Annotated in this window: 52 protein-coding genes (1 of these 52 running past the window's edge); 39 read left to right on the top strand and 13 right to left on the bottom strand. The window is 65.2% G+C overall.

What is annotated here, in order from left to right; translation table 11 throughout:
• The 3 genes in view from C662_RS06160 to C662_RS06150 are tightly spaced (at most 53 nt apart) and all read left to right on the top strand, a layout consistent with a single transcriptional unit that may run on beyond the window.
• A protein-coding gene (locus C662_RS06160; protein WP_002926194.1) for a restriction endonuclease subunit S crosses the window boundary here: on the top strand, positions 1-570 show its 3' portion. Its footprint begins 693 nt before the window's first position; only the last 570 of its 1,263 coding nucleotides appear in the window; the start codon falls outside the window, past its left edge; its stop codon occupies positions 568-570.
• 9 nt (positions 571-579) lie between these two features.
• Positions 580-3,552 carry a type I restriction endonuclease subunit R gene (locus tag C662_RS06155; RefSeq protein ID WP_002926192.1) on the top strand — a complete coding sequence of 991 codons (2,973 nt, stop codon included), beginning with the start codon at positions 580-582 and terminating at the stop codon, positions 3,550-3,552.
• A gap of 53 nt (positions 3,553-3,605) precedes the next feature.
• Positions 3,606-5,564, top strand: coding sequence for an ATP-dependent nuclease (locus tag C662_RS06150; RefSeq protein ID WP_002926190.1), 1,959 nt, complete (start codon positions 3,606-3,608; stop codon positions 5,562-5,564).
• 252 nt (positions 5,565-5,816) lie between these two features.
• On the opposite strand, the gene gyrB is transcribed toward C662_RS06150, so the two are convergent.
• From gyrB to dnaA, 3 genes are all read right to left on the bottom strand, one after another.
• A complete protein-coding gene (gene gyrB, locus C662_RS06145) occupies positions 5,817-8,312 on the bottom strand; it encodes a DNA topoisomerase (ATP-hydrolyzing) subunit B (RefSeq protein ID WP_002926188.1) in 2,496 nt (831 codons plus the stop codon).
• A 167-nt stretch (positions 8,313-8,479) separates the two neighbouring features.
• On the bottom strand, positions 8,480-9,601 hold the full coding sequence (dnaN, locus tag C662_RS06140) for a DNA polymerase III subunit beta (RefSeq protein ID WP_002926186.1): 1,122 nt from the start codon (positions 9,599-9,601) through the stop codon (positions 8,480-8,482).
• A 47-nt stretch (positions 9,602-9,648) separates the two neighbouring features.
• Entirely contained in the window at positions 9,649-11,148 is a 1,500-nt protein-coding gene (gene dnaA / locus C662_RS06135; protein ID WP_083485743.1) for a chromosomal replication initiator protein DnaA, read from the bottom strand.
• Between the two features lie 286 nt (positions 11,149-11,434).
• Between dnaA and rpmH the strand changes: the two genes are divergently transcribed.
• From rpmH to C662_RS06050, 17 genes are all read left to right on the top strand, one after another.
• A complete protein-coding gene (gene rpmH / locus C662_RS06130; protein WP_002926183.1) occupies positions 11,435-11,569 on the top strand; it encodes a 50S ribosomal protein L34 in 135 nt (44 codons plus the stop codon).
• Complete coding sequence (gene rnpA / locus C662_RS06125; RefSeq protein WP_443080821.1) at positions 11,508-11,933, top strand: ribonuclease P protein component; 426 nt, start codon at positions 11,508-11,510, stop codon at positions 11,931-11,933. The genes rpmH and rnpA overlap by 62 nt, the downstream gene beginning before the upstream one ends.
• Entirely contained in the window at positions 11,930-12,139 is a 210-nt protein-coding gene (yidD, locus tag C662_RS06120) for a membrane protein insertion efficiency factor YidD (RefSeq protein ID WP_002926168.1), read from the top strand. The genes rnpA and yidD overlap by 4 nt, the downstream gene beginning before the upstream one ends.
• A gap of 20 nt (positions 12,140-12,159) precedes the next feature.
• Positions 12,160-13,821, top strand: coding sequence for a membrane protein insertase YidC (gene yidC, locus C662_RS06115; protein WP_002926167.1), 1,662 nt, complete (start codon positions 12,160-12,162; stop codon positions 13,819-13,821).
• Positions 13,793-15,145 carry a tRNA uridine-5-carboxymethylaminomethyl(34) synthesis GTPase MnmE gene (mnmE, locus tag C662_RS06110; RefSeq protein ID WP_002926165.1) on the top strand — a complete coding sequence of 451 codons (1,353 nt, stop codon included), beginning with the start codon at positions 13,793-13,795 and terminating at the stop codon, positions 15,143-15,145. The genes yidC and mnmE overlap by 29 nt, the downstream gene beginning before the upstream one ends.
• A gap of 65 nt (positions 15,146-15,210) precedes the next feature.
• Entirely contained in the window at positions 15,211-15,981 is a 771-nt protein-coding gene (locus tag C662_RS06105) for a sulfite exporter TauE/SafE family protein (RefSeq protein ID WP_002926164.1), read from the top strand.
• 161 nt (positions 15,982-16,142) lie between these two features.
• Complete coding sequence (locus tag C662_RS06100; protein WP_002926163.1) at positions 16,143-16,535, top strand: S-adenosylmethionine decarboxylase family protein; 393 nt, start codon at positions 16,143-16,145, stop codon at positions 16,533-16,535.
• Positions 16,532-17,416 (top strand): polyamine aminopropyltransferase, encoded by an 885-nt coding sequence (gene speE, locus C662_RS06095; protein ID WP_002926162.1) that lies wholly within the window; start codon positions 16,532-16,534, stop codon positions 17,414-17,416. Before C662_RS06100 ends, speE begins: the two co-directional genes overlap by 4 nt.
• A 166-nt stretch (positions 17,417-17,582) precedes the next feature.
• A complete protein-coding gene (rsmB, locus tag C662_RS06090) occupies positions 17,583-18,839 on the top strand; it encodes a 16S rRNA (cytosine(967)-C(5))-methyltransferase RsmB (RefSeq protein WP_002926161.1) in 1,257 nt (418 codons plus the stop codon).
• Entirely contained in the window at positions 18,790-19,401 is a 612-nt protein-coding gene (locus C662_RS06085; RefSeq protein WP_002926160.1) for a DUF4390 domain-containing protein, read from the top strand. The genes rsmB and C662_RS06085 overlap by 50 nt, the downstream gene beginning before the upstream one ends.
• Positions 19,398-21,521: a sensor histidine kinase gene (locus tag C662_RS06080; RefSeq protein ID WP_002926159.1), complete on the top strand. Its 2,124-nt coding sequence runs from the start codon at positions 19,398-19,400 to the stop codon at positions 21,519-21,521. Before C662_RS06085 ends, C662_RS06080 begins: the two co-directional genes overlap by 4 nt.
• 8 nt (positions 21,522-21,529) lie before the next feature.
• Entirely contained in the window at positions 21,530-22,777 is a 1,248-nt protein-coding gene (locus C662_RS06075) for a sigma-54-dependent transcriptional regulator (RefSeq protein ID WP_002926158.1), read from the top strand.
• A gap of 101 nt (positions 22,778-22,878) precedes the next feature.
• Positions 22,879-24,282: a Trk system potassium transporter TrkA gene (gene trkA / locus C662_RS06070; RefSeq protein ID WP_002926157.1), complete on the top strand. Its 1,404-nt coding sequence runs from the start codon at positions 22,879-22,881 to the stop codon at positions 24,280-24,282.
• A gap of 17 nt (positions 24,283-24,299) precedes the next feature.
• A complete protein-coding gene (locus C662_RS06065; RefSeq protein ID WP_002926156.1) occupies positions 24,300-25,757 on the top strand; it encodes a TrkH family potassium uptake protein in 1,458 nt (485 codons plus the stop codon).
• A 125-nt stretch (positions 25,758-25,882) separates the two neighbouring features.
• Positions 25,883-26,953, top strand: a complete 1,071-nt coding sequence (hemE, locus tag C662_RS06060; protein WP_002926155.1) for a uroporphyrinogen decarboxylase — start codon at positions 25,883-25,885, stop codon at positions 26,951-26,953.
• A gap of 389 nt (positions 26,954-27,342) precedes the next feature.
• Entirely contained in the window at positions 27,343-29,523 is a 2,181-nt protein-coding gene (locus C662_RS06055; protein WP_002926152.1) for a primosomal protein N', read from the top strand.
• A 188-nt stretch (positions 29,524-29,711) separates the two neighbouring features.
• Positions 29,712-32,714: an HD domain-containing phosphohydrolase gene (locus C662_RS06050; protein WP_002926150.1), complete on the top strand. Its 3,003-nt coding sequence runs from the start codon at positions 29,712-29,714 to the stop codon at positions 32,712-32,714.
• An 18-nt stretch (positions 32,715-32,732) separates the two neighbouring features.
• On the opposite strand, the gene C662_RS06045 is transcribed toward C662_RS06050, so the two are convergent.
• Positions 32,733-33,644, bottom strand: coding sequence for an ROK family protein (locus C662_RS06045; RefSeq protein ID WP_002926148.1), 912 nt, complete (start codon positions 33,642-33,644; stop codon positions 32,733-32,735).
• Positions 33,645-33,863: 219 nt separating this feature from the next.
• On the opposite strand from C662_RS06045, the gene C662_RS06040 reads away from it, so the two are divergent.
• From C662_RS06040 to C662_RS06025, 4 genes are read left to right on the top strand one after another with little or no spacing between them, the layout of a single operon-like run.
• Positions 33,864-34,826 carry a YcjF family protein gene (locus C662_RS06040; RefSeq protein WP_002926146.1) on the top strand — a complete coding sequence of 321 codons (963 nt, stop codon included), beginning with the start codon at positions 33,864-33,866 and terminating at the stop codon, positions 34,824-34,826.
• 15 nt (positions 34,827-34,841) lie between these two features.
• Positions 34,842-35,216 carry a PepSY domain-containing protein gene (locus C662_RS06035; RefSeq protein ID WP_002926144.1) on the top strand — a complete coding sequence of 125 codons (375 nt, stop codon included), beginning with the start codon at positions 34,842-34,844 and terminating at the stop codon, positions 35,214-35,216.
• Positions 35,216-35,878 (top strand): response regulator transcription factor, encoded by a 663-nt coding sequence (locus C662_RS06030; RefSeq protein ID WP_002926143.1) that lies wholly within the window; start codon positions 35,216-35,218, stop codon positions 35,876-35,878. Before C662_RS06035 ends, C662_RS06030 begins: the two co-directional genes overlap by 1 nt.
• A complete protein-coding gene (locus tag C662_RS06025; RefSeq protein ID WP_002926141.1) occupies positions 35,875-37,248 on the top strand; it encodes an ATP-binding protein in 1,374 nt (457 codons plus the stop codon). Before C662_RS06030 ends, C662_RS06025 begins: the two co-directional genes overlap by 4 nt.
• 50 nt (positions 37,249-37,298) lie before the next feature.
• Here the strand turns inward: C662_RS06025 and C662_RS06020 are convergent, their stop codons facing one another.
• Genes C662_RS06020 through C662_RS06000 form a run of 5 tightly spaced genes read right to left on the bottom strand, consistent with a single transcriptional unit; the run spans position 37,299 to position 42,557 of the window.
• On the bottom strand, positions 37,299-38,021 hold the full coding sequence (locus tag C662_RS06020; protein ID WP_002926134.1) for a uracil-DNA glycosylase family protein: 723 nt from the start codon (positions 38,019-38,021) through the stop codon (positions 37,299-37,301).
• A 25-nt stretch (positions 38,022-38,046) separates the two neighbouring features.
• On the bottom strand, positions 38,047-38,388 hold the full coding sequence (locus C662_RS06015; RefSeq protein ID WP_002926132.1) for an AzlD domain-containing protein: 342 nt from the start codon (positions 38,386-38,388) through the stop codon (positions 38,047-38,049).
• Complete coding sequence (locus C662_RS06010) at positions 38,385-39,101, bottom strand: AzlC family ABC transporter permease (RefSeq protein WP_002926130.1); 717 nt, start codon at positions 39,099-39,101, stop codon at positions 38,385-38,387. Before C662_RS06010 ends, C662_RS06015 begins: the two co-directional genes overlap by 4 nt.
• Before the next feature lie 16 nt (positions 39,102-39,117).
• A complete protein-coding gene (locus C662_RS06005) occupies positions 39,118-40,407 on the bottom strand; it encodes an AmpG family muropeptide MFS transporter (protein WP_002926128.1) in 1,290 nt (429 codons plus the stop codon).
• The gene (locus tag C662_RS06000; protein WP_002926126.1) at positions 40,398-42,557 is read right to left on the bottom strand and encodes a putative bifunctional diguanylate cyclase/phosphodiesterase; all 2,160 of its coding nucleotides are present in this window, start codon (positions 42,555-42,557) and stop codon (positions 40,398-40,400) included. Before C662_RS06000 ends, C662_RS06005 begins: the two co-directional genes overlap by 10 nt.
• A 201-nt stretch (positions 42,558-42,758) precedes the next feature.
• Between C662_RS06000 and C662_RS05995 the strand changes: the two genes are divergently transcribed.
• Positions 42,759-43,076: a hypothetical protein gene (locus tag C662_RS05995; protein ID WP_002926124.1), complete on the top strand. Its 318-nt coding sequence runs from the start codon at positions 42,759-42,761 to the stop codon at positions 43,074-43,076.
• 63 nt (positions 43,077-43,139) lie between these two features.
• Here C662_RS05995 and metW read toward each other — a convergent pair whose 3' ends face one another.
• On the bottom strand, positions 43,140-43,730 hold the full coding sequence (metW, locus tag C662_RS05990) for a methionine biosynthesis protein MetW (protein ID WP_002926122.1): 591 nt from the start codon (positions 43,728-43,730) through the stop codon (positions 43,140-43,142).
• 1 nt (position 43,731) lies between these two features.
• A complete protein-coding gene (gene metX / locus C662_RS05985; RefSeq protein ID WP_037982233.1) occupies positions 43,732-44,859 on the bottom strand; it encodes a homoserine O-succinyltransferase MetX in 1,128 nt (375 codons plus the stop codon).
• A 195-nt stretch (positions 44,860-45,054) separates the two neighbouring features.
• Here metX and thiS point away from each other — a divergent pair, with 195 nt between their 5' ends.
• The 14 genes from thiS to C662_RS05920 all read left to right on the top strand — a co-directional run bounded on the left by thiS (position 45,055) and on the right by C662_RS05920 (position 56,045).
• Positions 45,055-45,258 (top strand): sulfur carrier protein ThiS, encoded by a 204-nt coding sequence (gene thiS / locus C662_RS05980; protein ID WP_002926118.1) that lies wholly within the window; start codon positions 45,055-45,057, stop codon positions 45,256-45,258.
• Positions 45,259-45,342: 84 nt separating this feature from the next.
• Positions 45,343-46,128, top strand: a complete 786-nt coding sequence (locus C662_RS05975; protein WP_002926116.1) for a thiazole synthase — start codon at positions 45,343-45,345, stop codon at positions 46,126-46,128.
• Entirely contained in the window at positions 46,125-46,859 is a 735-nt protein-coding gene (gene trmB / locus C662_RS05970; RefSeq protein ID WP_002926113.1) for a tRNA (guanosine(46)-N7)-methyltransferase TrmB, read from the top strand. Before C662_RS05975 ends, trmB begins: the two co-directional genes overlap by 4 nt.
• Positions 46,860-46,913: 54 nt before the next feature.
• Positions 46,914-48,764, top strand: coding sequence for a signal peptide peptidase SppA (sppA, locus tag C662_RS05965; RefSeq protein ID WP_002926110.1), 1,851 nt, complete (start codon positions 46,914-46,916; stop codon positions 48,762-48,764).
• 76 nt (positions 48,765-48,840) lie between these two features.
• Positions 48,841-49,470, top strand: coding sequence for a YbhB/YbcL family Raf kinase inhibitor-like protein (locus C662_RS05960; RefSeq protein WP_002926109.1), 630 nt, complete (start codon positions 48,841-48,843; stop codon positions 49,468-49,470).
• 124 nt (positions 49,471-49,594) lie between these two features.
• Positions 49,595-50,530 carry a hypothetical protein gene (locus tag C662_RS05955; RefSeq protein WP_002926108.1) on the top strand — a complete coding sequence of 312 codons (936 nt, stop codon included), beginning with the start codon at positions 49,595-49,597 and terminating at the stop codon, positions 50,528-50,530.
• Between the two features lie 16 nt (positions 50,531-50,546).
• Positions 50,547-51,686, top strand: a complete 1,140-nt coding sequence (locus C662_RS05950) for a toxic anion resistance protein (protein ID WP_002926107.1) — start codon at positions 50,547-50,549, stop codon at positions 51,684-51,686.
• Positions 51,687-51,789: 103 nt separating this feature from the next.
• Positions 51,790-52,512 (top strand): alpha/beta fold hydrolase, encoded by a 723-nt coding sequence (locus C662_RS05945; protein ID WP_002926106.1) that lies wholly within the window; start codon positions 51,790-51,792, stop codon positions 52,510-52,512.
• Between the two features lie 154 nt (positions 52,513-52,666).
• The gene (locus C662_RS05940) at positions 52,667-53,347 is read left to right on the top strand and encodes an SDR family oxidoreductase (protein WP_002926105.1); all 681 of its coding nucleotides are present in this window, start codon (positions 52,667-52,669) and stop codon (positions 53,345-53,347) included.
• A 437-nt stretch (positions 53,348-53,784) separates the two neighbouring features.
• Complete coding sequence (locus tag C662_RS05935) at positions 53,785-54,240, top strand: hypothetical protein (RefSeq protein WP_002926103.1); 456 nt, start codon at positions 53,785-53,787, stop codon at positions 54,238-54,240.
• 88 nt (positions 54,241-54,328) lie between these two features.
• Positions 54,329-54,769 (top strand): zinc ribbon domain-containing protein, encoded by a 441-nt coding sequence (locus tag C662_RS20260; protein ID WP_157354466.1) that lies wholly within the window; start codon positions 54,329-54,331, stop codon positions 54,767-54,769.
• 45 nt (positions 54,770-54,814) lie between these two features.
• The gene (locus C662_RS20010) at positions 54,815-55,108 is read left to right on the top strand and encodes a hypothetical protein (protein WP_198291738.1); all 294 of its coding nucleotides are present in this window, start codon (positions 54,815-54,817) and stop codon (positions 55,106-55,108) included.
• Between the two features lie 136 nt (positions 55,109-55,244).
• Complete coding sequence (locus C662_RS05925) at positions 55,245-55,562, top strand: hypothetical protein (RefSeq protein ID WP_037982216.1); 318 nt, start codon at positions 55,245-55,247, stop codon at positions 55,560-55,562.
• A 15-nt stretch (positions 55,563-55,577) separates the two neighbouring features.
• Positions 55,578-56,045: a helix-turn-helix domain-containing protein gene (locus tag C662_RS05920; RefSeq protein WP_002926101.1), complete on the top strand. Its 468-nt coding sequence runs from the start codon at positions 55,578-55,580 to the stop codon at positions 56,043-56,045.
• Between the two features lie 115 nt (positions 56,046-56,160).
• On the opposite strand, the gene C662_RS05915 is transcribed toward C662_RS05920, so the two are convergent.
• Positions 56,161-57,009 (bottom strand): SDR family oxidoreductase, encoded by an 849-nt coding sequence (locus tag C662_RS05915; protein ID WP_232431451.1) that lies wholly within the window; start codon positions 57,007-57,009, stop codon positions 56,161-56,163.
• Positions 57,010-57,047: 38 nt separating this feature from the next.
• The gene (locus C662_RS05910) at positions 57,048-57,542 is read right to left on the bottom strand and encodes an OmpA family protein (RefSeq protein ID WP_002926099.1); all 495 of its coding nucleotides are present in this window, start codon (positions 57,540-57,542) and stop codon (positions 57,048-57,050) included.
• Positions 57,543-57,671 lie beyond the last annotated feature (129 nt).

Genomic DNA, 57,671 nt, shown 5'->3' with positions numbered 1-57,671 from the left:
GAAGAGTTGCCATGCAGGTACTTGTTCAGGGAGGTAACCAGACGCGACCGGGACGGAAGCGAGCAGAAGCTCTCTGTAACTCAGAGAAATGGATTAGTCCCAACTGACCAGATGGCCGAGCACTCTACGCAGGCCCAGAGTTTCGATGAGTTCAAACTTTGCCATGTGGGTGATCTTGTCCTCAATAAATACAAAGCTCACCTTGGCGTTTTTTGGGCTGCAAAAGTTAGAGGGATTATCACGAACAACTACACGGTTTTTCGGCCAACGAAAAAGGCATTTCCTCCGTACTTTGAGTTGCTTTTTCACACAAAGTGGATGTGTGAGCAGTTCTCTTCCGTCGTATACGGAGTTGTCGATGGGATGATGCCGCTTTATACGAAAGACTTTTACAGCGTTCAAACAGTTTGCCCCCCATTGCACGAGCAGCAAGAGATTGTCAGCTACTGTGATGAGATAACTAGAAAGATTGACTCGGCTATTGCCCAGGAAGAGAGAGCCATTCAGTTGCTTAGGGAATTGAAGACTACGTTGGTGGCCTCGTATGTGATGGGCAAGGCTCAGGCTTGAGGGAAAGACATGGTCAGCCGAACAAACGAAAAAGCGCTCGAAACGCACATCGAAAACGCCCTCGCCAAGGACGGCTACTGCATCGGCAATCCGGCTGACTTCAACAGGGAGTTTGCCATCGACGGCAAACTCTTCTGGCAATTCCTCGAAGCCACCCAGCCCAAGGAACTGGCGAAGCTGAAGGATCGCCCGAACTGGCAGCGCCTGCTGCTGGAGCGGCTGAACAAGAAGATCAAGAAGGACAGCGTGCTGGCCCTCCTGAAGAAGGGGCTGGACATCGATGATGCCCACTTCGATCTGCTCTACCGGCTGCCCTACAACGACCTGAACCCGGAAGTCGTCGCCAACTTTGCGGCCAACATCTTCAGCGTCACCCGGCAGGTGCATTACAGCCAGGGCCTGGGAAGCAGCGACACCTTCAAGTCGGTGGACATGGTGCTCTTCGTCAATGGCTTGGCGATTGCCACGCTGGAGCTGAAGAACCCCTGGACCGGCCAGAACGTTCATCACGCGATCAGGCAGTACCGCAGCGACCGCGACCCGCGTGAGCCGCTGTTCGAGTTTGGCCGTTGTCTGGTCCACTTCGCGGTCGACCCGGACGAGGCCTACATGTGTGCCCAGCTGGCCGGAAATGACAGCAATTTTCTGCCGTTCAACAAGGGCTTCAACTTCGGCAAGGGCAACCCGGTCAACCCGAAAGGCCACAGGACGGCCTACCTCTGGGAAGACATCCTGCCGCGCCGCAGTCTCACGAACATCATCGAGCAGTTCGCCAAGTTCACTGTCGAGAAGGACAAGAAGACCGGCAAGGAGCGCAAGGCACTGTTCTTCCCGCGCTATCACCAACTGGACGTGGTGCGCGGCATCCTTACTGACGCCAGACAGCATGGCGTCGGCCAGACCTACCTGATCCAGCATTCCGCAGGCTCTGGCAAGTCCAATTCGATCACCTGGCTGGCCTACCAACTGGTGGAGCTGTACGACCCGGCAGGCACGGCCAACGTGTTCGATTCCGTGGTTGTGGTGACGGATCGCAGGGTGCTGGACAAACAGCTCAAGGACAACATCAAGCTCTTCTCCGAGACCAGGAACATCGTGGCGCATTGCGAGAGCGCTGCGGAGTTGCAGTACAACCTGGAGGCGGGCAAGAAGATCGTCATCACGACCGTTCAGAAGTTTCCCTTCATCGTGGACGGCATCGGCCAGCTGTCCGACCGCAGCTTCGCGGTCATCATCGACGAGGCGCATTCCTCCCAGTCGGGTATTGCGGCCGACAAGGTGAATGAGACCCTCACCGGCAGCGGGGACGAAGAGCCGGTCGATGTGCAGGACCAGATTCTTGCGGCCATGACGGCGCGCAAGATGAGCAAGAACGCCAGCTACTTCGCCTTCACCGCCACGCCGAAGCCGGCCACGCTCGAGAAGTTCGGGCGGCAAGGCGCGGACGGGAAGTTCTACCCCTTCCACCTGTACTCCATGAAGCAGGCCATCGAGGAGAAATTCATCCTCGATGTGCTGGAGAAGTACACGACCTACAAGAGCTACTACGAGGTTCAGAAGTCGGTCGAGGAGAACCCGCTGTTCGATACCGCGAAGGCGCAGAAGAAGCTCAAGGCGTTCGTCGAGGCCAGCCCCCGGACCATCGACGTGAAGGCCAGGATCATGGTCGATCACTTCATCAGCAAGATCTGGCAGGCCAAGAAGCTCAAGGGCAAGGCGAAAGCGATGGTCGTCACGCGCAACATCGAGTGCGCCGTCCGTTACTTCTTTGCAATCCGCGCTGCCCTCCAGGAGGCGAATGCGCCGTTCAAGGCACTGGTGGCCTTCTCGGGAGACAAGACTGTCGATGGCATCAAGTACACCGAGGACGGGCTCAACGGTATTCCCGCGCGTGACCTGCCGGAGGCGTTCGAGAAGGACGATTACCGGATTCTGGTCGTCGCCAACAAGTACCTGACCGGCTTCGACGAGCCGATGCTGCACACCATGTACGTGGACAAGAAGCTGCAGGGGGTGCTGGCGGTGCAGGCGCTTTCAAGGCTGAACCGCTGTAACTGGAAGCTGGGCAAGACCGACACCTTCGTGCTCGACTTCTACAACACGGTGGACGACATCAAGGCCGCGTTCGACCCGTTCTACACGGCGACCAGCCTCAGCGAACCGACCGACGTGAACGTGCTGCACGATCTCAAGGACGCGCTGGACGGCTTCGGCATCCACGACTGGTCGGAGGTGTTGGCCTTCAATGAGAAATTCTTCGCCAGCGCGGAAGCGGAGGAACTGCACCCGATCATCGATACCGTCGTGGCCCGCTTCGAGACCGACCTCGACGACGAGCAGCGCATCGACTTCAAGATCAAGGCCAAGCAGTTCGTGAAGATCTACGCCCAGGTGGCTGCCATCATCCCGTTCAACAACGCGAACTGGGAAATGCTGCACTGGTTCCTGAAATTCCTGATCCCGAAGCTGAAGGTGAAGGACCCGGATCAGGACAAGCTGGATGAACTGCTGAACAGCGTTGATCTTTCCACGTATGGGCTGGAAAGGTCACGCCTCGAGGCGAAGATCGGGCTGGACGCTTCGGAAACGGAGCTGGATCCCCAGAACCCGAACGTCCGTGGCGGCCACTTCGGCGACGGTGACAAAGACCCACTCGACGAGATCGTCCGCGCCTTCAACGAGCGCCACTTCGCGGGCTGGGAGGCCACGCCGGAAGAGCAGCGGGTGAAATTCATCAACATCGCCAAGCATGTGATGAAGCATGCCGACTACAAGGCGCAGGTCGAAGACAACCCCGACAACCAGAACCGGCAGCTGGCGCTGGAGCGCCTGATCCAACAGGCGATCAGCGTGGAGCGGCGGCGGGAACTGGACCTCTACAAGCGGTACGCGTCGGACCCCGATTTCAAGCGGGCGTTTGATGCGAGCGTGTCGAGACTGTTGGCCTCGGCCGGAAGTGCAGCTCTTTTCGCTGGTGCGTAGGGACTGTCATGAGCGGGCGGATACAGAATTTTGAATCGGATTAAGGGGCGAATATGAAACTAGCGAAAGTGCAGGTGACTAACTTCCGGTCTGTTGAAGACAGCGGAGTATTCGAAATTGGTGACATGACTTGTCTCGTTGGTAAAAACGAGGCAGGGAAGACAGCTATCCTCAAGGCGATTCATGGTCTTGACCCGATTGACGATTTTTCCTATGACCGCACTCGCGACTATCCCCGTCGATACCTGAGCAAGTTTGACGAGCGCCATAGGAATGGTGAGTCTCCTGTGGCAAGAACATGGTGGCAGCTCGACGATGCTGATATTGCAGACCTTGAAGAATTGCTTGGTGATGGTGTACTCAACAGAAGAGAAATAGAAATCACCAGCTACATAGGGCGCAAGGGGACGACCTGGCTTGTGCCGCTCGACGAGAAGAAGTGCCTTGCCAATCTTGAAGCAAGGCATGGATTAACCAGCAAGGACAAGGGGATCCTCCGTAGTGCGGAAAAATCCCAAGATGCCCTGACTATCCTGAAAGAGCAGCAAGAAAGATCGGCTGCGCAAGAGGCGCTCTTGCAGGCACTGACCAAGTTTCGTGATGGGTCTGCAGTTCGCGCTGCGATAGACCTTCTAGCGAAGCGCAAGCCCCAGTTGTTCTACACATCCCACTTCGAACGGATGTCGGGGGAGGTTTCGCTCAACAAGCTGGCATCTGATAAGCAAAACAACAGCGTCAGCATCGGTGATCGGATTTTCTTGGATTTCCTGGAATATGCGGGAACCACGATCGAGGAATTGCGAGACGCGACCAAATATGAAGATTTGGTCGCGCAATGCGAAGGTGCCTCCAACGACATCACCGATGAGATTTTCGAGTTCTGGAGTCAGAATGAGGCGCTGTCGGTAAAGATCGAACTAAACCAAGGCAGGGCGGAAGATCCCGCTCCCTTCAATAGCGGCACAGTTGCAAAAGTCCGAATCGAGAACAAACATCACCGTGCCTCTGTGCCCTTGTCGGAGCGTAGTGCTGGTTTTGTCTGGTTCTTCTCCTTCTTGTCTCAGTTTAAGCAACTCAAGAAGAATACGGGCAAAGCCATCATCCTGTTGGATGAGCCAGGACTTACGTTACACGGCAAAGCACAGTCAGATTTGCTGCGCTACATCGAAAGCCGAATTCTTCCTGAGCACCAAGTCATTTACACGACTCATTCACCCTTTATGGTCCCAGCGCAGCGCCTTGCTGATGTGCGGGTGGTTGAGGATGTCGTCGATTACCGCGATCCTAGGCGGCCATTGGTAAAGGGGACAAAAGTGTCGGCTGACGTGCTCTCGGTGGACAAAGATACTTTGTTTCCACTGCAAGCCCATCTTGGCTATGAGATTACCCAGTCCTTGTTCGTCGGTAAGCATTGCCTACTGGTGGAAGGCCCTTCGGACGTCGTCTACCTACAAGTGCTTTCGAGGGCATTGCAGTCGAGGGGGCGGATTGGTTTGGACAATCGATGGACTATTTGTCCAACCGGAGGGCTGGACAAGGTCACGTCCTTCGCATCCCTCTTCAGTGGAAATAACTTGAATATCGCCGTCCTATGTGACTACGGTTCCGGCGACAAGGCCAAGGTTGAGCGCCTACGCCAAAGTCAGATTCTGCAGTCAGGGCGTGTACTCACCGCGACCGACTTTACCGGGAAATCGGAAAGTGATGTCGAGGACTTCTTCGATGCCGCTTTCTACTGCAACTTGGTTGGCAGGGCTATCGGCCTGGATGGAAGTCATGCTCTCACTACTGAGAAGGCAGTGGCAGCCGCGAATGGAAGCCCTCGACTCGTGAAGCAGGTTGAGGCCTTCTGCAAGACACTTCCGGCTGATTTCCCTGAATTTGGGCACTATCTACCGGCAGAATTCTTGCTGCGCCACCCAGAAATGTTGGATGGTGACAGCCCCGAAGTCACTAAGTCGCTCGAACAATTCGAAATTGTCTTCAAGGAAGTAAATCGGTTTCTTAATTAAGCAGGAGGTGACGCTGTCGACAGTGGCGACACGGTGAAACCAACGAAACAGCCAACCCCGAAAGGTTGGCTGTTTCAGTTCTGGCGGGCGCCCCGAGAGTCGAAATCGGCACCAAGGGATTATGAGTCATCTGCTCACAATGGGTATGAGTGGGAAAAAGGGCGGGGAACCCATCGGATTCGCCCGCCCTTCCTGGCCGTCTGCCAATAATTGGCTAGCCATTTGCCAGTTTATGGTCGCTGCTACAAACGATCACACATCAATATTCTGCGCATACAGCGCATTGCCCTCGATGAACGCCCTCCGCGGCTCCACGTTATCCCCCATCAGCGTGGTGAAGATCTCGTCCGCGGCAATCGCGTCGTCGATCTGCACGCGCAGCAGGCGGCGCACGGCGGGGTCCATGGTGGTTTCCCACAGCTGCTCGGGGTTCATCTCGCCCAGGCCTTTGTAGCGCTGCTTGCTGATGCCGCGCTCGACGTCGGCGAGCATCCACTTGATGGCGTCGGCGAAGCGGCTGACGGTCTGGCGCTTTTCGCCGCGGCGGATCTCGGCGCCGGGGCCGATGAGGCCGCTGATGGCTTCGGCGGCGTTGCGGATGGCGCGGTAGTCGCCGGAGACCAGGAAGTCGTGCTCGACCCAGCCGAACTTGCGGTTGCCGTGGTGCAGGCGCTCGATGGTGAGACGCCAGGCTTCGGATTCGTCGTGGTACTCGGCGTAGATCTGCAGGCCTTCGGGCAGGTGGGGCTGGATGCGTTCGGCCGAGGCGCGGGCGGCGGCCTCGTCGTCGAGGCTGACCTCGATGTCGTGCGCCAGCATGACCTGCAGCACTTCGGGGTCGATGTAGCTGGCCAGGCGGCGGGTGACAGCTTCGGCGAGCAGGTAGGTGCGTGCCAGGCCACCGAGGGCCTCGTCGCCGATGGCTTCCGCACCTTCACGCGGTACGAGCACCGCGCCGTCGAGGGCGAGGCGCAGCAGGTGGTTCGACAGCTCGTTGTCGTCCTTGATGTACATCTCGCTCTTGCCGTGCTTGATCTTGTACAGCGGCGGCTGGGCGATGTAGATGTGGCCGCGCTCGACCAGCTCGGGCATCTGGCGGTAGAAGAAGGTGAGCAGCAGGGTGCGGATGTGGGCGCCGTCGACGTCGGCGTCGGTCATCAGGATGATGCGGTGGTAGCGCAGCTTCTCGGGCTTGTAGTCGTCCTTGCCGATGCTGGTGCCCAGCGCGGTGATCAGGGTGGCGATCTCCTGGCTCTGCAGCAGCTTGTCGAAGCGCGCCTTTTCGACGTTGAGGATCTTGCCCTTGAGCGGCAGGATGGCCTGGAACTTGCGATCGCGGCCTTGCTTGGCCGAACCGCCTGCGGAGTCGCCCTCGACGAGGTAGAGCTCGCACAGCGCGGGGTCCTTCTCCTGGCAGTCGGCGAGCTTGCCGGGCAGGCCGACGCCGTCGAGCACGCCCTTGCGGCGCGTCATCTCGCGCGCCTTGCGGGCGGCGTCGCGCGCGCGCGCGGCCTCGACGATCTTGTTGCAGATGGTCTTGGCGTCGATCGGGTTTTCGAGCAGGAAGTCGCCGAGCTTGCTGGCGACGACTTCTTCCACCGCCGGGCGGGCTTCCGACGACACCAGCTTCATCTTGGTCTGGCTGGCGAACTTGGGGTCGGGCATCTTGACCGACAGCACGCAGGCCAGGCCTTCGCGCATGTCGTCACCGGTGATGTCGACCTTGGCTTTCTTGGCGATCTCGTTTTCTTCGATGTACTTGTTGATGACGCGCGTCATCGCCGCGCGCAGGCCGGTGAGGTGGGTGCCGCCGTCGGCCTGCGGGATGTTGTTGGTGTAGCACAGCACCTGTTCCTGGTAGCTGTCGTTCCACTGCATGGCGACTTCGACCGAGAGTTCGGCTTCGTGGCCCTGGCCGGTGGGGATGCGGGTGGTGCCGGTGGCGTAGAACACGTTGGGGTGCAGCACCGTCTTGGCGCGGTTGATGTACTCGACGAAGCCCTTCACGCCGCCGGCGAAGGCGAAGTCCTCTTCCTTGCCGGTGCGCTGGTCGATGAGGCGGATCTTGACGCCGTTGTTGAGGAAGGAGAGCTCGCGCAGGCGCTTGGCGAGGATGTCGTAGTGGTACTCGACGGTGCCGAAGATCTCGTCGTCGGCGAGGTAGTGCACCTTGGTGCCGCGCTTGGTGGTCTCGCCGATGACGCGCGCCGGGCTGACCTCGACGCCGTCGACGAGCTCGATGACGCGGTTCTGCGGCTTGCCGCGCTCGAATTCGAGCAGGTGGCGCTTGCCGTCGCGCGCCACGGTAACGTGCATCCACTTCGACAGCGCGTTGACGCAGGACACGCCCACGCCGTGCAGGCCGCCGGACACCTTGTAGCTGTTCTGGTTGAACTTGCCGCCGGCGTGCAGCACGCACATGACGATCTCGGCTGCGCTGCGCTTCGGTTCGTGCTTGTCGTCCATCTTGACGCCGACCGGGATGCCGCGGCCGTTGTCGGTGACCGAGATCGAGTTGTCGGCGTGGATGGTGATGACGATGTCGTCGCAGTGGCCGGCCAGGGCCTCGTCGATGGAGTTGTCGACGACTTCGAACACCATGTGGTGCAGGCCGGTGCCGTCGGAGGTGTCGCCGATGTACATGCCGGGGCGCTTGCGCACGGCCTCCAGCCCTTCGAGCTGCTGGATGCTGGATTCGTCGTAGTCGTTGCCCGCTTGCGGGGCCGGCATGTTTTGCGGTTCGGACATGGTCATCTCGGTGATTCGTAAAGAACGGGGTGCTGCGGTGGAGCGTGGCGCAAGGTGTTGCGGGTGCCTGTAGGGGCGGCGCGGGCTGCGAGCTTGCTGCGGTGGTCCGTGGGTTGTCTGGGCCTGGCGCACAAAGGCTCGCGGCTGGCGCCGCTCCTACAAGGGGGTCAGATGCGCATTGGCATTACGACGTACTTGAACTTGTCGTTGCCCGGGAGGGTGATCAGGGCGCTGGAGTTGCCGTCGTTGAAGCGCCAGTCCACGGTCTCGGACGAGAGGTTGTTGAGCACGTCGAGCAGGTAGGTGACGTTGAAGCCGATGTCGAGCTTGTCACCCTGGTAGTCGATCTCGAGCTCGTCCATGGCCTCTTCCTGCTCGGCGTTGGTGGAGACGATCTTGAGGATGCCGTCTTCGAGCACCATGCGCACGCCGCGGAACTTCTCGTTGGTGAGGATGGCTGCACGCTGCAGGGCCCCGAGCAGGGGCTGGCGGGCGAAGCTGATGAGCTTGGGGTGGGCCTGCGGGATGACGCGCTCGTAGTCGGGGAACTTGCCGTCGATGAGCTTGGTGACGAGTTCGATGGGGCCGAAGCGGAAGACGGCCTGGTTGCCGGCGAGCACGATCTCGAGCGGGTCGTCGTTGTCGGCGAGCTGGCGGGCGAGTTCGAGCACGGTCTTGCGCGGCAGGATGGCTTCGTAGCGCTGCGCGTGTTCAGAACCGAGCGGCGCGTCGAGGTCGGACGCGGCGTAGGCGAGACGGTGGCCGTCGGTGGCAACCATGCGCAGTTCGCCGCCGTCGGCAATGATGAGCAGGCCGTTGAGGTAGTAGCGGATGTCCTGCTGCGCCATGGCGTACGAGACCTGGGCGAGCTGGCGCTTGAATGCGCGCTGGCTGATCGACAGGCGCGCGGCGGCGTCGGTGGGCGGGGTCAGGCTGGGGTAGTCGGCGGCGGGCAGGGTCTGCAGCTGGAAGCGGCTGCGCCCGGCCTTGACGGTGAGCCGCTTGTCGTCGAGGGTGAGGCTGACTTCGGCGGAGTCGGGCAGGGCGCGCAGGATGTCCTGCAGCTTGCGTGCGCCGACGGTGATCGCGGCGTCTTCGCCGCCGATGTGGCCGCCGGTGGTGGTGCGGATCTGGATCTCGATGTCGGTGGCGAGCATGGTGAGCTGGTCGCCGTGCTTCTCGATCAGCACGTTGGACAGGATCGGCAGCGTGTGGCGCTTCTCGACGATGCCGGCAACCGACTGCAGCGGGGCCAGGAGCGCATCGCGGGTGGTGGTGAGCAGGAGCATGGCGTCAGATCAGGTCGTTGGGTTGATCGGAGGTGTCGGGTGTGTGCTCAGCCCCGCAGGACCTGGGTGAGCACGTGAACGTCGTGGTTGAGCTGAGCGTCGCCGAGGCGAAGCTCGGTGATGGTGCGGCAGGCGTGCAGCACGGTGGTGTGGTCGCGGCCGCCGAAGGCTTCGCCGATGGCCGGCAGCGACATCGGCGTGAGCTCCTTGGCCAGCCACATCGCCACCTGGCGCGGGCGTGCGATCACGCGCGTGCGCTTCTTGGAGTGCATGTCGGCGACCTTGATCTTGTAGTAGTCGGCGACGGTCTTCTGGATGTGCTCGATCGACAACTGACGGTTGTGCGCGTGCAGCAGGTCCTTGAGCGCCTCCTTGGCGACCTCCAGGCCGATCTGGCGGCCGTGGAAGCGGGCGTAGGCGACCACCTTGTTGAGCGCGCCCTCGAGCTCGCGCACGTTGGAGCGCAGGTTCTTGGCGATCAGGAAGGCGACGTCATCGTCGACCAGCACGCGCAGCGCCTCGGCCTTTTTCTTGAGAATGGCGACGCGCATCTCCAGCTCGGGCGGCTCGATCTGCACGGTCAGACCCCAGTCGAAGCGGGAAATGAGGCGGTCTTCCAGGCCCTGGATGTCCTTGGGGTAGGTGTCGCAGGTGATGACGATCTGCTTGCGCGCTTCGGTGAGGGCGTTGAAGGCGTGGAAGAACTCTTCCTGAGTCCGGTTCTTGTTGTTGAAGAACTGGATGTCGTCGATGATCAGCATGTCGAGCGAGCGGTAGTAGCGCTTGAAGGCGTCGAAGCTCTTCTGCTGATAGGCGCGCACCACGTCGGCGTAGTAGTCCTCGACGTGCACGTAGCGGATGACCGCGCGCGGGTTGTGACGGAACACCGCGTTGCCGATGGCGTGTACGAGGTGGGTCTTGCCGAGGCCGACGCCGCCGTAAACAAACAGCGGGTTGTAGGACGTGCCCGGGTTCTGCGACACCTGCATGGCGGCGGCGCGGGCGAGGTCGTTGGCGCGGCCGGTGACCAGGGTGTCGAAGGTGAAGTCCGGGTTGAGCCGGGTCTTGTCGTAGGCCAGTTCGAGGCCGCTGGCGGGCTCGGCGTCGCGGGTGCCGGTCGCGCTCGCGACGCTGCGGCGGCGCACGGCCGTTGCGGTGTCGGACGCCGTATTGTCGATGGGCGCCGGTTCGGCTGCTGGCGTGCTTGCCGTGGTGTCTGCGCTGGCCTGGATAGCGCCGGCCGGAGGCGTTGCGACGCTGGCTGCGGGGCTTGTCGACGGGCTGCGCTTGGCCGGGGCGCTGCCTGCCGGCGGGAGCTGGAGTTCGATCTGGACCGGGACCCCCGCATGCTCTTCGCCCAGTTCCTGGATGCGGCGCAGGTAGCGCTCGCGCACCCACTGCAGCACGAAGCGGTTGGGCGCAATCAGCGTCCATGCGCTGCCGTCACCAAGTTCGGCCCGCAGGGTCTTGATCCAGGTGTTGAATTGCTGCTGGGGCAGCTCCTGTTCAAGGCGCAACAGGCAGAAGGACCAGAGATCTTGAGTCACGGAGGCGCGATGGGTAATGGCGAGCTTGCAGTTGAAGACGAAAATACCGGTACCGTACCGCGGGTTTGCGGTGCCGGAAGGCGGCGTGGGCGGGGTGTCGTGCCAGCTTGCGCTCTTGCGGCGGCATTGTTGGGCCCGGGTGCTGAGGCTACCCGGAGGCACGCGAAGAGCTGTATTCTAAACCCGCAAGAGCGACTTATCCACAGGCTGGGTCAAAAATTCTTATTGACAAACATGGGATTATCCATTTAACTCTCGCGTTTGACCTAACACTGGCAGTCCGATCATGAAACGCACTTATCAGCCCTCCGTCGTCCGTCGCAAGCGCACCCACGGCTTCCTGGTCCGCATGAAGACCCGTGGCGGCCGTGCGGTCATCCGCGCACGTCGTGCCAAGGGCCGTCATCGCCTCGCCGTCTGAGGTGACGTTGCCCACGGGCGCTGACCAGGGTTTCCGCAGCGCTCACAGATTGCACAAAACGGATGAGTATTCATCCGTTTTTGCTTTTCGGCGGGCGTTGCGCGGCCGCTTCTACATGCTCCACTACCGGCCCAGTGAGCTCGACACGGCCCGCCTCGGCGTGGTGGTCGCCAAGAAGCTGGCCAAGCGTGCCAATGTGCGCAACCTGGTCAAGCGTATTGCGCGCGAAACCTTCAGGCGTCATCGTGAAGGTCTGCCTGCGATGGATCTCGTCGTCAGGCTGCATGCGCCGGTGGCCAAGGCCACCCGTGCGGAACTGAACCTTGACCTGCTCGCTCTGCTGCAAAGGCTGCCCCGGCAATGAAGACCCTGATGATCGCCCTGCTGCGCTTCTACCGCTATGCGATCAGCCCGATGCTGGGGCGCAATTGCCGTTTTCATCCCACTTGTTCCGAGTACGCGATCGAGGCGATCCAGCGTCACGGCGCGCTGCGCGGCGGCTGGCTGGCCGCACGGCGGGTGGGACGCTGTCACCCCTTCAATCCGGGCGGGTATGATCCCGTTCCCTGACCTGAGACAGACCGATTCCGATGGATCAACGCCGCCTACTCCTCTTCCTGGTTTTCTCCTTCGCCCTCGTCATGCTGTGGGATGGCTGGATCAAGCATAACCAGCCCGCACCCACGGTGCAGCAGGCCGCCGCAGGCGCGGCCGCGCCGACGGACGGTTCGGTGCCGACGCCCTCGGCAAACCTCGGTGTCGGGCAGGCGGCTGTGCCTGGCGAGCAGCAGGCTACGGCTGCCGCGGCGGCGGTTGCCCGCACGGTGGTCGAGACCGACTTGCTGCGTGCGCAGGTCTCCGCGCAGGGTGGCGCCATCGTTCGCCTCGAGCTCAAGCAGCATCGCGCGAGCGCGAAGAGCGAAGACAGCTTCGTGCTGCTCGACGATGGCTCGCGCCACCAGTACGCAGCGCAGGCAGGCCTGATCGGTGACGGCCTGCCCAACCATCGCACGATGTTCGAGCTGCCTGCGAGCGAACTGGTGCTCAAGGATGGCGAAGACCGCGTCGAACTGCGACTGCGCGCGCCCGAGCAGAACGGCGTGCAGGTCACCAAGGTGATGACCTTCCATCGCGGTAGCTACCTGATCGACGTGGCCTACGAGATCGTCAACGAGAGTGGTCAGCCGATCTCGCCGCATGCGTATTTCCAGCTCACCCGCGACGGCAATCCGGCCGAGCAGGTCGAGGCCTTTGGCGTGCATACCTTCACCGGGCCGGCTTTCTACACCGACCTCGGCAAGTTCCAGAAGGTGGACTTCGACGACATCGCCAGCGGCAAGGCCAAGTTGCCGGCGGCCACTGCCGATGGCTGGGTGGCGATGGTGCAGCATTACTTCGTTAGCGCCTGGTTGCCCGAGCAGGGCGTACAGCGCGAGTACTTCGCGCGTTCGATCGGTGGCGGTCTGTACTCGGCGGGCCTCATCGTACCGGTGGCCAGCATCGAGCCGGGCGCCACGGCGACGATCGGTTCGCGTCTGTATTCCGGGCCGCAGGAGCAGGACAAGCTCGAGAGCATCGCCCCCGGGCTCGACCTGGTGGTGGACTACGGCTGGCTGACGGTGATCGCGGCGCCGCTGTTCTGGGTGCTGTCGTGGTTCCATAGCCTGACCGGCAACTGGGGCTGGGCGATCATCCTGGTCACGGTGGCGATCAAGCTGGTGTTCTTCCCGCTGTCGGCAGCCAGCTACAAGTCGATGGCGAAGATGCGCGTGCTCGGTCCGCGCCTGCAGCGCATGAAGGAGCTGTACGGTAACGACAAGGCCAAGATGCAGCAGGAGATGATGAATCTCTACCGCACCGAGAAGATCAACCCGCTTGGCGGTTGCCTGCCGATCCTGGTTCAGATCCCGGTGTTCATCGCGCTCTACTGGGTGTTGCTGGGCAGCGTCGAGATGCGGCACGCACCCTGGCTGGGCTGGATCACCGATCTGTCGTCGAAGGATCCGTACTTCATCCTGCCGATCATCATGGGCGCGTCCATGCTGGTCCAGATGAAGCTCAACCCGACGCCGCCGGACCCGATCCAGGCCAAGGTGATGATGGCGATGCCGATCATCTTCACCTTCATGTTCATGTGGTTCCCGTCCGGCCTGGTGCTGTACTGGGTTGTGAACAACCTGTTGTCGATCGCCCAGCAGTGGCAGGTCACGCGGATGATCGAGAGTGGAAAGGCTGCCGCCAAGAGCGCCTGACACCATCGCCGCAGTCGCGACGGCGCCGGGCCGCGGTGGCATCGGCGTCGTTCGTGTCTCGGGCTCCGGCCTGCTGGGGTTTGCGCAGGCCTTGTGCGGTCGCCAGCCGCAACCCCGGCTGGCGCAGTTTTCCCGCTTTGTCGATGGCGAAGGTCGGCCGATCGACGAGGGTATCCTGCTCTACTTCCCCGCTCCTGCCTCGTTCACTGGCGAGGACGTTCTCGAACTGCAGGGCCATGGTGGCCCGGTGGTCATGCAGCTGCTGCTTGAGCGCTGCCTGGGGCTGGGTGCACGTCTTGCCGAGCCGGGGGAGTTCACCCGCAGGGCCTTCCTGAACGGCAAGCTGGACCTCGCCCAAGCGGAGGGGGTGGCGGACCTGATCGAGGCGTCGACTGCGGCGGCGGCGCGTTCTGCGGTCCGCTCGCTGTCCGGGCGCTTCTCGGAAGAAGTGCATCGTATCGTCGATCGTCTGGTCGATCTGCGCATGCTGGTCGAGGCGACGCTGGATTTTCCCGAGGAAGAGATCGAGTTTCTCGAGCGTGCGCGCGCAATGCCGCGGCTCGAGGGTATTCGTGGCGAGCTCGAAGCGCTGCTCGATCGTGCGGGGCAGGGCGCATTGCTGCGCAGCGGGCTGAATGTCGTGCTCGTCGGTGCACCGAACGTCGGCAAGTCGAGCCTGCTCAACCAGCTCGCGGGTGAGGAGCGTGCGATTGTCACCGACATCGCCGGTACGACCCGTGATGCGCTGCGCGAGACCATTCAGATCGAGGGTATCCCGCTCCACGTCATCGACACTGCAGGCTTGCGTGACACGGCCGATACGGTCGAGCGTCTGGGCATCGAGCGTACCTGGCGGGAGATCGAGCGTGCGGACGTGATCGTGCGTCTTGTCGATGCCAGCGTGTCGGCGACTGGAGACGATGAGCTCGCTGGCCGCTTGCCTGGCGGGGTTGAGCGCATCACGGTGGTTAACAAGATCGACCTGGTGTCGGCGGCTGCTGGCCGTGAGGAGCAGGCGGGGCAGGTCACGGTCCGCGTTTCGGCGCGAACGGGCGAGGGCGTCGATCTGCTGCGCGCCGAGTTGCTGCGGGTCGCGGGCTGGCACGCGCATGGAGAGGATGTCGTGCTCGCGCGCGAGCGCCACCTCCAGGCCTTGCGCATGGCGCTCGGGCACGTGTGCGCGGCGGGTGAGCAGCTTGCAGCGCTCGAGTTGTTTGCGGAAGAGCTGCGCCTTGCGCAGGAGCGCCTGGGTGAGATCACGGGCGAGTTCGGCGCAGATGATCTGCTGGGCGAGATCTTCTCGCGCTTCTGTATCGGCAAGTAGGGTTCCCCGGATTGCCCGTCCGCATCGGTACGAGCCGCTGCGGATGTTTCACGTGAAACGTCCCGATGGAAATCGAATTCCTCTTCCTGGCCCTGGGGCTTGCCGCATTGTTCGCCGGATTCGTGGATTCCGTCGTGGGTGGCGGCGGGCTGATTCAGCTGCCTGCGCTGTTCACGGCGCTGCCCAACGCGGCGCCGGCAACCCTGTTCGGTACCAACAAACTTGCCAGCATCGTCGGTACGACAAGCGCTGCGATCCAGTACGGGCGCCGTGTGAGCATACCCTGGCGGGTCGCGCTGCCTGGCGCTGCCGCCGCGTTGGTCGGGTCGTGGTACGGCGCCAAGGCGGTTGCCTACCTGGATCCGGCGATCCTGCGCCCGCTCATCCTCGTGCTGCTCGTCGCCGTAGCCGCCTACACCTTCATCCGCAAGGATCTTGGTGCGGTCTCGGCGGAGCCCGCTCATGGTGCCCGTTCGGCGCTGCTTGCAGCGACGATTGGCGCTGTGATCGGCTTCTACGACGGCTTCTTTGGTCCTGGAACGGGGAGCTTTCTGATCTTCCTGTTCATCCGCTTCCTGGGCATGGATTTTCTGCGGGCATCCGTTACCGCCAAGATTCTCAATGTCGCCACCAATGCAGCGGCGATCTCCTTCTTCGTGGGTAATGTCGAGCTGCTGTGGAAACTGGCCGCAGTGATGGCGGTGTGCAACCTTGCGGGGGCCTTGCTTGGGTCGCGTATGGCCCTGAAGCACGGCGTCGTGTTCGTGAGGAAGATGTTCCTGGCCGTGGTTACGGTGCTGATCGCACGCCTGGCCTACGACACCTTCCTGCGCTGAGCCTCGCTGTGTTTCACGTGGAACATGCGTGCACCCTGAGGCAGCCAGGGGCGGGGTGGGCGAGGGCACGCCAGAGCGCTGGGAATATTTGCAAAAATATTACCTTAGCCCCGCATGATAAAATCCTCAGCTTCAGTCACCTGTACAACAAGACCGAGGACATGAACGGACTGCATCTCATCGCTGACATCTACCGCTGCAGATCTTCTGCTGGATTGCTGACCGAACGCGCCGAGCTTGAGGCCTTGTGCGTGGAAGGCTGCCGTAATGCGGGCCTGACACCGCTGGGCGCCTATTTCTATCAGTTTCTGGACGAGCAGGGCGACGCTGCCGGGGTGACCGGTACCGTCGTGCTCGCGGAGTCGCACCTTGCCATCCATACCTGGCCGGAAACTGGCGATGTGACACTCGATGTATACGTGTGCAATTTTTCGCGTGACAACAGCGGTCGCGCTCGCCAGGTGTTCGCTGCCGTGATCGATGCGCTCGCGCCTGAGGAAATCGTCAGCCACGAGGTGGTCCGCGGTCGTCTCGAGCAGGGTGTCACCTCGTGAGCGTGCATGTGGAAGGGTGGCCGCCGGAGCTCATTCCTGAGTTTCTGTGCGACGACGCCGGCTATTTTCTGAAGGCAGGCCGGCTGCTCGAGCGAGGCCATTCGGAGTGGCAGTCCTACGAAGTCTGGGACACGCCCCGGTTTGGGCGCCTGTTCCGCCTCGATGGCTGCTTCATGACTTCGGAGCGCGATGAGTTCTACTACCACGAGAACCTGATCCATGTGCCGGGGCTCGCTCACGCGGGCTTGCGTCGAGCCCTCGTCATCGGTGGCGGGGACGGCGGCTCGGCAGAAGAATTGCTCAAGTACCCGTCGATCGACAAGGTTGTGATTGCCGAACTCGACGCCAAGGTGATCGACATCTCCCGTCGCCATCTCCAGGCCGTTCACCACGGCGCCCTGGACGATCCGCGTGTCGATATCCGTATTGGCGACGGCATGAAGTACGTGCTCGAGGACGCGCCTGCAGCCGGCGATCGCTACGACATCGTGGTGCTCGATCTGACGGATCCGGTCGGTCCTGCCGAGGCGCTCTATTCCGAGGCCTTCTTCCGCGCCTGTCGTGAGCTGCTCACGCCCGGGGGTGCCCTGAGCTTGCATATCGGCACGCCGGTCTTCCAGCCGGAGCGGGTGCGCCTGTTGATCGAGCGTCTGCGTGCCGTGTTTGCCTGCGTGCGCCCCTATTTCCTGTACATTCCGCTTTACGGCAGCCTGTGGGGCCTGGCCTGTGCCTCCGATACCCTCGATCCGCTGAGCTTGAGCGAGGAAGAGGTCGAGCGCGTGATTGCCACGCGCGGCATCAGCCGGCTCCAGCATCTGAACGGGGCTGTCTATCGGGCCCAGTTTGCCCTGCCCAATCACCTGCGCGCCTTGCTGGCCTGAGCCATGGGGCGCGTGTCCCGCGTCCACTCCCGTATTCCAGATCGTGACCTCTCCGTCCAGAAATCAGCGCCCTTCGCGCTCCTCCGCGCCGGGCGCGCGCAATCGCAGACCGCCTCAAGACGCTTCCGCCACCGTTCGGACCACCCTTGCCGATGACAGCCTTGCCATGGCCTTGGCGCGTGCAGCCGAGCTTGTTGGCGCAGTGCTTGGTGGCGGCAACCTTACCGAAGCGTTCGAGCACATGCTTGCCACCCATCCGGGGTGGCCGGATGCAACCCGGGGCGCGGTGCGCGACTTGGCCTGGTCCACGCTGCGTGATTTTCGCCGTAGCGGCGTCGTGCTCGATCGTCTCCTGCACACGCCACCTGCGCCGGCCATCCATGGCCTGCTGCTGGTTGCGCTCACACGTCTGCGCCAGCGGCCCGAGCAGGCGCACACCGTCGTCGATCAGGCGGTCCAGGCCGCACACGAGTTGATGCCCGGGCTCAAGAACATGGTCAACGGCGTGTTGCGCAACGCCCTCCGTCAGCGTGATCAGTGGGAGTCCTGGGCCGAGGCCGATGAGGAGGCCCGGCTCGGTTTTCCGCGCTGGTGGATCGCCCGCCTGCGTGCCTCGGCCGGTGAGAGTTGGGAGGCGGCGCTTGCAGCCGGCAACCAGCGTCCGCCCATGGCCATCCGTGTGAATACGCGCAGGACGACGATCGACGCTGTGCTGGCAGGGCTCGAGGGCGCCGGGCTGGTCGTACGCCGGCTCGATAACGATGCGCTCCTGCTCGATCGCCCCGTGCCCGTAGGCCGCCTGCCCGGGTTCTCCGACGGCCTGCTTTCGGTGCAGGATGCGGGCGCACAGTGGGCGGCACGGCTGCTTGCGCCGCTTGCGGGCGAGCGGGTGCTGGATGCCTGCGCGGCCCCCGGCGGGAAGACGGCGCATCTGCTGGAGTGCGCTGACGTCGAGCTGCTTGCGCTCGAGCTCGACTCGCTGCGTGCACAGCGTGTCGACAGCAATCTGGCGCGGCTGGGCCTGACTGCCCGCGTACAGGTTGCCGATTGCCGGCGTGTCGAGCGCTGGTGGGATGGACGCCCCTTCGATCGTATCCTGGCCGATGTGCCATGTTCCGCGTCCGGCGTTGCGCGCAGGCATCCCGACATCAAGTGGCTGCGCCGGGAGACCGACATCGCGCAGTTCGCCGCACAGCAAGCGGAGATCCTCGATGCGCTTTGGCAGACGCTGGCCCCGGGTGGCACAATGCTCTACGTCACCTGCTCGGTTTTCGATGAAGAGAACGCCGGGCAGATCGCCCGTTTCTGCGCCCTGCATGCCGATGCCGAACGTGTCCCGGTTTGCGGGGAGCCCGACCTGAAGCTGTTGCCCAATGCCGAACATGACGGCTTCTACTACGCGCTCCTTCGCAAGCAGGCCTGAACGCCTGCTGCGTACGATCGTATTTGCCCTGCTTAGCGTCATCGTCGTGTTCGCGCATGCGGACTCGAGCGAGATCCGCAACGCAGAGATCGTGCGTGGCGATTCGGGCTATGTCCTCAACGCCGATATCGACATCGAGCTCAACCCTCGACTCGTCGATGCCGTTTCGCGTGGCGTGTCGCTGTACTTCACCACTCAGCTGCTCATCGAGCGCCCGCGCTGGTACTGGCTCAATCAGGTCGTGGTCGATCGCAGTCTGGATTACCGGCTGCACTACCACGCCATTACGCGCAGCTACCGGTTGTCGATCGGCAGCTTCCACCAGAGCTTCGACAGCCTCGAGGCGGCGGTGATGACCATGCAGCGTGTGCGCAACTGGCAGGTCGCCGACTTCGACACCCTCGAAGCGGGGCAGTCTCACCAAGCCTCACTGCGTTTTCGACTCGACACCAGCCAGCTGCCCAAGCCCTTCCAGGTGACCGCGATCGGCAGCCGTGACTGGAGCCTGGGCACCGACTGGTTGCGCTGGACCTTCCTGCCCGGAGCGCCGGGGTTCCAATGAAACGCGCCTATCTCGTCATCGTTGCTGCCCTTGCCGGAATCTCCTTGTTCCTGCTGGCCTCGGCGAGCGCGAATACCGAGCTCTTTGCAGGCAGCTATCCGTTCCTGCTTGCGCTCAACGGCGCGGTGGTCGTTGCGATGGCTGCCCTCGTCGGCATTCAGCTGCGCCAGCTGTGGCGCGAGTACCGCCGCCGGGAGTTCGGCTCGCGGCTCAAGATGCGCCTGGTGCTGATGTTTGCGCTCATGGGCGTGGTGCCCGGCGTGCTCGTGTATGGCGTGTCCTTGCAGTTCGTCGTACGCAGCATCGAGTCGTGGTTCGACGTACGCGTCGATTCGGCGCTGGAGGGTGGCATTGCGTTGGGCCAGAGCGCCTTCGACTACCTCGTCAGCCAGGTGCGCGACAAGGCTGACGACATGGTGCTCGAACTCGAGGTTGCCAGCGCAGGAGCAGGGTCGGCCGCCCTGCTCAACCGCCTGCGCGAGCAGAGCGGCATCAGCAGCGCAACCATCATCAGCGCCAATGGCCAGGTGGTGGCGACGGCGGCCGACCAGAGTCATGGCCTCATCCCAGACCTGCCGTCGGTCGCCGAACTGCGCCAGGCCCGCCAGTCGCGCCATTTCCAGAGTGTCGACAGTCGCCCCGACGGACGTCTGGTGATTCGCGTCGTCACCCCCATCCCGCTGCGCACGCTGGCGGGTGAGCCCAATCTGCTGATGCTCCTTCAACCGGTACCGGAGTCATTCGGGCGCAGCGCCGAGGCTGTCCAGGAGGCCTATCGTGACTATCAGCAGCTCACCCTCGGGCGCAGCGGGCTCAAGCGCATCTACACCATCACGCTCAGCCTCACGCTGCTGCTCGCACTGCTGACCGCACTCGCGGTCGCCTTCTTCATCGCCCGCCGGCTGGCGGCGCCTCTGCTCATCCTGGCCGAGGGCACACAGGCGGTGGCACAAGGCGACTTCAGCCCGCGCCAGGCCCTGCCGGCCAACGACGAACTGGGCGTGCTGACGCAGTCCTTCAACCGCATGACGCGGCAACTGCAGGACGCACGCGGCGCGGCCGAGCGTAGCCGTGCCGAGGTCGAAGCCGCCCGCGCTTACCTCGAGAGCGTGCTGGCCCACCTGTCCACCGGTGTGCTTGCCTTCTCGGTGGACGGCCAACTGCGTGCGGCCAACCATGGTGCGCTGCAGATCCTGGCCGACGACCTTGCCGGGTTCGAGGATCTCGCGTTGGAGGACTGGCCTCGCCTCGACCTCTTCCGTGACACCTTGGTCGAGGGCTTCGCCAACAACGAGGGTGACTGGCAGACCCAGATCGACCTGCCGGTGAAGGACAGCTCGCCGCTCAGCCTGCTGATCCACGGCTCGCGTCTGCCTGCGGTCGGCGGCGGCGGGTTGGTCGTCGTCTTCGACGACATCTCCAGCCTGGTTGCGGCGCAACGCACCGCCGCCTGGGCCGAGGTGGCGCGCCGACTCGCGCACGAGATCAAGAACCCGCTGACGCCGATCCAGCTCTCCGCCGAGCGCCTTGCCTTCAAGCTGGCGGACCGCCTGGACGATAGCGGGCGAGAGATGCTCGAGCGCGCAACGACGACCATTGTCAACCAGGTCGAGGCGATGAAGAACCTGGTCAATGCCTTCCGCGACTATGCGCGCCTGCCTGCGCCGAAGCTGGCGGCGGTCGATCTGAATGCGCTGATCCGGGAGGTGCTGCACCTGTACGAAAGCTCCGCCGTGCGTGTGCGCACCGAACTCGCCACCGGTCTGCCGCCGGTCATGGGTGACAGCACCCAGCTAAGGCAGGTGATCCACAATATGCTGCAGAATGCGCAGGACGCGGTGACGGGCGTTGATGATGGCGAGGTGCGTGTGCTGACGCGCCGTGACGGCGAACGGGTTGTGCTGCTGTTCCGTGACAGCGGGCCCGGCTTTCCGGCTGAAGTGCTCGCCCGCGCCTTCGAGCCCTACTTCACGACCAAGTCGCGTGGCACCGGACTGGGTCTGGCGATCGTGAAGAAGATCGTCGATGAGCATGGCGGCGACGTGCGCCTGAGCAACCTCGAGGGCGGCGGTGCAGAGGTCCGCATCCGCTTGCGCCTGGCTGAAAACAAACAAGCTTGACGAAGACAATGGCAAAGATACTCATCGTTGACGACGAAATCGGAATCCGCGAACTGCTCTCCGAAATCCTGCGCGACGAAGGCCACGACATCCTGCTCGCCGAGAATGCCGCCGCTGCGCGTGCGGCGCGCAATGCGTTGCGGCCCGACATGGTGCTGCTGGACATCTGGATGCCGGACACCGATGGCATCACCCTGCTCAAGGAGTGGGCGGCCAACGGCCAGCTCAACATGCCGGTGGTGATGATGTCCGGCCATGGCACGATCGATACGGCAGTCGAGGCGACACGTATCGGTGCGATCGACTATCTCGAAAAGCCGATCGCACTGCAGAAGCTGCTTGCTGCGGTCAAGCGTGGGCTGCAACGGCCGCAAGCCCCGGGGGCGCCCGCTCCCTTGACCCTGTCGGCGTTTACGCGCTCGGTGCCGCTGCGCGAGCTCAAGCGCCGGGTCGAGCAGATATCCGGTAGTTCGCGCGTGCTGTTGCTGCGCGTCGGCAGCGGCAGCCTTGCCGAACTCGTTGCCCGCAGCGTGCAGCCGGGCAATGCCCCCTGGCTGGACCTGGGCGCTGTCAGCGCGCCGCTCGACCTGAGCCAGCTGCAGGCTACCCAGGGCGGCGTCCTGTTCGTGTCCGAGCTTGCCCGTCTGTCGCGTGCGCAGCAGAAGAACCTTGCCTTTGCCCTCGACCGCCTCGAGCGCTATGACTTGCGCCTCGTGGTCGCCACCGAGCGCAATCTGGAAGGGCTGGTCGCCGAAGGTTGGGAGGAGGGCTTGCTGAGCCGCTTGTTCGAGGTCAGCCTGGCCCCGCCCTCGCTGGCCGAGGTACGCGACGACCTGCCGGAGCTGGCCAGCCAGCTTCTGCTGCACCTGATCGAGGGCGGCGATGTGCCCTTGCGGCGCTTGTCCACGGCAGCCCTGAACCAGCTGCGCAATCTGCCCTGGCCAGGGGGATATGCCGAGTTGCGCGCCGCAGTGAAGTCGCTCGCGCTCGGTACGCTGGAGGAGGAGATCGGCGCGGGCGAGGTCCGCCGCCTGCTTCCGCCCGATCTCTCCACCGGTGGCTGCGGGGTACCGCTCGACCAGCCCTTGCGCGAGGCGCGCGAAGCATTCGAGCGTCTCTACTTCGAGCACCACCTGCGCCTCGAGGGGGGCAACATGACGCGGCTTGCCGAAAAGACCGGGCTCGAGCGCACGCACCTCTACCGCAAGTTGAAGCAGCTCGGGTTGCAGGCTGGGCGGCGCCACGAAGAGGGCTGAGTAGCCGTTATCGCTATGATTGCTGCGGTGCAACAAAATCTTGGACCCTGCGCCGCGGGCGGCGTAGAATCCACAGCCTACATTCGTATGCGGAAGTCAGCGTGAAGATCATCATTCTCGGCGCCGGCCAGGTCGGTGCGTCGGTCGCCGAAAACCTGGTGTCGGAAGCGAACGACATCACGCTCGTCGACACCAGCGAGGAGTACCTGGCTGCGCTGCGCGAACGGCTCGAAGTCCGTACCGTGTGCGGCAACGCGGCATCGCCGCGCGTGCTGCGCGAGGCCGGGGCGGACGACGCCGACCTGTTGATCGCGGTGACCCAGTCCGACCAGACCAACCTGTGCGCCTGCCGTATCGCCAAGACGCTGTACAACCTGCCCACCCGCATCGCACGCCTGCGCTCGACCGACTACGTCGACCATCCCGAACTGCTCGAGGACCACAATTTCGCGGTCGACTTCTCGATCTGCCCCGAGCAGGTGGTCACTGACTACATCAAGCGCCTCATCGCTTTTCCGGAAGCGCTGCAGGTGCTCGAGTTCGCCAACGGGGTGGTGAGCCTGATCTGCGTGCGCGCCTTCGAGGGCGGACCGCTGGTGGGGCATCCGCTCAAGGCGCTGCGTTTTCACCTGCCCAACGTCGAGGTGCGTATCGCCGCCATCTACCGTAATGGCGAGCCCATCATCCCCAAGGGCGATACCGTGATCCTGCCCGGTGACGAGGTCTTCTGCCTGGCAGCGACCGTGCACATCCGCAAGGTCATGGGCGAACTGCGGCGTTCGGACCGGCCGATGCGGCGCATCATGATCGCTGGCGGCGGCAACATCGGTTTCCGTCTGGCGCAGTCCATCGAGGAGAACTACCACGTCAAGATCCTCGAGCTGAACCGGGTACGTGCAGAGATGCTGGCCTCGCACCTGTCCCACGCCCTGGTGCTGCGCGGCGATTCGACTGACGAGAAGCTGCTCGAGAACGAGGGCATCGACGAGACCGACCTGTTCGTCGCGCTGACCAACGACGAGGAAGACAACATCATGTCGGCCTCGCTCGCCAAGCGCATGGGCGCGCGCCGCACACTGGCGCTGATCAACCGCAAGAGCTATGTCGACCTCGTGCAGGGCGGGCCGATCGACATCGCCATCTCGCCGGCTCACACCTCGATCGGTACCTTGCTGGCGCATGTGCGCCGGGGCGATGTCGTGGCCGTGCATAGCCTGCGCCGCGGTGCCGCCGAGGCGCTCGAGATCATCGCCCACGGCAACCGCAAGGATTCCAAGGTCGTCGGCCGCATGATCGAGGAAGTCTCCCTTCCCAAGGGGGCGACCATCGGCGCGCTCGTGCGTGAGGTGAAGAACGACGAAGGGCGCATCCTGCGCAGCGAGGTCATCATGCCGCACCACGACACGGTGATCGAAGAGGATGACCACGTCATTGTCTTCTGTACCAGCAAGAACCTCGTGCGCAAGGTCGAGAAGCTGTTCCAGGTCAGCTTCACCTTCCTGTGACCCAGGGAACCGCCTGAATGCGCGCTTACCACCCCGCGCTCAATGCGCTCGGCCTGATCATCATGATCTTCGGCCTGCTCATGGGCTTTCCGCTCACCGTGTCCGCGGTGCTGGAGGATGGCGCCACCCTGGCCTACGACCAGGGCATCTTCGTCACCTTCGTCTCGGGCCTGCTGCTGTGGGCTGCCACGCGCTCGCGGCGCCGCGACCTGCGCGTGCATGACGGCTTCCTGCTCGTAGCCGCGAGCTGGGTGGTGCTGCCGGTGTTCGGTGCCCTGCCGCTGGTTGCCTACATCCCCGAACTGCGCTTCACCGACGGTTACTTCGAAGCCGTGTCCGGGCTCACCGCAACCGGCGCGACCGTGCTCAGCGGCATCGACGATCTACCCATCTCGATCAACCTGTGGCGTACCTTCATGCACTGGATCGGCGGCATGGGCGTCATCGTGCTGGTGGTGGCCATTCTGCCGCTGCTCGGCATCGGTGGCCGCCAGCTCTACAAGGCCGAAGTGCCCACGCCGATGAAGGACGCCAGCCTGACGCCGCGCATCGCCGAGACCGCGAAGGGCCTGTGGATCACCTACGTGCTGCTCACCGTCGCCTGCGGCTTCGCGCTGTGGTGGGCGGGGCTGGAGGGCTGGGACGCGGTGATCCATGCTTTTTCGATTGCAGGCCTGGGCGGGTTCTCGAGCAAGGACGCCTCGATCGGCCACTTCGCCAACCTCAACGTCGAACTCGTCACCATCGTCTTCGCTCTCCTTGCCGGTCTCAACTACGCCACCCACTACCTGGCCCTGGTGCGGCGGACCTACAAGCCCTATCTGCGCGACCCCGAGATTCCCTTCTACTTCGCCGTGCTCGCCGGCAGCATCGTGCTCCTCACCGTGTACCTGATGCAGCATGGTGCGCACGACGATGCAGCCACCGCGCTACGCTATGTCGCCTTCCACGTCGTGTCGATTTCCACCTCGCTCGGCCTGGCGACCTATGACTACACGCTGTGGCCGATGTTCGCCCAGATCTGGATCCTGTTCCTGGGCAGCTTCATCGCCTGCTCGGGCTCGACCGGCGGCGGCATCAAGATGATGCGCGCGATGATCCTCTACAAGCAGGTGTTCCGTGAGATCGTGCGCTCGCTGCATCCGCAGGCGGTGCGTCCGGTCCGCCTCGGTACCAAGCCCGTACCCGAGACCATCCTGCACGCGGTGCTCGGTTTCAGCTTCATGTACATGGTGTCGATCGTCAGCCTGACGCTGATCCTGTCGGCGACCGGTCTCGAACTCATCACCGCCTTCTCCGCGGTGGTGGCCTGCCTCAACAACACCGGCCCCGGCCTCGGCCTGGTGGGCCCGGCGTCCAATTACCAGGGGCTCGAGGACATCCACAAGTGGGTGCTGTCGTTCACCATGATCCTCGGCCGCCTGGAGATCTTCACCTTCCTCGTCGTGCTCACGCCCACCTTCTGGCGGCGCTGAGCCTGCGCCAGGAGCGCCCCGGCTGCACCTGGATTGACGCTCGACAAGCCCCGAGCGGCGCGGGAAAGGCGATAATCACGCCTTCAGCCCCCTTCAGCCAGATTGCCAGCCTCAAAGGACTCGCCGTGAGCCACCTGAAGAACGACACCTTCCTGCGCGCCCTGCTGCGCCAACCCACCGAATACACGCCCGTCTGGCTCATGCGCCAGGCTGGCCGCTATCTGCCCGAGTACTGCGAAACCCGCCGCCGCGCAGGCAACTTCCTGAACCTGTGCAAGAGTCCGGCGATGGCGTGCGAGGTCACCCTGCAGCCGCTGGCGCGCTACGACCTCGACGCCGCCATCCTGTTCTCCGACATCCTCACCGTACCCGATGCGATGGGTCTGGGCCTGTACTTCGCCGAAGGCGAGGGTCCGCGCTTCGAGCGTCCGCTCAAGGACGAGTGGGAGATCCGCAACCTGACCGCGCCCGATCCCCACGCCGAGCTGCAGTACGTGATGGATGCGGTGAGCGAGATCCGCCGCGCGCTCGACGGTAGCGTGCCGCTGATCGGCTTTTCCGGCAGTCCGTGGACGCTGGCCTGCTACATGGTCGAAGGCGGCTCGTCCGACGACTACCGCAAGGTCAAGAGCATGGCCTACAGCCGCCCCGACCTGATGCACCACATCCTGGAGGTGACCGCGCAGGCGGTGGTCAAGTATCTCAACGCCCAGATCGAGGCGGGCGCACAGGCGGTGATGGTGTTCGATTCCTGGGGCGGGGTGCTGTCCGAAGCCGCGTACAAGGAGTTCTCGCTGCGTTACCTGGAGCAGGTCGTCTCCGGACTCATCCGTGAGCGTGACGGCCAGCGTGTGCCCAGCATCGTGTTCACCAAGGGCGGCGGCCTGTGGCTGGAATCGATCGCTGCCATCGGCAGCGACGCGGTGGGTCTCGACTGGACCATGGACATCGGCCGTGCCCGCCGCATGGTCGGCGACAAGGTCGCGCTCCAGGGCAACCTCGACCCGAACGTGCTGTTCGCGCCCGCCGACGCCGTAGCTGCGGAAACCCGGCGCATCCTCGATGCCTACGGCAACCACCCTGGCCATGTCTTCAACCTCGGGCATGGCATTTCGCAATACACCCCGCCCGAGAGCGTCAGCGTGCTGGTCGACACCGTGCATGCCTACAGCCGCGAACTGCGCGCACGCGGCTGAAAGCCGTCATGGGCGGCGACTTGGGTCGTCCAGGTCGCCGCCTGTCAAGCACAATATTGCGCGCAAAGTGCTTGACTTATGCACATCCAGCGGTTCCGGCCTCATTGGCGGGTGCTTAACCAGCTGCTTGTGGGTGCATTCAATAAGTTATTGAAAATTAACGAGTAAATAATCGCGCAATGTTAAGGCATTGTGACGAAAAGCCTTATGTGGCGCAGGTTTGGGGCTGATTCACCCAGGTTCCCCACAAACTTATCCACAGCTTTTGTGGACAAGCCAAAAGGGCCATTCTGGCCCAGAGACTTGACCTTCGTTTTCTCCATCCGGTCTCATCAAGGTGCTGCAAGCACCTGACACAAAAGCCTTTTTACAAGGTCATCCATCATCCCATGACCATTGTCCGCGTTGCCTTGCCCGTTCCGCTGCCGCAAGTCTTTGATTACGCTGCGGCAGATGCCACTGAAGCGGACGTCGGGCGGTGCGTGAAGGTGCCCTTCGGGCGCGGCGATCGCAACGGTTTGATCGTCGCCCTCGGCAACACGGCCGATGTCGAACCAGCACGCATCAAGACCGTACACCACATCCAGCGCGAGGTGCCGGCACTGCCGGCAGACTGGTTGGCGTTGGTCGATTTCGTTGCACGCTACTATCACGCGCCCCTGGGCGAGGTGGTTGCACTGGCCTTGCCGCCTGGCCTGCGTCGCGCCGACGGTGTGAGCGACGCCGACGAGGACCCCCTGCTCGAGATCGGCGAGGCCGGCCGGCGTGCGCTTGCCGACGCCCGGCGGCCGAGCAAGGCGCTCATGCTGCTGCAGGCGCTCGCTGCCGAACCTGGGCCATGGCGGCGCAGCGTGATCCGTGCCATGGCTGGCGGCGAGGCGGTGGGCGATGTGCTGCGACGTGGCTGGCTGACTGCAATACAGGATGAGGGCCGTGTTGCCGCGCTTGCCAGCGGCGCGCAACCTGAACTCACTGCCGAACAGGCGCGCGCGATCGAGGCCATCGTCGGCGGTGGGGCAGGCTTTAGGCCCTGGCTGCTGCATGGCGTCACCGGCAGTGGCAAGACCGAGGTGTACCTTAGGCTGGCCGCGCATGCGCTGGCACAAGGTCAGCAGGTGTTGATGCTGGTACCCGAGATCGCGCTGACGCCGCAGCTGGAGCAGCGCGTCGCGCAGCGCTTTGCCGCCGCCAACGTCGTCAGCCTGCACTCCGCGCTTGCCGACGGCGCGCGCTCGCGCGGATTCGTTCAGGCGCTCACCGGCCGCGCCGACATCGTCCTAGGTACCCGCCTGGCCGTGTTCGCACCGCTGCCGCGGCTGGGCCTGATCCTGGTCGACGAGGAGCACGATGCGTCCTACAAGCAGCAGGAGGGGGTGCGCTATTCGGCGCGCGACGTCGCCGTGTGGCGCGCGCGCCAGCGCGGCGTGCCGATCGTGCTGGGGTCGGCCACGCCCTCGCTCGAGACCTGGTACCACGCGCGCAGCGAGCGCTATGCGTTGCAGACCCTGAGCCAGCGCGCGGTAGCGGCGACCTTGCCGGCCGTACACTGCATCGACACGCGGCGCCTGAAGCTCGACGAAGGCCTCAGCCCGGGCCTGCAGGCTGCGATCGGCCAACGCCTGGAGCGTGGCGAGCAAAGCCTGGTGTTCCTCAATCGCCGTGGTTATGCCCCGGTGCTGTCGTGCCCGTCTTGCGGCTGGGTGAGCCGCTGTCCGCACTGCTCGGCCAACCTTGTGGTCCATCTTGCCGATCGCCGCCTGCGCTGCCACCACTGTGGCTGCGACGGATCGATCCCGCACGCCTGTCCGAGCTGCGGCAACCAGGACATCCAGCCTTTCGGTCGCGGCACGCAGCGCATCGAGGCGCGCCTCGCCGAACGCTTTCCTCAGGCGCGCGTGCTGCGCGTCGACCGTGATGCCGCACGCACGCGCGCGCAGTGGGAAAAGCTGCTCGATACCATTGCCGCGGGCGAGGCCGACATCCTCGTCGGCACCCAGATGATGGCCAAGGGGCACGACTTTCCACGCCTGACCCTGGTCGGTGTGATCGGCGCCGACGCGTCGCTGCATGCGGCCGATTTCCGCGCCCCGGAGCGCCTGTTCCAGCAGCTCATGCAGGTGGGCGGGCGCGCCGGCCGCGGCACTCTGCCCGGAACGGTGCTCATCCAGACCGAGTACCCGGGACACCCGCTCTACCAGCACCTTGGCCGCCATGATTTCGACGCCTTTGCCCGCATGGCACTTCAGGAGCGGCGCAGTGCAGGCTTTCCGCCGTTTACCCACCAGGCCATGCTGCGCGCCGACGCGCCCGCGCTCGACGATGCCGTGGAGTTCCTGCGCCATGCGCGGCGCCTGGCCGAGGCGCTTGCGCCCGAGGGATTGCGCCTGTACGACCCGGTCCCGATGCGCATGACGCGGCTGGCCCGCCGCGAGCGCGCGCAGCTACTGATCGAGGCCGACCAGCGCGGCCTGTTGCAGGCTTTTCTGCTGAGCTGGATCGAGATGCTCTACCGCCAGCGTACGGCGCGCGAACTGCGCTGGCAGATCGACGTCGACCCGCTCGAGGTCTGACCGCGACCGCGGCAGCGGGCTTGCGGTGGCTTCGGTCGTGCCCGGGCCCCAGTGTTCAATTGTCGTCATGGCTCCCCATCGTGGGGTGTATTGCTTCATCATGAGCGGCGATGTCTACTGCGCCTCGGTGCGCCCAAGCTGCCCCGTGGGTCGCAGTGGGGCGACGATGCCTGCAAAAGGAGCGGTTCATGCACATGGGACGAACTTTTCCGCTGCACACTCATGTCCTTGCCCTTGCGCTCGGACTCGTCCTGCTGGTGGGGGGGCTGTTGGCCGTGATCGGCCAGCATCTGGCGCGCGACATGATGGCATCCGTCGCGCAGGACCTTTCGCTACGCATCAACCGTGAGGTTCGTGGCAATCTGCATCTGCTGCTGCGGCCCGCGGACATGGCGCTGCGTCTGCTGCAGGAGGATGAGCTTGCCGAGGCCGGGACGCTGGACGAGCGCCTGCGTCGCTTGCCGGCGATGCGTGCGGTGCTGACGGGCTCGACGGCGCTGTCTTCGGTGTATGTCGGCTACGGTGATGGGCAGTTCTTCTTTGTTCGCCGCCTGGCGAGCGATGCCGAGCGCGCGCGTTTCGCTGCGCCAGCCGATGCGGCCTTCCTGGTGCAGAGCATTGACCGCGACGGCGGCGTCATGCGCGGGCGTTACCTCTACTTTGACAAGGGGCTCGCATTGCTTGCCGAATCGGAGCGGCCCACGTACCCGCGCGACTTCGATCCTCGCTACCGCGACTGGTTCAGGCATGCGCCGCAGGCCGGCCAGTTGTCGGTCACGCCGCCCTATCTGTTCTTCTCGGATCGTGAGGTGGGTGTAACACTTGCCCGCAGGGTGGTGGGCCAGGACGTGGTGGTTGGCGCCGACATCCGGCTGCACACCCTGGGTGAGGACCTGATGCGGCAGCGGGTCACGCCCGGCACGCGTCTGGCGCTGGTCGATGAGCACGGGCGTGTCATGGCTCAGGACGATACCAGCCTCATGGTCACACGGCCGGGCCCGGACGATGCGCCCGGCCTGCCCACTCTTGGAGACCTCGCGCACCCGGCTTTCGCGGGCCAGGACAAGCTCGTTGCTGCCGCCCTGGCCGCACCCGAAGGGCATCTGGTGCGCAGCTTTGCCGCGGACGGCGAGAACTGGCTGCTCAGTGCAGCCGTGCTGCAGCTGGATGAGAGCGCCGCGCAGCTTATCGTCACCGCCATTCCCGAGCGCGAGCTGATGGCGCTCGCGCATCGGCAACGCGACGCCGCGCTGATGGTGACTGCGCTCGTGCTGTTGATTGCGGTACCGCTGACCTGGGCCCTGGCACGGCAGATAGCCCGTCCGCTGCGTGTCCTGGCAACCGAGGCCGAAGCCATCCGCCGCTTCAACTTCGGCCAGGTCGGGGTGCCGCGGTCGCGTATCCGCGAGGTGGCGGTACTGGGCGACACCATGGACGGGATGCGGCTCACCATTCGTCGCTTCCTGGAACTGAACACGGTGGTGGCGGGCGAGCCCGATTTCGACAGCTTGCTGCCACGCCTGCTCGGTGAGACCTTGTCGGCAACGCGCGCGCAGGGCGGCGTACTCTATCTCGCTGCGGACGGGCACCTCGCGCCGGCCGTGACCCTCGATGGCGAAGGCCGCCCCCTGCCGGAGACCGCGCCGTGGGCGGCGACGGACGCCGAGGCCGGGCAGCCTGGGCAGGCACGTGCGCAAGGGCGGTCGATGGTTGCGGCACGTGCGCTCGGCAGCGTCGGCCCGTTGATGACGGCGGCGCTCGCTGCCAGCGCGCCGCGCGCTGCCGCACTCACCACGCACGACCTGGAGGCGCTCGGCCTGCAGGCGCAGGCCACGGCGCTCGGGGTATCGCACGCAATAGCGGTGCCCTTGCTCAACCGCCAGGATGAACTGGTGGGGGCGATGCTGCTGCTGCTCGATGCACCCGCCGACGATGACCGACTCGCCTTCATCGGTGCGCTGTCTGGGCTGGCTGCAGTGACGCTGGAGGCGAGGGCGCTGATCGCCGCCCAGAAGGCGCTGTTCGAGGCGCTGGTGCGGATGGTCGCGGGAGCCATTGACGCCAAGAGCCAGCACACGGGCGGCCACTGTGCGCGGGTGCCCGAGCTGGCGCGTCTCCTTGCCCAGGCCGCCTGCGATGCGCGCAGCGGCCCCTACGCTGGTTTCAGCCTCGATGAAGGTGGCTGGGAAACCTTGCGTATCGCCGCCTGGCTGCACGATTGCGGCAAGATCACCACGCCCGAGTATGTGGTCGAGAAGGCGACCAAGCTGCACGCACTCTATGACCGCATCCACGAGGTGCGCATGCGCTTCGAGGTGCTCAAGCGCGAGGCGGAGCTGCGCTGCCTGCAGGACATTCTTGCCGGCGCCGAGGCCGCCGAGCGGCGACGCCGTTGCGATGCGGAACTCGCCGTGCTCGACGAGGAGTTTGCCTTCGTCGCGCGCTGCAACCAGGGTGTCGAGGCGATGGCCGAGGCCGACGTCGCGCGCCTGCATCGCATCGCCGGGCGCACCTGGACGAGAACGCTCGATGACCGTCTTGGCGTGTCGGGCGAAGAGCTGGCGCGCAAGCTTGCCGAGGGCGAGGTCGCCTTGCCATGCGCCGAACCGGTGCTCGCCGATCGCGCTGAGCACCGCGTCCCGCGTCGCCCCGAGGATCGCTTCGAGGAAGGCAACCCCTGGGGGTTCCGCATGCAAGCGCCGCACTGGCAGCTCGACCTCGGTGAGCTGCACAACCTCGGCGTGTGCTACGGCACGCTCACCGACGAGGAGCGCTACCTGATCAACGCCCACATCATCCGTACCGAGATCATGCTGCGCCAGCTACCCTGGCCGCGGCATCTGGTAGAGGTGCCCGAAGTGGCGGCCTCGCACCACGAGAAGATGGACGGGAGCGGTTACCCCAAGGGCCTGGATGGTACGCAGATGAGCCTGCCGGCGCGCATGATCGCGGTCGCCGACATCTTCGAGGCTCTGACCGCGCGTGACCGGCCCTACAAGGCGGGCAAGACCCTGTCCGAAGCGCTTGCCATCATGGCGCGCATGGCGCGGGAGGGCCATGTCGATCCTGGCCTGTTCGCGCTCTTCCTGCGCTCCGGAAGCCATCTTGTTTATGCACGCCGCTTCATGACCGAGGCGCAGATCGATGCCGTCGATATCGATGCGCTGCTTGCCGGCTTCCCTGCCACATGAGTTGCAGGCGCAGCCCGATCAGACCCGACGCGCGGCCGGCCATAACCAGGCTGCGCCGCGCACGCCGGAGGCATCGCCGTGGCGGGCCGGCAGCAGGCGGGTGGCAATGTGGTCCGAGAACACGTGCGGTATCCATAGCCGCGGGACGTTGTCGTACAGGCGTGCGATGCCGGACAGGCCGCCGCCGAGCACGATCACGTCCGGGTCGAGCAGGTTGATCACCCCGGCCAGCGCGCGCGCCAGGCGCGCCTCGAAGCGCGCCAGCGTCGCCGTGCAGGCCTCGTCTCCCGCCTGGGCGTTGCGGGCGATGGCGGCCGCTTCCAATGTCTGGCCGTGGTGGCGCAGGTGGTCCGCCGCCATGCCGGGGCCCGACAGGTAGGCTTCGATGCAGCCGTGGCGACCGCAGTAACAGTCTGGCAGGGGCAGGTCGGTGGCCGTGGGCAGCGGCAGCGGGTTATGCCCCCACTCACCCGCGACGGCGTTGGCGCCGACGAGCAGGCGACCATCGACCACGATGCCGCCCCCTACGCCGGTGCCCAGGATGGCGGCGAACACCGTACCGGCGCCGGCCCCCGCACCGTCGGTCGCTTCCGACATCGCCAGGCAGTTGGCGTCGTTGGCGAGGCGGATCTCGCGCCCGAGCAGGGCCTGCAGGTCGTCCTGCAGCGGGCGGCCATTGAGGCAGGTCGAGTTGGCGTTGCGGATCAGGCCGCTAGGGCGCGAGGGCGAGCCGGGGGTGCCGATACCCACCGTGGCTGTGGCGCCCGTTGCGTTTTCGGCCTGGCGTACCAGGTCGGCGATGGCGTGCAGGGTCGCCGCATAGTCGCCCTGCGGGGTGGGGATGCGTTGCCGCCACAGGACCTGGCCATCGTCGGCAAGCGCGACGAGTTCGATCTTGGTGCCGCCGAGGTCTATGCCGATGCGGATCATGGCCTGCGTCTGGTTGTTCCGAGGGCAGGATTATCGCCAATTCCGCAGTCGTCAGCGGCGGCTGCGGCTTCGTGTTGCTCAGTCAGACCCGTCGCCGGCCGCCGATCCGTTGACCATTCATCCAGCGTTCAGGTGCAGGCGCATAATCTCGCTGCCTGATGATGCCGCCGTGCCCCTGCGACGGCAGTACCGACGTCCGCGATCCTTCCAGGAGCCCTCATGAATCCCGAGCAGACCCGTTCCCTCGTCGCCATCTGCCTGATGGCGGCCTTTGCAGATGGTCACCAGAGCGCCGACGAGCGCGAGCACGTGCGCAAGGTCGCCGAGTCGTTGAGCCGTGAGACACAGATCGACTTCATTGCGCTGTACCAGGACGTGCTGCTCGGGCGTGTCGTCCTGGAGGAGGCGGTTGCTGCACTCTCCGAGCCTGGCTTGCGCCAGCTTGCGTTCGAGCTCGCGCTTGGGGTGTGCGAGGCCGACGGTAGCCACGACGCGGACGAGCGCGCCTTCCTCGCGCGCCTGGCAGCGGCGCTGGGCCTGGAGGCTGCTGCTGCGCAGCAAAGTGTCGTGCAGGCGGAGGCGGTGGCCGATGCACCGCTCGAAGGTGTCCTGCCCGGCTACGATGTGGTCCCCAGCGCTACGCCAAGGGTTGCCGCGTCCGTGGTTCCGGATGCGGCCGAACTCGAGCGCATGACGCTCAACGCCGCCATCCTCAACGGCGCGCTCGAACTGCTGCCGCAGTCGATGGCCTCGATGGCGATCATCCCGTTGCAGATCCGCCTCGTGTATCGCATCGGCAAGGCGCATGGCTACGAGCTCGACCGTGGCCACATCCGCGATTTTCTCGCCACCCTCGGCGTGGGCATGACCGGGCAGTACGTCGAGCAGTTCGGCCGCAAGCTGCTCGGCGGTGTCCTTGGCAAGGTGTTTGGCGGCGCAGGCCGTGCCATCGGCAGCCAGGTCGCAGGCTCCGGCTTCTCCTTTGCCACCACCTGGGCCATTGGCAAGGTGGCGCAGCGCTATTACGGCAGCGGCCGGACCCTGGATGCGGAGATGCTCAAGCAGACCTTCGCCAGCCTCTACGACCAGGCCAGGGGGCTGCAGTCGAGTCATGCCCCTGCGATCGCCGAGCAGGCGCGCAGCATCGACCTCGGTCGCTTGATGGCCGAACTGCGTGCATAGGGGGAGGGCGGCACCATGGCAGCAGTAGACATCACCCGGCGCCAGCTTGGACATCGCCTGCTGGCGGTGGGCCTCGGCTGTGCCGCGCTTGCCGTGGCGCCCGCCGGCAGGGCCGACGGGCGTGACGACCATGAGCGCGCGCGGCGTGCCTTCGAGGCCGGCGAGGTGATGCCGCTACGCGTGTTGCTTGAGCAGGTCGAGCTCACTTATCCGGGGCAGGTGCTGGAGGTCGAGCTCGAGCGTGAGGACGGGCGCTGGGTGTATGAGCTCAAGCTGCTGCGAGGCGGTGGCGAGATGCTCGAGCTCGAACTCGACGCCCGTGACGGTACCCTGCTCAAGCTCAAGGGGCGCGATGTCAGGCCCGAGCGAGGTCACGGTGAGAGACGCTGATGCGCATCCTGGTCGTGGAAGACGAACCCCTTCTGAACGCGCAGCTGCGTGCTGCGTTGGAGGCGGCGGGGTATGTGGTAGATAGTGCGGCTGATGGCCGCGAGGCGAGCTTCATGGGGGAGGTCGAGGCCTACGATGCCGTGGTGCTCGATCTCGGCCTGCCTCAGGTCGATGGGCTGAGCGTGCTCAAGCGCTGGCGCGCGGCCAGCGTGGGCATGCCGGTGCTGATCCTGACCGCGCGTGGTGACTGGCACGAGAAGGTGGCCGGAATTGACGCCGGTGCCGACGACTACCTGACCAAGCCCTTCCATATGGAAGAGCTGCTCGCCCGCGTGCGTGCGCTCATCCGCCGTGCGGCAGGGCAGGCGAGCCCCGAGCTGCGCTGCGGTGCGGTGGTCCTCGACACCCGTGGCGGGCGGGTCACGGTGGACGGCCAGCTGCTTGGCCTCACCAGCCACGAGTTCCGCGTGCTCGCTTACCTGATGCATCACCGCGGCGAGGTGGTGTCGCGCACCGAGCTTACCGAGCATATCTACGCCCAGGACCATGATCGCGACTCGAACACCATCGAGGTCTTCGTTGCCCGCCTGCGCAAGAAGCTGCCGCCCGAGCTGATCGAGACCGTGCGTGGCCTGGGCTATCGGCTCGTGTGTCCGCCATGACGCCTGTCCGGCCCGTCTGGCGGGATTCCCTTCGTCTGCGGCTGCTGGTTGGCACCCTGGTGTGGGCGAGCGTGGCGGTGCTTGTCGCCGGCTGGGGCCTTGCACGCCTCTTCCACGAGCATGTGGAGCGGCAGTTTCACGTGGAACTGAGCGCTCATCTCGATCAACTGGCGGCCCAGCTTGAGGTGGATGCCACCGGCCGTGCCGCTCTGCGCATGGCGCTTGGCGACCCGCGCTTTGCACGGCCTTACTCGGGGCTGTACTGGCAGATCGATGATCTGACTGCGGAGGGGCGCGGCCTGCTGCGCTCGCGCTCGCTGTGGGATGTGGTGCTGTTCGTCCCCGGTGACGAGCTTGTCGATGGCGAGGTCCATGTACATCGTGTCGAGGGGCCCGACGGTGAGCCGCTACGCATGATCGAGCGTGTACTGAGGCCGGCAGCGACCCCAGATGCCCCGCTGCGCTTGATCGTCGCCGCCAACGCGGCTTTCGTCGATGCACCGGTGATGCGCTTGAACCGGCTTCTTGCCGTTGCGTTGGCCCTACTCGTCCTGGGGCTGGCGTTCGCCGTCGTTGTACAGGTCGGCCTCGGCCTACGTCCGCTGCAGCGCCTGAGGGAAGCCCTGGCGGCGGTCCGCGATGGGCGCAGCGCAGCGATCGATGGCCGCTACCCAGTCGAGATCCAACCTCTGGTCGACGAGTTCAACGCCGTGCTCGCGCGCAATGCGGAGCTCGTGTCGCGGGCGCGTACCCAAGCCGGCAACCTCGCCCACGCGGTCAAGACCCCGCTCACCGTTCTTGCGAACGCGGCCGATGCGGCCGATGGGGGGCTTGCCCGCCTCGTCCGCGAGCAGGTCGGACTTGCCCGAACCCAAGTCGATTACCACCTGGCGCGTTCGCGTGCAGCAGCAGCCGTCGGCGTTCCTGGGCTGCGCACGCCCATGCGCCCGGTACTGGAGGGGTTGCAGCGCCTGATGGCGAAGGTGTATGCCGAACGTGATCTGCGGCTGCAACTGCTGGCGTGTTCCGATTCGCTCGCCTTCCGCGGTGAGGCACAGGACCTGCAGGAGATGTTGGGCAACCTGCTCGATAACGCCTGCAAATGGGCGAAGACGCGCGTCGAGCTCAGCGCGTCCGAGTGCGGGGGGCAGTTACAGGTCTGCATCGACGACGATGGACCTGGCCTGCCGGCAGCCGTGCGCGAGGCGGTGTTCGGCCGTGGTGTGCGTCTCGACGAACAGGTTGACGGCTCGGGCCTGGGGTTGGCGATCGTGCGCGACCTCGCCCGCCTGTATGGAGGGGAGGTCGTGCTCGAGCCCTCGCCATCGGGGGGGGTGCGGGCGCTGCTGAGGTTGCCGCTGGCGCCTTGAATGACCATGCTGCGCCGGCCTTTGGCTTGCGCAGCCTTGCCGGTTCGTGATCAGTTGGCCCAGATTCCCAGTGTCTGCAGTTGCCGCGTCGCTGCCTCGGCCCAGCCGCGGTTGGCGGCGGGGCTGGCCGGGCTGGGGTGCAGGATGCGGCCGAACCTGAGCCCTGCCGTGCCGGCGAGTGCCTCGCTGGCACGCTTCTCCGCCCAGTTGCCGATGCCGATCACCCATTCGGGCTGGAGGGTGTCGACAAGGGTACGCAGATGTTCGTCGCAGGCTTGCAGCAAGGGGCGCTGTTCGGCCGCCGGCAGCTTGTCTGGGGTGAGGTTGCGACCGCCCTCGAAGAAGGCGAGCGGGCAGTAGTTGGCGACGAAGTGTTCGGCGAAGAAGGCCTCGGGGGTGCCGAAGCGGGTGCGGAACAGCCCCCACAGGCGCTGGCCGCTGACCTCCGAGCGCGCGCAGGCGAAGCCCTCGACCGGGCGCTTGGGGTTGGTCTCGCGCGGCTGGCCGACCGGGCCTTCCAGGCCGAGCCAGTCGCGCGCGCTGGCGATCTCGCCGAAGGGCACACCGATCTGGGCCATGCCGAAGGGCCCGGGGTTCATGCCGACGAAGACGACGCGCTTGCGGCCGCTGCCGAAGCGCTCGAGATAGCGCTGGTGCACCGCCCAGGCGTAGTCGAGCGGGTTGTAAACATGGCTGACGGGGGGCGCGAAGCGCATCGCATCTACCCGCGCAGAGAGGCTGCGGGCTGCGTCGATCAGGGGCTGTGCGGTCATGAGTGGCTGTTGGGTCGGGTGGGGATCAGCCGGCGAGCAGCAGGCTGGCGAGGAACTTGAAAAGGTATAGCGCGGCCATGCCGGCGGCGATGGTCGCAAGCACGTTACGGGTGCGCCAGGCCACCAGCACGGCGACCAGAGCCGCCCAAGGGCGCGGCGTGTCGAAGGCAAATGTGACTTCGCCAGCGGTGACGAAGAGTGCGCTTGCGGTCAGTGCGGCGAAGCTCGCCGGTGCGATGTGGCGGCACAGCGCATGCAGCCAGACGGGCAGGCTGCGGCTGGCAAAGAGGCCGATCATTGCGTAGCGATAGAGGTAGGTGAGCACGCCGACGACGCCGAGCAGCAGGAGCAGGCCGGTGTTGCTCATCGTGCGCGCTCCAGCCGATGCACCGTCCATGCCCCGGCCACCAGGCCGAGCAGGATCGCCGCCACCAGGCCAAGCTTGTAGGGCAGGGCGGCGAACAGCAGCGCCCCCGCACCGGCCACCACGGCGGCGGCCTGGCCGGCACGCTCGCGCAGCAGCAAGGTGAGGAGCGCGATGAAGGTGAGCGGCACGGCGAAGTCCAGCTCCCACTCGGGCGGGATGGTAGCGCCGAACACCAGGCCGACGGCGGTCGACAGCTGCCAGCCCACCCACAGCGTGAAGCCGGCGCCAAGGAAGTACCAGTGGCGGTAGTCGGGCGCGTCCGCTGGCGGCGCGTCGCGGCGCTGGTAGCGCAGCACGGCCACCGCATAGGCCTCGTCGGTAAGCACGTAGGCGAGCAACAGGCGCCAGCGCCGCGGCAGGTGGCGCACGTATTCCGCCATCGAGGCGCTATAGAGCATGTGGCGCAGGTTGAGCAGGCCGGAGGTGAGCGCGATCGGCACGAAGCCTGCGCCCGCTGCCAGCATCTGTACGATGACGAGCTGGGCGGCGCCGGCAAAGACCACCGCCGAGGCCAGCTGCGCGATCCAGGCCGGCACGCCGGCGGCGAGTGCGGCGATGCCGTAGATCATGCCGAAGGGCGCCACGCCCAGCAGCAGCGGCGATTCGTCACGACAGCCAGCGAGGAACTCGCCGAGACGGGAGGGAAGGCGCACGGATGTCACGGTGGCTTCAGGCGGTGGCGGCTTCCGTGCGCGGGGTGCGATCGCCGTGCCAGGGCGCGACCTTGAACAGCAGCAGCATGCCCGGCACCGCAAGCGCAAAGCACAGCCAGAAGAAGTTGGTCCAGCCCAGCGCTTCGACCAGCCAGCCGGCGGTGGCGTTGATGAAGGTGCGCGGCACCGCCATCAGGCTGGTGAACAGCGCCAGTTGGGTGGCCGTGTAGGCCGGATGCGTGCTGCGCGCCATGAAGGCGACGAAGGCGGTGGTACCCAGCCCGGCGCCGATCGCCTCGCCGGCGATCACCGTGGCGAGCACCACCAGCCGTGCCGGCGTGGACTCGCCCGGGCCCAGCCAGGCCATCCAGACGAAGCCGAGGATGGTGACGAACTGCACAACGCCGAAGATCCACAGCGCGCGGTTGATGCCGAGCTTGAGCATCCAGATGCCGCCGAGGATGCCGCCGATCACCATCGGCCACAGCCCGGCGTTCTTGGCGATGACGCCGATCTCGGTCTTGCTGTAGCCCATGTCGAGGTAGAAGGGCGTGGCGAGCGCGGTGCACAGCGAGTCGCCGAGCTTGTAGAAGAACAGGAAGGCGAGCACCAGCAGCGCCGATTGCACGCCGTGGCGGCCGAAGAACTCGCGGAAGGGCTCGACCACGGCGTCGCGCAGCGTGCGCGGCGTGCCGGCCGCGGCGAGCGGCTCCTTCACCAGCAGCGTCATCGCCAGGCCGGGGATCATGAACGCGGCGGTGATCACGAACACCTGGCTCCACGGCAGATGGTCGGCCAGGATCAGCGACAGCGAGCCTGGTACGAGGCCGGCGATGCGGTAGGCGTTGACGTGGATCGCGTTGCCCAGCCCCAACTCGGCATCGGGCAGGATCTCGCGGCGGAAGGCGTCGAGCGCGATGTCCTGGGTCGCCGACAGCAGCGCCAGCGCGGCCGTGAGGCCGACCACCAGCGCCAGGTGGTCGACCGGGGAGAGCTGGCCGAGCCAGGCGATGGACGCCAGCAGGCCGAGCTGGGAGACGAACATCCAGCTGCGCCGCCGCCCCAGCCAGGGCAGGATGCCGTAGCGATCGAGCAGGGGCGCCCACAGAAACTTCCAGGTGTAGGGGAACTGGATCAGTGCGAAGGCGCCGATCGCCTTCAGCGACAGGCCCTCGGTCTTGAGCCAGGCCGGCACCAGGTTGAGCAGCAGGTAGAGCGGCAGGCCCGAAGCGAAACCGGTGAAGATGCAGATCAGCATCCGCCGGTTGAGCAGGGCGGTGAGCCAGGCGGGACGGGCTAGGGGCATGCGGGATCCTGGGGGGCAGCAGGTGTCGCCCCGGCTGCAGGCAGGTTGAGCGCGGCGCGCAGCAGCGGTTCGAGCTGCTCGGCCGGCAACGGGCGCGAGAAGTGATAGCCCTGCAGCTCGTCGCAGCCAAGTGCCTTCAGCTGCGCCCACTGCACGGCGGACTCCACGCCTTCGGCGACGACCTCGAGGCCGAGCCCATGGGCGAGCGAGATGGCTGCGGAGACGATGGCTGCGTCGTTGCAATCGTGCTCGATGTCCGATACGAAGGAGCGGTCGATCTTCAGGCGGTCGAGCGGGAAGCGCTTGAGGTAGGCGAGCGAGGAATGCCCCGTGCCGAAGTCGTCGATCGCCAGGCTGACACCGAGCGCCTTGATCCGCCCGAGGATGAAAGCGGCTTCGTCGGGCCGCTCCATCACGCTGCTCTCGGTGACCTCGAACTCGAGTTCGCCCGGTCCGATGCCGTGACGCTCGATCTGCGCCCTGAGCAGATCGATGATGCGCGTGTCGCGCAGCTGGCGGGCAGAGACATTGATCGCCATGCGCAGTGGCGCAAGCCCGGCGTTGCGCCAGCTGGCGAGCTGAGCGCAGGCTTTCTCCATGACCCAGCGGCCGATGTCGAGGATCATCCCGTTGTCTTCGCAGATGGGGATGAAGCGGTCGGGTGGGATCAATCCGTCCTGAGGGTGGCGCCAGCGCAGCAAGGCCTCGACGCCGATCGCCTGGCCGTCGCACGCGCGGTACTGGGGTTGGTACCAGAGCTCGAACTCACCGCCTGCAGCGGCGTTGCGCAGTTTGCGCTCGAGATCGAGGCGTGCCATCGCCGAGCGGTTGAGCTCTTCGGAGTAGAACTGGTAGTTGGCTCTCCCCTGGGCCTTGGCGTGGTACATGGCGGTGTCGGCGTTACGCAGCAGCGAGACCGCGTCCTGTGCGTCGTCTGGGAACACGCTGATGCCGATCGAGGGTGGCGCGTGCAGCACTTCGCCATTGACGACGTAGGGCGCGGAGAGCGCGGTAAGGATCTTCGCCGCGACGTGGGCGATGCTTGCTTCCTGTTCGACCGCGCTCAGTACGACGACGAACTCGTCGCCCCCCAGGCGCGCGACGAGATCAGTCTGTCGCACCGCGGCGTGCAGGCGACGACCAACCATCACCAGCAAGGCATCGCCCATCTGGTGGCCGAGGGAGTCGTTGATGGTCTTGAAGCGGTCGAGGTCGAGGAAGAGCACGGCAAAGCGGCGCTGGTCGCGCGTGCCCTCGGCGACCCGCATGCGCATGTGTTCGTCGAGCGTGAGACGATTGGCGAGCCCGGTGAGCGGGTCGTGGTGGGCGAGATGGTTCAGGCGCTCCTCGGCCCGGCGCAGCTCGGTGATGTCCGTATAGACGGTGACGAAGCTGCCATCCTGCAGTGCCTGGCCCTGGATCAGCAGCACGGTGCCATCCGGGCGCACGCGCTCGAAGATGTGCGGAATGCGCTGGCGCGCGCGCGCCAGCAGGTCGCGTACGATGATCTCGGGGTCGCCAGGTCCGTACTCGCCGCGTTCGGCGTTGAAGCGGAACAGCGTCTCGAGCGAGGGCAGGCCATTGGCGAACAGGGCGTCTGGGAAATCGAGCAGTCGGCGCAGCATATCGTTGCACGCGAGCAGCTGCAGGTTGTCGTCGAACAGCGTGACGCCGCCGGGAATGTTGTCGATGATGCTCCTGAGGCGGGCATGGCTGATCTGCAGCGCCTCTTCCATCCGCTTGCGGTCGGTGATGTCGGTGTAGGTCGTGATGAAGCCGGCCAGCTGGCCGTCGATCAGCAGGGGTTCGCCCGAGACCAGGTGGGTACGTCCGTTGGGCCGGGTGCGCTCGAAACGATGTGCTTCGAAGCGCAGCGCCAGTGCCTTGCGCGCCCGCACATGTTCGACCGGGTCGCCGGGGCCGTACTCGCCGCGCGAAGCCGGGAACATGATCAGATCCTCGAACGGTACGCCGGCATGGACCGCGTCGGCGGGCAGGTCGAGCACCTCGAGAAAGTGGGCATTCCAGTACAGCAGCTTCAGTTCGGCGTCGAACACGCTGATGCCTTGCGGCAGGTGGTCGAGCACGCCGCCCAGGTAGGCGATCTGCAGCTCGGCGGGCAGCGAGGGGTCCGGGGTTTGATGCGGCATGGCGGCTAGAGGGCGTCTTCGGGTGGGGCGCGTATGCGCCCGCCGGCAGTTTGCCAGAGCGTGCCGATGAAGGGGTGGCTGTTACCCGCGGAGGGCGGAAGCGGACAAGGTCAACACAATTCCGTACTTTTCTTGCAATCAGGGGCGATCTGCCCCAACAATGCGCGCAGTCGAACCCAATGCTTCGAGGAGGAAGTCTGCATGTCCTATAACGTGACCGTCGTTTTCGGCGCCGAGCGTGAGTATGAGTTCTCGTTGCACGAGAGCGAGGTTGCCGCCGTGACCAAGGATCAGGCGCGTGGCTGGTTGGCCAAGGAGTTCGAGGCGCTCGAGTGTACGCCGTCGAACCCGATGGGCAAGGTGCTCGTGCTCGACATGATCCTCAACGTGGCCAAGTACGGCGGCGAGAGCCGTTTCGAGCAGGGCGCCGAGTGGGCCAAGAAGTTTGCCGTCGTCGTTGCGGCGGCGCTTGACCGTCCTGCCGTTCGTGTCGACGTCGTTTCGTTCGTGGTGGGCTGAACGACAGGTCACCCGGCTGCTGCGGGTAAGGAACTGCGGGGGCGGCTGCCCCCGCAGTTCGTTTCAGCGCTCGAGGCCGAGCCGGTAGACCGCAACACTGGCGAGGAAGTTGGGTTCCTCCAGCACCAGCTTGCCCTCGTCGAAGGCCAGCCGCTCGCGCACCGCGATGCCATTGATCTCGCACAGGGCGTCGAAGTCGGCGATGGTGAAGAAGCGCACGTTGGGCGTGTTGAACCACTGGTGCGGCAGGCTCTCCGATACCGGCATGCGGCCGTTCAGGATGCTCTGGCGGTGGCGCCAGTAGCCGAAGTTGGGAAAGCTCACCACCGCCTCGCGGCCCACGCGCAGCATTTCGCGCAGGATGCCCTGGGTGTTGTGCATGGCCTGTAGCGACAGACTCATGATGACGTGGTCGAAGAAGCCGTCTTCGAGCCCGACGAGGCCTTTTTCCAGGTCCATCTGGATCACATTCACCCCGTTCCTCACGCTGCCGAGCAGCTTGTCGGGGTCGTTCTCCACGCCATAGCCCTGGACCTGGCGGACCTCCATCAGGTGACGCAGTAGTTCGCCGTCGCCGCAGCCGAGGTCGAGCACTTTCTCGCCGGGCTCGATCCACTGGGTGATCACGTCGTAGTCGTAGCGGTACGCAGTCATCTTATACCTCTATGCGGTCGAACCAGGCCGACAGCAGCTTGTGGTAGCGCGTCTCGTCGAGCAGGAAGGAGTCGTGGCCGGCCGGGCAGTCGATCTCGGCGTAGCTGACGTTGCGCTTGTTGTGCAGCAGCGCGTAGACGATCTCGCGCGAGCGTGCGGGCGAGAAGCGCCAGTCGGTGGTGAACGACACCACCAGGAAGTCGGCCGTGGCGCGCGCCAGGGCTGCGTCCAGGTTGCCGCCGTATTCGAAAGCGGGGTCGAAGTAGTCGAGCGCCTTGGTGGTCAGCAGGTAGGTGTTGGCGTCGAAGTAGCCGGCGAACTTGTCGCCCTGGTAGCGCAGGTAGGATTCGATCTCGAACTCGACGTCGTAGCTGTAGGTGTTGCGGCCGTGGCGCAGGCTGCGGCCGAATTTCTCCGCCATCGAATCGTCGGACAGGTAGGTGATGTGGCCCACCATGCGCGCCAGCTTGAGCCCGCGCGCCGGCACCACGCCGTGCTCGTAGTAGTGGCCGCCGTGGAACTCGGGGTCGGTCAGGATGGCCTGCCGCGCCACCTCGTTGAAGGCGATGTTCTGCGCGGTGAGCTTGGGTGCGGCGGCGATCACCGCCACATGGCCGACGCGCTCGGGATACTGCAGCGCCCACGACATCGCCTGCATGCCACCGAGCGAGCCGCCCACCACCGCGGCGAAGCGGCGGATGCCGAGCTGGTCGGCCAGGCGAGCCTGCGACTCCACCCAGTCCTCGACGGTGACGAAGGGGAAGTCTGCGCCCCACAGCTTGCCGGTGGCGGGGTTGATCTGGTTGGGGCCGGACGAGCCGTAGCAGCCACCGAGGTTATTCACCCCGATGACGAAGAACTTGCGCGTGTCGAGCGGCTTGCCCGGACCGACCAGGTTGTCCCACCAGCCGACATTGTGCGGCGCGTCGGCGTAGGTGCCGGCAACATGGTGCGAACCCGACAATGCATGGCATACCAGCACCGCGTTGCTGCGCTCGGCATTGAGCGTGCCGTAGGTCTCGTAGATGAGGTGGTAGCTGTCCAGCGTGCCGCCGCCGCGCAGCGCAAGCGGCGTGGTGAACTCGGCCCGCTGCGGCGTGACCACGCCGACCGATTGGGGAGGGATCATCTTCGTCATCTGCAAAAACAAAAACCCAGTCGGCTGCAAACGCGGACTGGGTGCCCTCGCTTTAGCCGTATTTGTTGAGCGCCCGCAAGCTGTTGATCAAATCGGCGCTAGGTGGATGGAAGTTAGCGCCGGGCCAGCCAAAAGTCAAACGCGCTGGCGTGATAAGATTTTTGCCCGCCGATACCTCCGAACACCATGATCCAGGTCATCCTCAACGGCCAGCCCGAGATGCTGGCTCCCGATCTCACCGTGCTCACCCTGCTCGAGGCCCGCGGGCTCGCCGGCAAGCGCCTCGCGGTCGAGCGCAACGGCGAGATCGTGCCCAAGGCTCGTCACGCAGAGGTGAAACTCGCCGACGGCGACAGGCTCGAAATTGTCGTCGCGGTCGGCGGCGGCTGAGCCCGGCGCGGCGATCACGACAAGATCCAGGCGCGCCACTCGCGCGCATCCCCACAATACGGAACAGCACAGGCTCATACCATCATGAACGACCCCTTGGTCATCGCCGGCAAGGCCTACGGTTCGCGCTTGCTCGTCGGCACCGGCAAGTACAAGGACTTTGCCGAGACGCGCGAAGCCATCGACGCCAGCGGCGCCGACATCGTCACCGTCGCCATCCGCCGCACAAATATCGGCCAGAACCCGGGCGAACCCAATCTGCTCGACGTGCTGCCGCCGGAGAAGTTCACCATCCTCCCGAACACCGCCGGCTGCTACACCGCCGACGACGCGGTGCGCACGCTGCGACTGGCGCGCGAGCTGCTGGACGGCCATGCCCTGGTGAAGCTCGAGGTGCTTGGCGACCCCAAGAACCTGTTCCCCAACATGCCCGAGACGCTGAAAGCCGCCGAGACCCTGGTCAAGGATGGCTTCGACGTCATGGTGTACTGCGCCGACGACCCCATCCAGGCGAAGATGCTGGAAGACATCGGCTGCTGCGCAATCATGCCGCTGGCTTCGCTGATCGGCTCCGGCATGGGCATCCTCAACCCCTGGAACCTGCGCCTGATCATCGACAACGCCAAGGTGCCGGTGCTGGTCGATGCCGGCGTGGGTACCGCGTCGGATGCGGCGATCGCCATGGAGCTTGGCTGCGACGGCGTGCTGATGAACACTGCGATCGCCGCCGCCGGCCGTCCGGTGCTGATGGCGAGTGCGATGAAGAAGGCGGTCGAGGCCGGACGCGAGGCCTTCCTCGCCGGGCGCATGCCACGCAAGTTCTACTCGGCCGACCCGAGCTCGCCGACCCAGGGGCTGATCGGTTCATGAGCGAGACGCACAACGCGCAGGTCGAGATCATCGGCCGCGACAGCCCCGAGCACCGCTTCTCCAGCCGCAGCATCCGCAGCTTCGTGCTGCGCCAGGGGCGCATGTCCGAGGCGCAGCAGCGCTACCTCGACGAGGTGCTGCCCAAGGTGGGTATCGACTACCGCGTCGGGCCGCTCGATCTGGATGCGGCCTTTGGACGCCAGGCGCCGAAGATCCTCGAGATCGGCTTCGGCATGGGCGAGACCACGGCGCGCATCGCTGCGGCGATGCCCGACCGCGATTTCCTCGGCATCGAAGTCCATACCCCTGGCGTGGGTGCGCTGTGCAAGCTGATCGCCGAGGGCAACTTGGGCAATCTGCGCATCATGCAGCACGACGCGGTCGAGGTCATGCGCGACATGATCGCCGACGGCGCGCTCGCGGGTGTGCATCTGTTCTTCCCCGACCCCTGGCGCAAGAAGCGGCATTTCAAGCGTCGCATCGTGCAGCCGGACTTCGTCGCCCTGGTGGCGCAGAAGCTCGCTCCGGGCGGCTACTTCCACTGCGCAACCGACTGGGAGGACTACGCGCACTGGATGCTCGAGATCATCTCGGCCGAACCCCTGCTGCAGAACACCGCCGACGGTTTCGCGCCGCGACCCGACTATCGCCCGCTGACGAAATTCGAAAACCGTGGTCTCAGGCTGGGACACGGCGTGTGGGACCTGGTGTATCGCCGTCGTAGCGACTGATCCTGCCCCCACCGACGCAGCCCGACCGACCCATCCGAGCAAGGACCCCAAGGCGTGATACGAGGCCTGTTCCGCTTTCTCTTCAACATGCTGCGCATGTTCGTGCGCCTGCTCGACCTCGTCGTGCGCGGCGCCTTCTATGCGCTGATGATCTTCGGCATCGGCGCCCTCGTCGCCTTTTTCCTGCGCCCCGAGCCGGCGGTGCGGGAGGGCTCGGCGCTGGTACTGCGTCCGGTGGGGATGATCGTCGAGCAGGCCGCGCTCGAGCCGCCGCTCGCGCTGCTGCGCGCTGGCGGCGCGCCGGCCGGCCAGATGCGGCTTGCCGACCTGGTCGAGGCGGTGAAGGCGGCCCGCGACGACAAGCGCATTGCCGCGCTGGTGATCGAGACCGACGAACTGGTTGGTGGTGGCCTGTCCAAGCTCGCCGAGCTTCGTGCCGCCATCGAGGACTTCAAGACCTCGGGCAAGCCCGTGCTGGCGCGCGGCGAACGCTTCACCCAGTCGCAGTACTACCTTGCGTCGGTGGCCGACGAACTGCACCTGTCGGCGGACGGTTTCGTACTGCTGCGCGGCCTGGCGCGCTACGGCACCTATTTCAAGGACGCGCTCGATCGCCTCGGCGTGAAGGTGCATGTGTTCCGCGTTGGCGAGTACAAGTCCTTCTCCGAGCCCTTCACCCGCAGCGACATGTCCGATGAGGATCGCGAGTCCTCGCGCGATCTGCTGCAAGGCCTGTGGCAGGTGATGCGCGACGACATCGCCGCCAGCCGCAAGCTGAGCCCTGAGGCGGTCGACGCGCATGTAAACGGTATCCGCGACGCGCTCGCTGCGAGCGCCGGTGATGCGGCGCAGGCGGCATTGGCTGCCGGGCTGGTCGATCGTTTCAGCACCCGCGACGAATGGCGCGCCCGCCTCATCGAACGGGTCGGCAAGGATCCCGACAATGATGACATCCGCCGCATCGGCGTCGGCCGCTACCTGGCACTGGTCGGCCAGGAGGCAGACAGCGCGGACGAGCGCATCGCCGTCATCGTCGCCCAGGGCACCATCGTCGATGGCATGGAGCCTTCCGGCGTAGTGGCTGGCGACACCTTCGCGCGCCTGATCCGCTCGGTGCGCGAGGACGACAGCATCAAGGCCCTGGTGATGCGCATCGACAGCCCCGGCGGCAGCGCCTGGGCGTCCGAGCTCATTCGCCACGAGCTCGAGCTCACCCGTCAGGCGGGCAAGCCGGTGATCGCCTCGATGAGTTCGGTCGCCGCCTCGGGCGGCTACTGGATTGCGGCCGGGGCCGACGAGATCTGGGCAGTGCCGGCCACCGTGACCGGTTCGATCGGTATCTTCGGCATGTTCCCCGAGTTTGCCGAGCCGCTGCGCCGCCTGGGTATCGGCGTCGATGGCGTGGCCACCGCGCCGCTGGCTGGCGCCCTCGACCCGCGCCGGCCGCTCGATCCGGTGGCAGCCGATGCGATGCAGCTCAGCATCGAGCACGGCTACCGCCGCTTCCTGGAGACGGTCGCGCGGGCGCGTGGCATGACCCCCGACGAAGTCGATGCGGTTGCGCGTGGCCGGGTGTGGACGGGTGCAGCGGCGGCCGAGCTTGGCCTCGTCGACCAGCTCGGTGGCCTGCAGGCGGCGGTCGATGCGGCAGCGCGGCGTGCAGGCATCGAGCGTTACGAGGTGGTGTGGCCCGAGGCCCGCGAATCCTTCGAGCAGCGCCTGCTGCGCCGCCTGATGCGTGCTGGCGAGGAGCTTGGCATCGAACTTGGCCTGCAGTTGGGCGGTGGCTCGCGTCCGGGGGCGCTCGCGCTCGTCATCGACGAGGTGCAGACCGCGGCGGGCGAACTGCTGCGCTGGAACGATCCTCAGCACATGTACCTGCACTGCCTGTGCGAGGCGCCCTGAGGCGCGGCCCCGTGATGTGCGCGCCTGCGATGCCGAACAGCCTTCCCAACAAGCTTCAACCAGCGAGGAGACAGCCTTGAAACTGAGCAGCCAGAGCTTCACCGACAGCGCCCCCATCCCGGGCGAGTTCGCGTTCTGCATTCCGGCCGACGAAGGTCACGTCTGCCTGGGCGGCAACCGCAATCCGCAGCTGTCGTGGGCAGAGGTGCCGGCGGGTACGCAGTCCTTCGTGCTGATCTGCCACGACCCCGATGTGCCCAGCAAGGGTGACGACGTGAATCAGGAGGGGCGCAGCGTGCCCGCCAGCCTGCCGCGTGTCGATTTCTTCCACTGGGTGGTGGTCGACCTGCCCGCCGACCTGCGCGCGATCGACGCCGGCCATTTCTCGGGCGAGGTCACGCCCGGCGGCAAGCCCGGGCCCGAGACTGCGCTCGGCGCACGCCACGGCGTCAATGACTACACTGCCTGGTTTGCCGGTGACGAGGCGATGAAGGGCGACTACCACGGCTATGACGGCCCTTGTCCGCCTTGGAACGACGAGATCATCCACCACTACGTGTTCACGCTCTACGCGCTGGACGTCCCGCGTTGTGCCGTGGATGGGCGCTTCACGGGCCAGGACGTGCGTGCGGCGATTGCCGGCCATGTGCTCGCCGAGGCGAAGCTGACAGGCACGTATACGCTCAACCCCGCCTTGCGCGGCTGAGCGGGCGACGGAAGACGGCCATCGCCAGGCGCCACAACGAACGCTCGGATCAGGGCGCCTCGCCCGCCGAGGCGAAGAACGGACCGACCTGAGGGCACCCGGGCGCCGGGAAGCGGAGGCATCGATGTTCGAATTCCTGCAGGGCTTTGCCTTTGGCCTGTTCGTCACCTTCGTGCCCTGGTTCGTGGCCGGGCTGTACGATCCGCGCCTGGCCGTGCCGGAAGAGCTTGCCACGCGCTGGCAGGTGATCCTGCGTTACGCGGTGGCGATGCCTGCGCTGGCGATGCTGTTGTTCCTGACCTCGCTGTGGGGTGGGTTCGGTGCCAGCCTGGGCGGCTGGCTCGCCGGTCTGGTCGCGGTGCCGACAGCGCTTTTCCTTGAGCGGCGCTGGTGGCGCTGGCGTGCGGCACGGGCGGGGCGCGAACGTGCCGCTATCCGGGAGCGCCAGCGCGACGAACTGGCCCAGGCGCACCGCGAGCGCGACCTGCTTACCCTCGATCCCGCCCTCGCGCCTACCAACGCCGATGCGGTGGTGCTGCAGCTGTGGGAGGTCAAGCGCGAGCTTGTCGGCCTGCGCCGCCCCGACCTCGCCGTGCAGGCCGACCGCCTGTTCACCCGCTACCAGCGCGCGCTCGCCGTGCTGGACGACAAGTTCGATACGCGCGAGCTCACCTACGAGCGCGCCCGTGGCCTGGTCGCCGAGGTAGGTCGCGAGGCCAGCGCCGGGCTGGGTGCGATGGTCGAGCTGGTGCACGGCAGCGCCGGCCTGGATGCCGATTTCGTGCGCGAGCGTCTCGAGCGCGCCCCCGCGCGCCTCAATCCCACCGAGCGCGAAGCGCTGCAGCGCCGGCTGGCGATTGCCGATGAGACCGAGCGCCGGCTGGCCGAGATTGCCGCCGGCAATGAGGCCGCGCTCACCGCGCTCGACCATGTTGCGGTCGCGGTCGCCCGCATCGACACTGGCCGCACACAGTCCGGCAGTGCGGGCAACATGGAGCAGGCGCTGCAAGAGCTGCGCCGCTTTGCCGAGCGTGCCGGTCTGTACGGCCGCCAGCCCTGAACCGAGGAGTGTTGCAATGAGCCTGTCACTGCCCCCGATCGAGGACATCGCGCGCGAAGCGGTGCCGCCCCAGCCTGCGGAGGCGCCCGAAGACGCCCAACTCGCCGCCACCGCCGACGCCTTCGTGCGCGATGTCCTCGCCGTCGACGAGGCCGAGCTGCAGCGCCAGCGCGAGGCGGTCGACACCATGGGCGTCGAGTTGCAGCGCCAGGCCGCCTGGCGCAGCGAGATGCTGCAGGCGCCGATCCGCAAGCTTGCCCATCAGGGCGACGAAGGCGGCCCGGTGGCCCAGGCCCTGATGGCCTTGCGCGACAAGATGCAGGACCTCGACCCTGCGCGCCAGACGCTGAGTGGCGACGGCCTGTCGCGTGCGCTGTCCTTCATCCCCGGCGTCGGCAAGCCGATGCAGCGCTACTTCCAGAAGTACGAGAAGGCACAGGATGCACTCGACGCCATCATCCGCGACCTGCAGGCCGGTGCCGACATGCTGCGCCGCGACAATCTTACCCTGGCCGACGACCAGCAGTCCCTGCGCGCCATCCTCGCCCAGCTCGAGCGCCAGGTCGAACTCGGCCGCATGATCGACCGCCGCCTCGCCCGCGAGGCCGCGGCCACCGGCCTGCCCGCAGCGCGCCGCGCCTTCGTCGAGGAGGAGCTCCTGTTCCCGCTGCGCCAGCGCATCATCGACCTGCAGCAGCAGGTCGCGGTGAGCCAGCAGGGCGTGCTCGCGCTCGAGGTGGTGATCCGCAATAATCGCGAGCTGATCCGTGGCGTGGACCGCGCAATCAACGTCACGGTGTCGGCGCTCAACGTCGCGGTCACGGTGGCGCTGGGCCTCGCCAACCAGCGCCTGGTGCTCGACCGCGTTGCAGCGCTCAACGACACGACCTCTGCACTCATTGCCGGCACCGCCCAGGCGCTGCGCACCCAGGGCGTGGACATCCAGAAGCGTGCCGCTTCGACCATGCTCGACATGGGTCAGCTCGAGCAGGCCTTTGCCGACGTCATTGGCGCCATCGACGACCTGTCGCGCTACCGCCAGGAGGCCCTGCCCAGGCTCGACGCCCAGATCGACCGCCTCGCCGCGCTCGCCAGCCAGGGCGAGCAGGCGATCCGCCGCATGGACGAGGGCAATCGCGCCGACCCGCAACGCTGACCTTCCCTGTCGGGACTCCCGCTTGAACGCTAAACCACAACACACAACGAGCCAGGACGCCTGGGTCGACGGCCGCCAGGGCCGCCTCTTCGTGCGCAGCTGGATGCCTACCGAGCCTTCGGCGCGGGCGCCGATCGTGCTGTTGCACGACTCGCTCGGCAGCGTCGAGCTGTGGCGCGGCTTTCCTGCCGAGCTGTGCAAGGCCACTGGCCGCCAGGTGTTCGCCTATGACCGCCTCGGTTTCGGCCGCTCCGACCCGCATCCGGGCAGGCTGGCGCAGGACTTCATCGCCAGTGAGGCCGAAGCCGATTTCGCCGCCGTCATCGACCAGCTCGATCTCGCGCGCTTCATCGTCTTCGGCCACAGCGTGGGCGGCGGCATGGCGGTGAACTGCGCCGTGCGTCATGCCGCGGCATGCGTCGCCCTGATCACCGAATCCGCCCAGGCCTTCGTCGAGGACCGCACCGTCGCGGGGATCGAGGACGCGCGCGAGCAGTTCAAGGACCCCGGCCAGGTCGAACGTCTCGCGCGCTACCACGGTGACAAGGCGCGCTGGGTGCTCGACGCCTGGATCGGCTCCTGGCTGCACCCGGACTTCGCGGCCTGGTCGTTGCGCGTCGTGCTGCCCGAGGTCAAGTGTCCGAGCCTGGTGATCCACGGCATCGACGACGAGTACGGCTCCCCAGCGCATCCGGCGCTGATTGCCGAGCTCAGCGCCGGCCCGGCGCAGCTGGCGCTGATGGCCGAGACGCGCCATGTGCCGCATCGCGAGCGCGAGGCGGAAGTCGTTGCCATGGTGAGGTCCTTCCTCAGCGCGCTGCCCTGAGCCGGAGCCGAACCGGCCCGTTTCTCCCCGATAGTGCCGATTCGCGCGCTTCGCTGCCCGCCGCGAGCGCAAGCCGAGCGCGCGTCTGCTTGCTATAAGTAAGGGGACGCAGCCCGAATTTGCCGGCGCTGTAACCACGCGGGGGAAACAGATCATGGAAAACGCACTCGCCGGCAAGCGCGTCCTCATCACCCAGGCCGATGCCTTCATGGGCCCCGTGCTGTGCGAAGTCTTCGCCGAGCAGGGCGCGGAGGTCGTCGCCAGCGCCGATGATCTTGCCGTGGTCGATGCGGCCGAGCGCGTGGTGCGCGCGGCCGGGCACATCGACGTCGTGGTCGCCAACCTGGCCATCAAGGCCCCATCGACCGCCGCGGTCGAGGTCACCGATGCCGAATGGCGCGACGTCTTCGCTGCGCTGGTCGACCCGCTGCCACGCCTGGTGCGCGCCGCTGCGCCGGCCATGGTCGAGCGCCGTGCGGGCAAGATCCTGCTTATGGGCAGCGCCTCGGCCCTGCGCGGCATGAAGCGCGCCTCCACCTACAGTGCCGCGCGCGGCGCGCAACTGGCCTATGTGCAGGCGATCGGCGTGGAACTGGCCGCGCACAACGTGCAGGTCAATGCCGTCGCGCAGAACTTCGTCGATAACCCGACCTACTTCCCGCCCGAGGTGCAGGCCAACCCGCGCTTCCAGGAGCGGCTGGCGCGCGAGGTGCCGCTGGGACGTCTGGTGTCTGCGCGCGAGGATGCGCTGTTCGCGGCCTACCTGTGCAGCCCGGCCGCGGACTGTTTCGTCGGCCAGGTGTTTCCGGTCTGTGGCGGCTGGGTGGGGCGGTAGGCGAGGCTCCAGGCCGCCGCGCGCTGAAGCCTTCCAGCTGCGCCCGCCCCTCGGGGCGCTGCAACAACTGCGGGATGCCGGGGTGCCGCCAGAGAATCGGGGTGGCAGGGCGAAGCCTTGCACATCGCGCGGGAGCTCGGAAGCAGGGCTGCGCCGGGTGGGACAAGTAAGATGCTCTATATTCGGGCGAAGAACAAAAGGTAGAACTGGGAGGCGTTCAACGCGGACTCACATTCGTCCAGGGGCTGTCACTGGCCACCCATTCCGGATAGCGGTCATTCGAGCGAGGCGGTATGCTGCTGGCCTGTATGCCAAATCGGTCGCCTCGACTCGGAAAGCTGTCGGCTGCTGCTTTGCCTGCGTTGTTACTCAGTGGTTCGCGTAATCTTCGCTTCTAAACAGTAACTTGCAGAACACGTTAGCGGGAGAAAGTAGCGGTGAACGTGATTCTTACTTCAACAGTAATTGCAGCAATCGTAGCTGGGCTCGTTGCCGCCTGGACCGCGCAGCGAAAGATTAGCATCGAGAACATCACGCAAGACCGCCGATCTTGGCGTGAGAAGGTCAGAGTAAAGTCGCTTACCGTCCACGACGCCATAATTTCCCGTGACAAAGAATCGCTGGATAAGCTTAGGGTAGAGTTCAGGGCGATTCTGAACCCAGAAGATGAAGATGATGGCGCGATCATCAGGTGTATTTCTCTTCCCGACGAGGGAAAGGAGCTTGAGCGTGCCGAGGAATTCGCGGAACGAATAGCGCTTCTGCTCAAACACGATTGGGAGCGTGTTAAGTTGGAGGCAGGTCCGCTCGTAATGAGGGTGAAGGTGGTTCGTGATTGGATCGTCAGGATTTCTTACGAGCCGGCGCGGGCGAAATATGAGCAGAAGCGCTAACAACAGCGTCAACTCGGACGCCCAACTGCGCTGCGCTCCGTTGGGCGCCGGTTACGCTGGTCGTTAGCAATAAAAAAGGAGAATCATCATGGCTATGATTAAATGTGCAGAGTGCAACAACGAAGTTAGCGATAAGGCATCGTCATGCCCAAAATGTGGCGCACCTTTGAGTCATTCAAGAATTAAAGAACAAAGGGCAGCAGTTACCCAGTCCCATCTGAACCAGGATCTTTCCGGTCCGTTCATGTTTCAAATTCTTATCGTTGCGATAGCTTCGGGGGTATACAAAGAATCATGGCTTGTATTTGGCGGAGCATTTCTTGGGTTAATGCTTGTTCTCATGATTCCGGTGGTAGGCAAAATCGTAGGCTTGGCGCTTGCCGGGGCATTCGGTTTTATCGGTTACATGCTGGGTAATGAGTGGTGGGGGCAAGAAGCTGGCTATGTATTTGGAGGATTGTTCTTTATTTTTTCTCTAGGTGCCAGCTTTGGTGGCATCGACTATATGAATGACATAATCAAAAAATAGCACTTATTCTAAATGGGTTACAAAAGTTGCCATAAGAATCTATAGGTGGATACTGTCATCTGTTCAATCAATTCTGGAGGTTCCCCTGTGCCAAATGCATATTTCCCCCACTCAGAGAAAATTGCATACGTAAAGGCCAGCGATCCACACCCTAAAAACACGCAGTACAGAATATCAATCGGATCAGAGGTCTGGGGCGGGGAGAACCATGAGGTTGTCAAGGTTCAAATGCTTTATGGCGTTGCAATCGCAGGGAGTAGAAGTCCTTCCTATCCGCTTGGTACCGACGACTTGCAGAGATTCATTAAGAAAGCGGAAGAACTCATTGCAAACAGGTAGTTGCTAACAATGGGCTCCAAGGGGCTGCAAAAAGCCCCGCTCGTTCATCGCTCAGCTTTTTGCCGTCCCTGAGCCCGAGCGTTGAACTAAACCGCTGACGCGGTGGCCGCGAACCCAGGCGTCACCGCGTTTTTTCATGACCTCTGCGCCGAAGACCTACCTTGAAGCTGGGGATGTCCCCGCGTTCAAGGAGAAGTGTCATGAGCCCCTTACGTCAGCAGATGATCGACGCGATGGTGCTGCGCGGATCGGCGCAAACCTGACGGTCGTCGCCATGGGGGTGCTGGCGGTCGTGACGGAGTATGCGCCGGCGCGTTCGACGCGCTTCGGCATGACCGGGCCGCTCGGGTTGTTCGCCAGGGGACTGCGCGGGGCGCTGTCGTGGTCGTGTCGCCCTGTGGTCACCTTCGTGTCGTTGCGACACCGGTGTGTTCCTCTAATCTGCAAGGCGTGATCTCAAGGAGTCCGGATGCAAGTGCAGAAACTCAGGCTTCAGCGTGGGTGGTCGCAGCAGCAGCTCGCGGAGCTCAGCGGTTTGAGCGTTCGCACCATTCAGCGCATCGAGAACGGGCAGACAGCCAGCGCGGAGTCCTTGAAGTCGCTGTGCGCGGTTTTCGAGATCGACTTCTCCACACTTTCAAGCGAACCGACCATGCCTGCTTCAGCCGCAGTCAATCACGATGAGCAGTTGGCCCTGTTCAGGGTCCGGAAGATCAAGGGTTTCTACATTCATCTTGCGCAGTATCTGGTTGTCATCGCCGGTCTGGGTGTCTTCAATCTGGTGAGCAATCCGCACAAACTCTGGTTCTTGTGGCCAGCGCTGGGCTGGGGGGTCGGCATCCTCGCGCACGCGGTGAGGACCTTCCACTGGCTACCCTTCTTGGGTGCGGAGTGGGAACGCAAGCAGGTGCAGAAGCAACTCGGCAGGCCGCTTTAGGGCGAGTGGAGTGCCGATGCAGGTGCGCTGAAGTGGGAGCGGCGCCAGCCGCGAGGGTCTGAGCGTGTTCATGCGCGGTGATTGCAACGCAGTCCCACCACCCGACGGAGTCAGGCTACTGCCGAGAAGATGCAGGTGCCGCAACGGCGCCAGCGAGGATGCCGCCATCGATGTTGAGTTCCGCCCCGTTCATGTAGGCGGCCTCGTCGGAGGCGAGCATCACGGCTACGGCGGCGACCTCCTCCGGCCGCCCGAAGCGTCGCAGGGGGCAATCCTGGACGAACTCGCGCATTCTGATCTCGCGCTCCGGACCCTCGCCCAGGAGCGGTTCCCACATGGGTGTCAGCACGGCGGCGGGGTGGATCGAGTTGCACCGGACCGGCAAGCCCTGCTCGGCGCAGTAGAGCGCCACGGTCTTCGTATGGTTGCGCACGGCGGCCTTTGACGAGGCATAGGCCGCGGCGCCGGGGATGCCGACCAGGCCGGAGCGCGAGGACACATTGATGATCGAGCCCGTGCTTGCCGATTGGCGCATCGCCTGAATGGCGTGCTTGCAGCCGAGAAACACACCGTCCAGATTCGTGCGATGCACGGCATGCCAATCCGCGAGCGAGGCATGTTCGGGGTCGTGCACCAGGCAACCGTCCTCGAATCCGGTGATCCCTGCGTTGTTGACCAGGACGTTCAGGCCCGCCGCTTCGCCAAGGATCTGCGCCATGGCCGCCTGCCAATGGGGTTCTTCGCGCACGTCGAGGTGTAGGTAGCGCGCATTGGCACCCAGGGCGGCGGCAAGCGCCTGGCCCATGTCTTCGTTGATGTCGCTCAGATAGACGAAGGCGCCATTTTCAACAAAGGTCGTGGCAATCGCTGCCCCGATGCCGCGCGCGGCGCCGGTCACCAAGGCGGTCTTGCCATCGAGTCGCTTCATAGCGCCGTTCCTCTCTTGTGCGAAAAAGCCGGGCATGCCCGGCTTTCGAGTCTTGTTCGCGTGCCGTGGTGCGCTTACTGCACCCGTACCTCGACCCTGCGCGCCTCCGCGGCGTCGCTGCCGCCGAGGGTGACGGCGGGGCGGCGCATCAGCACGCGCTCGGTGGGCACGCCGGCGGCGACGAGGGCGTCGCGCACCGACAGGGCGCGGTTCTTCGCCACTTCGGCGTTGACCGCTGCGCCGCCGGTCTCATCGTGGTAGCCGGACAACAGCGCGCTGGCCGTTGGTGTGGCTGCCAGTGCCGAGGCGACGGTGGCGATCTGCTCGTCGGCGGTCGCCGGCAGCGCGGCCTGGCCGAGCTCGAAGTAGATCTTCACCAGCGGTTCGCCGACTTCGGCGACGTCCACGAAGGCGACCTCACTCGCACCGTGCGCTGCAAGCGCCGGCGCCGCCTGCTTTCCGCCCAGCTGGTTGGCGGCCAGGCCGATGACGAAGGCGATGACCAGCGCGATGATGCCGAACACCACGCCCATCACGACGTTGAGCTCGCTGTCTTCCTGATCGAACATGTGCTGGATTCTCCTGTAGATGCGCGACCCGACGGCTCGGGCAGCGTGGACCGGATTCTATCGGAATGCGCTTGCAGCCGTATCCGGCGCTGCATCAGGGCAAGACTGGTGAGCCTCGACCACTCGCTC

The organism is Thauera sp. 28 (genome assembly GCF_000310145.2).
GTDB lineage: Bacteria > Pseudomonadota > Gammaproteobacteria > Burkholderiales > Rhodocyclaceae > Thauera > Thauera mechernichensis.
Note: the sequence above shows the minus strand (reverse complement) of the source record. Positions and strands in the feature narration are given on the sequence as shown.

Bases quoted from the DNA above. Each gene is read 5' to 3' on its own strand.
- C662_RS06155 (WP_002926192.1), top strand. From the start codon at position 580: ATGGTCAGCCGAACAAACGAAAAAGCGCTCGAAACGCACATCGAAAAC.
- C662_RS06150 (WP_002926190.1), top strand. From the start codon at position 3,606: ATGAAACTAGCGAAAGTGCAGGTGACTAACTTCCGGTCTGTTGAAGAC.
- gyrB (WP_002926188.1), bottom strand. From the start codon at position 8,312: ATGTCCGAACCGCAAAACATGCCGGCCCCGCAAGCGGGCAACGACTAC.
- dnaN (WP_002926186.1), bottom strand. From the start codon at position 9,601: ATGCTCCTGCTCACCACCACCCGCGATGCGCTCCTGGCCCCGCTGCAG.
- rpmH (WP_002926183.1), top strand. From the start codon at position 11,435: ATGAAACGCACTTATCAGCCCTCCGTCGTCCGTCGCAAGCGCACCCAC.
- yidD (WP_002926168.1), top strand. From the start codon at position 11,930: ATGAAGACCCTGATGATCGCCCTGCTGCGCTTCTACCGCTATGCGATC.
- yidC (WP_002926167.1), top strand. From the start codon at position 12,160: ATGGATCAACGCCGCCTACTCCTCTTCCTGGTTTTCTCCTTCGCCCTC.
- C662_RS06105 (WP_002926164.1), top strand. From the start codon at position 15,211: ATGGAAATCGAATTCCTCTTCCTGGCCCTGGGGCTTGCCGCATTGTTC.
- C662_RS06100 (WP_002926163.1), top strand. From the start codon at position 16,143: ATGAACGGACTGCATCTCATCGCTGACATCTACCGCTGCAGATCTTCT.
- rsmB (WP_002926161.1), top strand. From the start codon at position 17,583: ATGGCCTTGGCGCGTGCAGCCGAGCTTGTTGGCGCAGTGCTTGGTGGC.
- C662_RS06085 (WP_002926160.1), top strand. From the start codon at position 18,790: ATGCCGAACATGACGGCTTCTACTACGCGCTCCTTCGCAAGCAGGCCT.
- C662_RS06080 (WP_002926159.1), top strand. From the start codon at position 19,398: ATGAAACGCGCCTATCTCGTCATCGTTGCTGCCCTTGCCGGAATCTCC.
- C662_RS06075 (WP_002926158.1), top strand. From the start codon at position 21,530: ATGGCAAAGATACTCATCGTTGACGACGAAATCGGAATCCGCGAACTG.
- C662_RS06065 (WP_002926156.1), top strand. From the start codon at position 24,300: ATGCGCGCTTACCACCCCGCGCTCAATGCGCTCGGCCTGATCATCATG.
- C662_RS06055 (WP_002926152.1), top strand. From the start codon at position 27,343: ATGACCATTGTCCGCGTTGCCTTGCCCGTTCCGCTGCCGCAAGTCTTT.
- C662_RS06050 (WP_002926150.1), top strand. From the start codon at position 29,712: ATGCACATGGGACGAACTTTTCCGCTGCACACTCATGTCCTTGCCCTT.
- C662_RS06045 (WP_002926148.1), bottom strand. From the start codon at position 33,644: ATGATCCGCATCGGCATAGACCTCGGCGGCACCAAGATCGAACTCGTC.
- C662_RS06040 (WP_002926146.1), top strand. From the start codon at position 33,864: ATGAATCCCGAGCAGACCCGTTCCCTCGTCGCCATCTGCCTGATGGCG.
- C662_RS06035 (WP_002926144.1), top strand. From the start codon at position 34,842: ATGGCAGCAGTAGACATCACCCGGCGCCAGCTTGGACATCGCCTGCTG.
- C662_RS06030 (WP_002926143.1), top strand. From the start codon at position 35,216: ATGCGCATCCTGGTCGTGGAAGACGAACCCCTTCTGAACGCGCAGCTG.
- C662_RS06025 (WP_002926141.1), top strand. From the start codon at position 35,875: ATGACGCCTGTCCGGCCCGTCTGGCGGGATTCCCTTCGTCTGCGGCTG.
- C662_RS06020 (WP_002926134.1), bottom strand. From the start codon at position 38,021: ATGACCGCACAGCCCCTGATCGACGCAGCCCGCAGCCTCTCTGCGCGG.
- C662_RS06015 (WP_002926132.1), bottom strand. From the start codon at position 38,388: ATGAGCAACACCGGCCTGCTCCTGCTGCTCGGCGTCGTCGGCGTGCTC.
- C662_RS06005 (WP_002926128.1), bottom strand. From the start codon at position 40,407: ATGCCCCTAGCCCGTCCCGCCTGGCTCACCGCCCTGCTCAACCGGCGG.
- C662_RS06000 (WP_002926126.1), bottom strand. From the start codon at position 42,557: ATGCCGCATCAAACCCCGGACCCCTCGCTGCCCGCCGAGCTGCAGATC.
- C662_RS05995 (WP_002926124.1), top strand. From the start codon at position 42,759: ATGTCCTATAACGTGACCGTCGTTTTCGGCGCCGAGCGTGAGTATGAG.
- metW (WP_002926122.1), bottom strand. From the start codon at position 43,730: ATGACTGCGTACCGCTACGACTACGACGTGATCACCCAGTGGATCGAG.
- metX (WP_037982233.1), bottom strand. From the start codon at position 44,859: ATGATCCCTCCCCAATCGGTCGGCGTGGTCACGCCGCAGCGGGCCGAG.
- thiS (WP_002926118.1), top strand. From the start codon at position 45,055: ATGATCCAGGTCATCCTCAACGGCCAGCCCGAGATGCTGGCTCCCGAT.
- C662_RS05975 (WP_002926116.1), top strand. From the start codon at position 45,343: ATGAACGACCCCTTGGTCATCGCCGGCAAGGCCTACGGTTCGCGCTTG.
- trmB (WP_002926113.1), top strand. From the start codon at position 46,125: ATGAGCGAGACGCACAACGCGCAGGTCGAGATCATCGGCCGCGACAGC.
- C662_RS05955 (WP_002926108.1), top strand. From the start codon at position 49,595: ATGTTCGAATTCCTGCAGGGCTTTGCCTTTGGCCTGTTCGTCACCTTC.
- C662_RS05950 (WP_002926107.1), top strand. From the start codon at position 50,547: ATGAGCCTGTCACTGCCCCCGATCGAGGACATCGCGCGCGAAGCGGTG.
- C662_RS05945 (WP_002926106.1), top strand. From the start codon at position 51,790: ATGCCTACCGAGCCTTCGGCGCGGGCGCCGATCGTGCTGTTGCACGAC.
- C662_RS05940 (WP_002926105.1), top strand. From the start codon at position 52,667: ATGGAAAACGCACTCGCCGGCAAGCGCGTCCTCATCACCCAGGCCGAT.
- C662_RS20260 (WP_157354466.1), top strand. From the start codon at position 54,329: ATGGCTATGATTAAATGTGCAGAGTGCAACAACGAAGTTAGCGATAAG.
- C662_RS05925 (WP_037982216.1), top strand. From the start codon at position 55,245: ATGACCTCTGCGCCGAAGACCTACCTTGAAGCTGGGGATGTCCCCGCG.
- C662_RS05920 (WP_002926101.1), top strand. From the start codon at position 55,578: ATGCAAGTGCAGAAACTCAGGCTTCAGCGTGGGTGGTCGCAGCAGCAG.
- C662_RS05915 (WP_232431451.1), bottom strand. From the start codon at position 57,009: ATGCCCGGCTTTTTCGCACAAGAGAGGAACGGCGCTATGAAGCGACTC.
- C662_RS05910 (WP_002926099.1), bottom strand. From the start codon at position 57,542: ATGTTCGATCAGGAAGACAGCGAGCTCAACGTCGTGATGGGCGTGGTG.